The sequence below is a fragment of the Actinoplanes nipponensis genome, assembly GCF_016862275.1.
GTDB classification, from domain to species: domain Bacteria; phylum Actinomycetota; class Actinomycetes; order Mycobacteriales; family Micromonosporaceae; genus Actinoplanes; species Actinoplanes nipponensis.
The window spans coordinates 1-56,272 of the sequence record NZ_BOMQ01000099.1 but is presented as its reverse complement, the minus strand read 5'-3'; the positions used below and the strand labels follow the sequence as shown (position 1 = coordinate 56,272).

General features: G+C 73.6%; 54 protein-coding genes (1 of these 54 cut by a window edge). 24 read left to right on the top strand and 30 right to left on the bottom strand.

The genetic code is table 11. From position 1 onward, the window contains the following. The 3 genes in view from Ani05nite_RS39340 to Ani05nite_RS39330 are tightly spaced (at most 53 nt apart) and all read right to left on the bottom strand, a layout consistent with a single transcriptional unit that may run on beyond the window. Window positions 1–53 carry the 5' end (the start) of an ROK family glucokinase gene (locus Ani05nite_RS39340; protein WP_203777040.1) on the bottom strand. The gene continues 898 nt to the left of window position 1, outside the view, so 53 of the gene's 951 nt are visible here — the first part of the coding sequence; the start codon lies at window positions 51–53; the stop codon falls past the left edge of the window. A gap of 22 nt (window positions 54–75) precedes the next feature. Further along, window positions 76–1,488 carry a hypothetical protein gene (locus Ani05nite_RS39335; RefSeq protein ID WP_203777038.1) on the bottom strand — a complete coding sequence of 471 codons (1,413 nt, stop codon included), beginning with the start codon at window positions 1,486–1,488 and terminating at the stop codon, window positions 76–78. Between the two features lie 53 nt (window positions 1,489–1,541). After that, a complete protein-coding gene (locus Ani05nite_RS39330; RefSeq protein WP_203777036.1) occupies window positions 1,542–1,994 on the bottom strand; it encodes an SRPBCC family protein in 453 nt (150 codons plus the stop codon). Window positions 1,995–2,165: 171 nt separating this feature from the next. Here Ani05nite_RS39330 and Ani05nite_RS39325 point away from each other — a divergent pair, with 171 nt between their 5' ends. Both Ani05nite_RS39325 and Ani05nite_RS39320 read left to right on the top strand, forming a co-directional pair. Further along, a complete protein-coding gene (locus Ani05nite_RS39325; protein WP_203777034.1) occupies window positions 2,166–3,857 on the top strand; it encodes a GAF domain-containing sensor histidine kinase in 1,692 nt (563 codons plus the stop codon). 7 nt (window positions 3,858–3,864) lie between these two features. After that, window positions 3,865–4,533 (top strand): response regulator transcription factor, encoded by a 669-nt coding sequence (locus Ani05nite_RS39320; RefSeq protein ID WP_023359837.1) that lies wholly within the window; start codon window positions 3,865–3,867, stop codon window positions 4,531–4,533. A gap of 223 nt (window positions 4,534–4,756) precedes the next feature. Here Ani05nite_RS39320 and Ani05nite_RS39315 read toward each other — a convergent pair whose 3' ends face one another. The 7 genes from Ani05nite_RS39315 to Ani05nite_RS39285 form a co-directional block, all read right to left on the bottom strand. Continuing rightward, window positions 4,757–5,170, bottom strand: coding sequence for a DUF4395 domain-containing protein (locus tag Ani05nite_RS39315; protein WP_203777032.1), 414 nt, complete (start codon window positions 5,168–5,170; stop codon window positions 4,757–4,759). Window positions 5,171–5,277: 107 nt separating this feature from the next. After that, window positions 5,278–5,625, bottom strand: coding sequence for a TlpA family protein disulfide reductase (locus Ani05nite_RS41685; protein ID WP_239131082.1), 348 nt, complete (start codon window positions 5,623–5,625; stop codon window positions 5,278–5,280). Window positions 5,626–5,915: 290 nt separating this feature from the next. Continuing rightward, window positions 5,916–7,865, bottom strand: a complete 1,950-nt coding sequence (locus Ani05nite_RS39305) for an ABC transporter ATP-binding protein (RefSeq protein WP_203777028.1) — start codon at window positions 7,863–7,865, stop codon at window positions 5,916–5,918. An 87-nt stretch (window positions 7,866–7,952) separates the two neighbouring features. Continuing rightward, on the bottom strand, window positions 7,953–9,089 hold the full coding sequence (locus Ani05nite_RS39300) for a glycosyltransferase family 4 protein (protein ID WP_203777026.1): 1,137 nt from the start codon (window positions 9,087–9,089) through the stop codon (window positions 7,953–7,955). Beyond that, entirely contained in the window at window positions 9,089–10,345 is a 1,257-nt protein-coding gene (locus Ani05nite_RS39295; RefSeq protein ID WP_203777024.1) for a M48 family metallopeptidase, read from the bottom strand. Before Ani05nite_RS39295 ends, Ani05nite_RS39300 begins: the two co-directional genes overlap by 1 nt. A gap of 21 nt (window positions 10,346–10,366) precedes the next feature. Beyond that, a complete protein-coding gene (locus Ani05nite_RS39290; protein ID WP_203777021.1) occupies window positions 10,367–10,588 on the bottom strand; it encodes a hypothetical protein in 222 nt (73 codons plus the stop codon). A gap of 109 nt (window positions 10,589–10,697) precedes the next feature. Then, entirely contained in the window at window positions 10,698–12,182 is a 1,485-nt protein-coding gene (locus Ani05nite_RS39285; protein WP_239131081.1) for an NYN domain-containing protein, read from the bottom strand. Between the two features lie 103 nt (window positions 12,183–12,285). Here Ani05nite_RS39285 and Ani05nite_RS39280 point away from each other — a divergent pair, with 103 nt between their 5' ends. The 6 genes from Ani05nite_RS39280 to Ani05nite_RS39255 all read left to right on the top strand — a co-directional run bounded on the left by Ani05nite_RS39280 (window position 12,286) and on the right by Ani05nite_RS39255 (window position 19,337). Further along, window positions 12,286–14,085 (top strand): DEDD exonuclease domain-containing protein, encoded by a 1,800-nt coding sequence (locus Ani05nite_RS39280; protein WP_203777019.1) that lies wholly within the window; start codon window positions 12,286–12,288, stop codon window positions 14,083–14,085. Window positions 14,086–14,173: 88 nt separating this feature from the next. After that, complete coding sequence (locus Ani05nite_RS39275; RefSeq protein ID WP_203777017.1) at window positions 14,174–15,967, top strand: RelA/SpoT family protein; 1,794 nt, start codon at window positions 14,174–14,176, stop codon at window positions 15,965–15,967. 31 nt (window positions 15,968–15,998) lie between these two features. Further along, window positions 15,999–16,514, top strand: coding sequence for an NUDIX domain-containing protein (locus tag Ani05nite_RS39270; RefSeq protein ID WP_203777015.1), 516 nt, complete (start codon window positions 15,999–16,001; stop codon window positions 16,512–16,514). Next, window positions 16,511–17,347, top strand: a complete 837-nt coding sequence (locus Ani05nite_RS39265) for a nucleotidyltransferase family protein (protein WP_203777013.1) — start codon at window positions 16,511–16,513, stop codon at window positions 17,345–17,347. The genes Ani05nite_RS39270 and Ani05nite_RS39265 overlap by 4 nt, the downstream gene beginning before the upstream one ends. 67 nt (window positions 17,348–17,414) lie before the next feature. After that, the gene (locus Ani05nite_RS39260) at window positions 17,415–17,702 is read left to right on the top strand and encodes an Lrp/AsnC family transcriptional regulator (protein ID WP_203777011.1); all 288 of its coding nucleotides are present in this window, start codon (window positions 17,415–17,417) and stop codon (window positions 17,700–17,702) included. Between the two features lie 1,155 nt (window positions 17,703–18,857). Beyond that, window positions 18,858–19,337, top strand: a complete 480-nt coding sequence (locus Ani05nite_RS39255; RefSeq protein WP_203777009.1) for a hypothetical protein — start codon at window positions 18,858–18,860, stop codon at window positions 19,335–19,337. 117 nt (window positions 19,338–19,454) lie between these two features. Here Ani05nite_RS39255 and qcrB read toward each other — a convergent pair whose 3' ends face one another. Genes qcrB through ctaE form a run of 4 tightly spaced genes read right to left on the bottom strand, consistent with a single transcriptional unit; the run spans window position 19,455 to window position 23,668 of the window. Next, entirely contained in the window at window positions 19,455–21,074 is a 1,620-nt protein-coding gene (gene qcrB / locus Ani05nite_RS39250) for a cytochrome bc1 complex cytochrome b subunit (RefSeq protein ID WP_203777007.1), read from the bottom strand. Further along, window positions 21,071–22,171: a cytochrome bc1 complex Rieske iron-sulfur subunit gene (gene qcrA / locus Ani05nite_RS39245; protein WP_377880901.1), complete on the bottom strand. Its 1,101-nt coding sequence runs from the start codon at window positions 22,169–22,171 to the stop codon at window positions 21,071–21,073. The genes qcrB and qcrA overlap by 4 nt, the downstream gene beginning before the upstream one ends. A 5-nt stretch (window positions 22,172–22,176) precedes the next feature. Continuing rightward, on the bottom strand, window positions 22,177–23,025 hold the full coding sequence (gene qcrC, locus Ani05nite_RS39240; RefSeq protein WP_203777003.1) for a cytochrome bc1 complex diheme cytochrome c subunit: 849 nt from the start codon (window positions 23,023–23,025) through the stop codon (window positions 22,177–22,179). A gap of 46 nt (window positions 23,026–23,071) precedes the next feature. Further along, entirely contained in the window at window positions 23,072–23,668 is a 597-nt protein-coding gene (gene ctaE, locus Ani05nite_RS39235; RefSeq protein ID WP_203777001.1) for an aa3-type cytochrome oxidase subunit III, read from the bottom strand. Between the two features lie 109 nt (window positions 23,669–23,777). On the opposite strand from ctaE, the gene Ani05nite_RS39230 reads away from it, so the two are divergent. From Ani05nite_RS39230 to Ani05nite_RS39215, 4 genes are all read left to right on the top strand, one after another. Further along, a complete protein-coding gene (locus Ani05nite_RS39230) occupies window positions 23,778–24,785 on the top strand; it encodes a cytochrome c oxidase assembly protein (RefSeq protein ID WP_203776999.1) in 1,008 nt (335 codons plus the stop codon). Between the two features lie 52 nt (window positions 24,786–24,837). After that, window positions 24,838–25,284 carry a hypothetical protein gene (locus Ani05nite_RS39225; protein WP_203776997.1) on the top strand — a complete coding sequence of 149 codons (447 nt, stop codon included), beginning with the start codon at window positions 24,838–24,840 and terminating at the stop codon, window positions 25,282–25,284. A gap of 65 nt (window positions 25,285–25,349) precedes the next feature. Continuing rightward, entirely contained in the window at window positions 25,350–26,414 is a 1,065-nt protein-coding gene (trpD, locus tag Ani05nite_RS39220) for an anthranilate phosphoribosyltransferase (protein ID WP_203776995.1), read from the top strand. 141 nt (window positions 26,415–26,555) lie between these two features. Further along, complete coding sequence (locus Ani05nite_RS39215) at window positions 26,556–26,762, top strand: hypothetical protein (protein ID WP_203776993.1); 207 nt, start codon at window positions 26,556–26,558, stop codon at window positions 26,760–26,762. 167 nt (window positions 26,763–26,929) lie between these two features. Here Ani05nite_RS39215 and Ani05nite_RS39210 read toward each other — a convergent pair whose 3' ends face one another. Further along, window positions 26,930–27,355, bottom strand: coding sequence for a cytochrome c oxidase subunit 4 (locus Ani05nite_RS39210; protein WP_203776991.1), 426 nt, complete (start codon window positions 27,353–27,355; stop codon window positions 26,930–26,932). A gap of 9 nt (window positions 27,356–27,364) precedes the next feature. Then, window positions 27,365–28,228, bottom strand: a complete 864-nt coding sequence (ctaC, locus tag Ani05nite_RS39205; RefSeq protein ID WP_203776989.1) for an aa3-type cytochrome oxidase subunit II — start codon at window positions 28,226–28,228, stop codon at window positions 27,365–27,367. Window positions 28,229–28,466: 238 nt separating this feature from the next. On the opposite strand from ctaC, the gene Ani05nite_RS39200 reads away from it, so the two are divergent. Together Ani05nite_RS39200 and Ani05nite_RS39195 are read left to right on the top strand one after the other, a co-directional pair. After that, window positions 28,467–29,615 (top strand): cysteine desulfurase family protein, encoded by a 1,149-nt coding sequence (locus tag Ani05nite_RS39200; protein ID WP_203776987.1) that lies wholly within the window; start codon window positions 28,467–28,469, stop codon window positions 29,613–29,615. Then, on the top strand, window positions 29,612–29,824 hold the full coding sequence (locus Ani05nite_RS39195) for a sulfurtransferase TusA family protein (protein WP_203776985.1): 213 nt from the start codon (window positions 29,612–29,614) through the stop codon (window positions 29,822–29,824). The genes Ani05nite_RS39200 and Ani05nite_RS39195 overlap by 4 nt, the downstream gene beginning before the upstream one ends. Here Ani05nite_RS39195 and Ani05nite_RS39190 read toward each other — a convergent pair. The 4 genes from Ani05nite_RS39190 to Ani05nite_RS39175 all read right to left on the bottom strand — a co-directional run bounded on the left by Ani05nite_RS39190 (window position 29,800) and on the right by Ani05nite_RS39175 (window position 33,120). Beyond that, window positions 29,800–30,315, bottom strand: a complete 516-nt coding sequence (locus Ani05nite_RS39190; RefSeq protein ID WP_203776983.1) for a P-loop nucleotide/nucleoside kinase family protein — start codon at window positions 30,313–30,315, stop codon at window positions 29,800–29,802. The genes Ani05nite_RS39195 and Ani05nite_RS39190 overlap by 25 nt on opposite strands. 9 nt (window positions 30,316–30,324) lie before the next feature. Further along, on the bottom strand, window positions 30,325–31,308 hold the full coding sequence (locus tag Ani05nite_RS39185) for a carbohydrate kinase family protein (protein ID WP_203776981.1): 984 nt from the start codon (window positions 31,306–31,308) through the stop codon (window positions 30,325–30,327). Between the two features lie 134 nt (window positions 31,309–31,442). Beyond that, the gene (gene erpA, locus Ani05nite_RS39180; protein WP_203776979.1) at window positions 31,443–31,817 is read right to left on the bottom strand and encodes an iron-sulfur cluster insertion protein ErpA; all 375 of its coding nucleotides are present in this window, start codon (window positions 31,815–31,817) and stop codon (window positions 31,443–31,445) included. Between the two features lie 100 nt (window positions 31,818–31,917). Continuing rightward, window positions 31,918–33,120, bottom strand: a complete 1,203-nt coding sequence (locus Ani05nite_RS39175) for a glycerate kinase family protein (RefSeq protein WP_203776977.1) — start codon at window positions 33,118–33,120, stop codon at window positions 31,918–31,920. Here Ani05nite_RS39175 and Ani05nite_RS39170 point away from each other — a divergent pair. The 4 genes from Ani05nite_RS39170 to Ani05nite_RS39155 all read left to right on the top strand — a co-directional run bounded on the left by Ani05nite_RS39170 (window position 33,119) and on the right by Ani05nite_RS39155 (window position 36,784). Further along, entirely contained in the window at window positions 33,119–33,268 is a 150-nt protein-coding gene (locus Ani05nite_RS39170) for a hypothetical protein (RefSeq protein WP_203777072.1), read from the top strand. The genes Ani05nite_RS39175 and Ani05nite_RS39170 overlap by 2 nt on opposite strands. 61 nt (window positions 33,269–33,329) lie before the next feature. Continuing rightward, window positions 33,330–34,499 (top strand): quinolinate synthase NadA, encoded by a 1,170-nt coding sequence (gene nadA / locus Ani05nite_RS39165; RefSeq protein WP_203777065.1) that lies wholly within the window; start codon window positions 33,330–33,332, stop codon window positions 34,497–34,499. Window positions 34,500–34,714: 215 nt separating this feature from the next. Beyond that, the gene (gene murA / locus Ani05nite_RS39160) at window positions 34,715–36,070 is read left to right on the top strand and encodes a UDP-N-acetylglucosamine 1-carboxyvinyltransferase (RefSeq protein WP_203776975.1); all 1,356 of its coding nucleotides are present in this window, start codon (window positions 34,715–34,717) and stop codon (window positions 36,068–36,070) included. Between the two features lie 78 nt (window positions 36,071–36,148). Then, on the top strand, window positions 36,149–36,784 hold the full coding sequence (locus Ani05nite_RS39155) for a DUF3043 domain-containing protein (RefSeq protein WP_203776973.1): 636 nt from the start codon (window positions 36,149–36,151) through the stop codon (window positions 36,782–36,784). Window positions 36,785–37,652: 868 nt separating this feature from the next. Here the strand turns inward: Ani05nite_RS39155 and Ani05nite_RS39150 are convergent. Beyond that, window positions 37,653–37,961 (bottom strand): AzlD domain-containing protein, encoded by a 309-nt coding sequence (locus Ani05nite_RS39150; protein WP_203776971.1) that lies wholly within the window; start codon window positions 37,959–37,961, stop codon window positions 37,653–37,655. After that, complete coding sequence (locus Ani05nite_RS39145) at window positions 37,955–38,662, bottom strand: AzlC family ABC transporter permease (RefSeq protein ID WP_203776969.1); 708 nt, start codon at window positions 38,660–38,662, stop codon at window positions 37,955–37,957. Before Ani05nite_RS39145 ends, Ani05nite_RS39150 begins: the two co-directional genes overlap by 7 nt. A gap of 67 nt (window positions 38,663–38,729) precedes the next feature. On the opposite strand from Ani05nite_RS39145, the gene Ani05nite_RS39140 reads away from it, so the two are divergent. Beyond that, the gene (locus tag Ani05nite_RS39140; RefSeq protein ID WP_203776967.1) at window positions 38,730–39,287 is read left to right on the top strand and encodes a helix-turn-helix domain-containing protein; all 558 of its coding nucleotides are present in this window, start codon (window positions 38,730–38,732) and stop codon (window positions 39,285–39,287) included. Here the strand turns inward: Ani05nite_RS39140 and Ani05nite_RS39135 are convergent. The 4 genes from Ani05nite_RS39135 to Ani05nite_RS39120 form a co-directional block, all read right to left on the bottom strand. Beyond that, on the bottom strand, window positions 39,284–40,237 hold the full coding sequence (locus Ani05nite_RS39135; RefSeq protein WP_203776965.1) for an ABC transporter ATP-binding protein: 954 nt from the start codon (window positions 40,235–40,237) through the stop codon (window positions 39,284–39,286). The genes Ani05nite_RS39140 and Ani05nite_RS39135 overlap by 4 nt on opposite strands. A 10-nt stretch (window positions 40,238–40,247) precedes the next feature. Next, window positions 40,248–41,048: an ABC transporter permease gene (locus tag Ani05nite_RS39130; protein WP_203776963.1), complete on the bottom strand. Its 801-nt coding sequence runs from the start codon at window positions 41,046–41,048 to the stop codon at window positions 40,248–40,250. Further along, a complete protein-coding gene (locus Ani05nite_RS39125) occupies window positions 41,041–41,901 on the bottom strand; it encodes an ABC transporter permease (protein ID WP_203776961.1) in 861 nt (286 codons plus the stop codon). Before Ani05nite_RS39125 ends, Ani05nite_RS39130 begins: the two co-directional genes overlap by 8 nt. Before the next feature lie 290 nt (window positions 41,902–42,191). Continuing rightward, complete coding sequence (locus Ani05nite_RS39120; RefSeq protein WP_203776959.1) at window positions 42,192–42,335, bottom strand: hypothetical protein; 144 nt, start codon at window positions 42,333–42,335, stop codon at window positions 42,192–42,194. Between the two features lie 2,512 nt (window positions 42,336–44,847). Between Ani05nite_RS39120 and Ani05nite_RS39115 the strand changes: the two genes are divergently transcribed. Both Ani05nite_RS39115 and Ani05nite_RS39110 read left to right on the top strand, forming a co-directional pair. Then, window positions 44,848–47,901, top strand: a complete 3,054-nt coding sequence (locus Ani05nite_RS39115; RefSeq protein WP_203776957.1) for a WG repeat-containing protein — start codon at window positions 44,848–44,850, stop codon at window positions 47,899–47,901. A gap of 21 nt (window positions 47,902–47,922) precedes the next feature. After that, complete coding sequence (locus Ani05nite_RS39110) at window positions 47,923–48,921, top strand: aldo/keto reductase family protein (RefSeq protein WP_203776955.1); 999 nt, start codon at window positions 47,923–47,925, stop codon at window positions 48,919–48,921. Window positions 48,922–48,956: 35 nt separating this feature from the next. Here the strand turns inward: Ani05nite_RS39110 and Ani05nite_RS39105 are convergent, their stop codons facing one another. Together Ani05nite_RS39105 and Ani05nite_RS39100 are read right to left on the bottom strand one after the other, a co-directional pair. Next, on the bottom strand, window positions 48,957–49,784 hold the full coding sequence (locus Ani05nite_RS39105) for a site-2 protease family protein (protein WP_203776954.1): 828 nt from the start codon (window positions 49,782–49,784) through the stop codon (window positions 48,957–48,959). Beyond that, a complete protein-coding gene (locus tag Ani05nite_RS39100; RefSeq protein WP_203776952.1) occupies window positions 49,781–49,978 on the bottom strand; it encodes a hypothetical protein in 198 nt (65 codons plus the stop codon). The genes Ani05nite_RS39105 and Ani05nite_RS39100 overlap by 4 nt, the downstream gene beginning before the upstream one ends. 128 nt (window positions 49,979–50,106) lie before the next feature. Between Ani05nite_RS39100 and Ani05nite_RS39095 the strand changes: the two genes are divergently transcribed. Next, a complete protein-coding gene (locus Ani05nite_RS39095) occupies window positions 50,107–52,035 on the top strand; it encodes a bifunctional adenosylcobinamide kinase/adenosylcobinamide-phosphate guanylyltransferase (protein ID WP_203776950.1) in 1,929 nt (642 codons plus the stop codon). A gap of 85 nt (window positions 52,036–52,120) precedes the next feature. Further along, window positions 52,121–52,849, top strand: a complete 729-nt coding sequence (locus Ani05nite_RS39090; RefSeq protein ID WP_377880903.1) for an adenosylcobinamide-GDP ribazoletransferase — start codon at window positions 52,121–52,123, stop codon at window positions 52,847–52,849. Here Ani05nite_RS39090 and Ani05nite_RS39085 read toward each other — a convergent pair. Beyond that, entirely contained in the window at window positions 52,835–53,188 is a 354-nt protein-coding gene (locus Ani05nite_RS39085; protein WP_203776948.1) for an MmcQ/YjbR family DNA-binding protein, read from the bottom strand. The two genes, Ani05nite_RS39090 and Ani05nite_RS39085, sit on opposite strands and share 15 nt — an antisense overlap. Continuing rightward, window positions 53,185–54,288 (bottom strand): glycine cleavage system aminomethyltransferase GcvT, encoded by a 1,104-nt coding sequence (gene gcvT / locus Ani05nite_RS39080; protein WP_239131079.1) that lies wholly within the window; start codon window positions 54,286–54,288, stop codon window positions 53,185–53,187. The genes Ani05nite_RS39085 and gcvT overlap by 4 nt, the downstream gene beginning before the upstream one ends. A 141-nt stretch (window positions 54,289–54,429) precedes the next feature. Between gcvT and Ani05nite_RS39075 the strand changes: the two genes are divergently transcribed. Beyond that, window positions 54,430–55,980, top strand: coding sequence for a leucyl aminopeptidase (locus Ani05nite_RS39075; protein WP_203776944.1), 1,551 nt, complete (start codon window positions 54,430–54,432; stop codon window positions 55,978–55,980). Window positions 55,981–56,272 lie beyond the last annotated feature (292 nt).

Below are 56,272 nucleotides of genomic sequence, written 5' to 3'. Positions count from 1 at the left end.
ACCCCGCCGGCCACCTTCGTCCCACCGACGTCGACTCCGATGGTCAGCGTCACGCTGCCCGTCCCCTCTGTTGTGTCACACCGGGTCGCCGGCCCGGGCTCCGTCGCCCGGCCCGGCACCACGGTCCTCGGCCGCCGAAGCGGCCGGCGCAGTGCCCGGAACATCATGATCCACGCTGGGCGTATCCGCCACGCCGGTATCACCGGCCGTGTCGTTATTTGCGGCGGTTGCCGCCGCCCAGACGTCGGTGGTCCCCGTCACCCGGTTGCCACCGGCCTCACCTTCTCCGGTACGCGCACCGGCTCGCCCAACCGCAGCAGCGGCGTTCCCGCCCTGGTCGGGGTGGGTGCTCTCCGCGCGGTCGGTGGGCGGTCGGGCGGATTCACGGGTGGCGACCGGGGTGGTGGGTCCCGCGGATGCGGCCTCTTGCGTAAGGGCGGCCCCGGCGGATGCGGAACGGTCCGTCTCGCCCGCGGGGGTGGGCCCGGCGGCTGCGGCCGGGTCCGCCGTTCGTGGGGCGGTGGGTCGCTTGGGCGCGCGGGTCGCCGCCGCCCAGGGGTCTCCCGCCGGGCTCCGCGAAGCCCCCGGCCTCGCGCCGGCCCCATCCCCCGCCTGCTCCGCCGTGGCCCCCGGGAGCGCGTCGGTCCGGGCCCCGGCCTGCTCGGCGGCCGTCGGGTTCTGCGGCGCGGCGGCCCGCATCGGCATGGACTTCATCGGTTTCGGCCGGGCCGCACGCGTGGCCGCCGTCCACGGGTCGTCGCCCTCACGGACCTCCCGCTCGGGCGCGGCGCTCTCGGCCGGCCTGGTCGTGCGGGTGGCCGCGGACCACGCCTGGTCCGGCGTCGTCGTCGGTCGCGCCGGCGGCTTGGGCCGGTTCGGCGTGCCGGTCGTACCGCTCACCGCGGCGAAGGCCCGCAGCAGGCTCGCCACCCCGCTGGCGAAGTCGCCGGCCCCGGTGGCCAGGCGCGCCGCCTGCTGCGGGGTCGGGTTCCGGACCGCGGCGATCGCCCGGCAGACCGGACACACGCAGCACTCCGCGCTGCCGGTCGACCATCCGCCCGGCCCGCCGTTCACGTCCCGCCCCGGCTGACCGCCGCCCGCCCGGGCGCCGCCGAGGCCCACGGACGCGTCCCGCAGCCGCTCGTAGGCGGTGTGCCAGTCGAAGCCGAGCTGATCGCCGCCTGGCCGGGCGCCGCCGTCCGGTCCGTCACCCCGTGAGCCGGCGCCCGGCTCGGCCGGGTCGCCGCCCAGGAACTGACCCACGAAGCCGGAAATCATGTCGGCCAGCCCCGAGGCACCCGCCTCGCCGCCGGCCCGGCCCCGGGGATCCGCATCCACGCCGGTCGGCTCCGGCTCACCCGCGTCGCCGCCGGCCGACGGGCCGTGGTCCTTCGGGGTGATGTTCACGCCCGCCTGGGACGCCATGGCGAGCACCGTGGCGAGCAGCCGCTCGGCCTCCTGGCGTGCCGTTCCGATGGGCTCTGCCATGTCCTGCTCCCCTGCTCGCGCGGCCGCCGGGCTGCCCCGGCCGTCCGGCCCGGCTACGCCTTGGCGAGGCTCTCCACGCGGCGCTTGAGCTCCTTCAGCGCCGTATCCATGATCATCTTTTCCGCCTTGCGGCGGAACATGCCGAGCATGCCGATGGAGAGCTCCACCTCCAGCATGTACGTCACGGTGGTCGTTCCGTCGCCGTTGTCGGCCAGGTCATAGGAGCCGTTGAGGGCGCGCTGCATCTTCGACGGCTCGACCAGGTGCCACTCGATCCGCGACAGGTCCTCCGCGTACGCGTACTCCAGCGTGTAGTCGTCGGCCAGCGGCCCGGCGTCGATGACGAACCGCACCTGGGCGGCGTAACCGTCCTCGTACTCCTCGAGCACCTCGACCTGTTTCATCGCGTCCGCCCACTCGGGGTAGCGCGGGAAATCGCAGATCACCGCCGCCACCTGCGCGAGGGGCGCATGGACCTGGATCGACTGCGTCGAGGTGTCCGCCATGGCTGGCAGGCTACCCGGTACGGCCCCCCATCCGGACCACCGGGCACCGCCCGTCGCGGGAAGGTCCCGCTGCCCGCGCCGGTCCCCTTCGGGCGATCTCCGGCCGTTCGCGCACGGACCGGCCGAGTCGCCGATGGGATGTTGTCCGACCGTACGGCTACGATCCGTCACGTGCCAGCCTCAGCCAGCGTCCCCGCGCGCGTCCATCCGCTCGCGGTGGCGGCCCGCCTCATCGTGCTCGCCCTGGTCGCGGCCCTCACCCTGATCGCCACCCGGGATCCCGGGCAGCTCCGCTGGATCGCGTTGCTGCTGGTCGCCGCGCTGCCGGCGCTGCTGGCCCCGGACCATCCGATCGCCGCGCCGATCGGGCGGTTCGCCGAGGCGGCGGTCACCGGGCTGGCCGCCGGGTCGGTCGCCGCGGCCGCCAACGCCACCGGCACCATCGCGACCGGTTTCGGCGCCGAGGCGATCCTGCCGTACCTCGTCGTGCCGCTGCTCAGCGCCGGCCTGCGCCGGCGGGCGACCGAGGGCGCCGCGCTGCTCGGCGTCGCGGCCGTCGCCATGGTGGCCGGTGGAGTGCTCGTCGGCGACGGCGACGCGGTCATCCTGCAGCCCGGCTATCTCGCCGCGTGCGGGCAGTGGCTGGTGCTCGGCGCGATCATCACGTTCGCCGCCGACACCATGCGCCAGCTGATGACCCCGGTGGAGAACAAACCGCAGCCGTACGCGGAGGCCACCCGGTTGCTGACCCAGCTGCGCAGCGTCGCCCGGTCGCTGCCCGGCGCCACCCTGGACCCCGGTGGCATCTCCGAGCACCTGCTGGAGGAGCTGCGCCAGGTGGCCCCCGGTCACCGGGCCGCCGTGCTGTCGGCCAGCGGCGGCGGGCGCCTGGTCGTGCTCGCGCAGACCGGCGCCGAGCGGGTCGACTGGGAGGTGACCCTGGACGCCGACTCGGCGATCGCCGACGCCTGGGCCTCGCAGCAGCCGCAGACCGCGTCGCGCTCGCAGGCCCGGTCGCACCAGGGCGGCGAGGCGTCGTCGCTGGTGGTGCCCCTGGTCGCCGGGGTGCGCACGATCGGCCTGGTGATCCTCGAGGCCGACGTGCCGAACGCGTACCCGTCGGCGGTCGTCGCCCGGGTCACCGAGGTGACCGGGCCGGCCGCGCTGCGGTTGGAGGCGGCGCTGCTCTTCGACGACGTGCGGTCGCTGGCGACCAATGAGGAGCGTCAGCGGCTGGCCCGCGAGATCCACGACGGCGTGGCCCAGGAGCTGGTCATGGTCGGCTACGGCATCGACAACGCGCAGGCGACGCTGCCCGAGGGCGCCGACGAGACGGCCGAGGAGCTGCGCACGCTGCGCGGCGAGGTGACCCGGGTGATCACCGAACTGCGACTGAGCCTGTTCGAGCTGCGTTCCGAGGTGGACCGCAACGGCGGCCTGGCCGCGGCCATCGCCGAGTACGCCCGCACCCTGGGCACCTCCGCCGGCCTGCGGGTGCACTTCACGTTCGACGAGTCCACCGCCCGGCTGCCCGCCGCGACGGAGGCCGAGCTGCTGCGCATCGCCCAGGAGGCGATCACCAACGCCCGCAAACACGCCGGCGCCTCCAACCTGTGGGTGACGTGCACGGTCGACCCGCCGTACGCGGAGATCGAGGTCACCGACGACGGCAAGGGCTTCGCCGATGATCGTCCGGACGGGCGCTACGGCCTTGCGATCATGGCCGAGAGGGCGGAACGTATCCGGGGCCGGCTGGAGATCAGGCCACGACACCCCAGCGGGACAACCGTTGCGGTAGTGCTCGGAACTTCGGCTCGGCGCGATAGCGTGCGGGATAGCGTTTCCGCACCAGAAGGGGAGTAACCCGAGCATGTCGACCAGTCCGATGCCGACGACCCGCACCAAGGTGCTGCTCGTCGACGATCACGACCTGATTCGTAAGGGGCTGCGGCACGCGTTCGAGCGGGACCGGCAGTTCGAGGTCGTCGGCGAGGCCGCCACGGCGGCCGAAGCAGTCCGGCAGGCCGGTGCGTTGCAGCCGGACGTCGTCATCATGGACCTGCGGCTGCCCGACGGCAGCGGCCTCGAGGCCACCCGCGCGCTGCGCAAGAACAACGCCAACATGGGCATCGTGGTGCTCACCATGTACGCCGGCGACGACCAGCTGTTCGGCGCTCTCGAGGCCGGGGCCAGCGCATTCGTGCCCAAGACGGCCCCGGCGGACGAGGTGGTGGCGGCCGCGCGGCACGCCGCCTCGGCCCCGAGCGCGTTCACCGCGGCCGACCTCGCCGAGGCGATGAAGCGGCGGCTGGCGCCGTCCGGCCCGCAGCTCTCGCCCCGCGAGGGCCAGGTGCTGCGCCTGCTGGCCGACGGCATGAGCGTGGCGGGCATCGCCAAGCAGCTGTTCGTCAGCGAGTCCACGGCCAAGACCCACATCTCGAAGCTCTACGAGAAGCTCGGCGCGGCGAACCGGGCCCAGGCGCTGATGACGGCCCTGCGGCTGGGTCTGCTCGAGGCCCCGGACGCTCCCAAGTTCTGATTCTTCCCGGCATCCGCCCGTCGCTCTCGCTGAGGGTGGCGGGCGGATCTGTCTTTCCGGGCATCCAAGGCGCATCTTGGGCGTTTCCGGGCGCTACTTATTTTCAGGCTCATCGAGCAACAGGTGTCACGCCCGAAGAGCGGTTTTCTACTCACCTGCGACGCTGACTGGCCGCCTCAGGCGCGCTTGGCGGTGAGCCGACAGGGCGACGGTGCCGGCCGCCTCAGGCGCGCTTGGCGGTGAGCCGACGGGCGGCGAGATAGGCCTCGCAGCCGAGGCAGAGCCCGAAGGCCGCGTTGAGGAACGCGGCCAGCAGCCCCAGCCCGGCGAACACCGTCCCGACGACCGGCACGCCGGACAGATAGCCCGCCGACGCGACCGCCAGGACGGCGAAGCCGACGAACTGGGCGAAACGCACCGGCGCGGCATCCTCCCGTTCGGCCGGTGGACCCAGGCGGGGCGCGACCACCCAGCGGTAGAGCAGGGCGTACGGCCCACGGCGCGGATCGACGGCGGTGACCGCGAAGACGACGGTCTGGACAAGGGCCAGCCAGCCCCAGCCGGTGACGAGGACGACGACGAGCACCACGGTGGTCAGCACCGCGGCGAAACGCGGCCCACGCGGATCAAGCTGCATGCCGTGAGCGTCGCACGCTTCGCGGCCGGCGTGACGGTGAGTCCCATCACCGCCGCCCGGGTGCGGATTCGCAGTTCAACCACCCTGGGACGGTCCGCGAGGCCGGGTCAGGCGGCCGGGAGCAGATCGCCGAGGACGGCGATGAGCTGCGCCTTGCCCGGTACGCCGGTGGCGCGCTTGACCACCCGGCCGGTGGAGTCCAGCACCAGCAACGTGGGGGTGCGCCAGATGCCCAGCGCGCGGACGGCGTCCAGGTGGCTCTCGGCGTCCACCTCGACGTGCCGTACTCCGGGGAGCAGCCCGGCGACCTCGGCACTGACCCGCCGGACGGCCCGGCACGGCGCGCAGAAAGCCGAGGAGAACTGCAGCAGCGTGGCCGGCGCGGGCTCGACGCCGAGCCGCGCGAGCAGGTCCGGCTCGATGCGCTGCCCCGCCGCGCTCGGATCCCCACTCAAGCCCGGCCCCCTCGAAGTGGGCCCACTCGAAGCCGGCCCACTCGAAGCCGGCCCACTCGAAGCCGGCCCACTCGAAGCGGACCCGCCCGAGGCCGGACCGTCGAACCCCGCGCCGCCCACAGGCCGGCCGGCGCCACCCGCCGGCACACCGGCCGACAGGAGCCGTCCATCAACCCGCCGCCGCCACAGCCCGGCCACCGTCCCCAGCACGAGCACCACCGTGACGACGATCAGGCCGGTGCTGTCCATCCGCCAACTCTGGCACGCCCCGTGCCCCGCGGCGATGTGACCTACGACGCCGCCTGGTACGCGCTGGCCTGCAGATTGAACATCTGCGCGTAGATACCCCCAGCCGCCATCAGCGTCGCGTGGTCGCCCTCCTCGACCACCGCGCCGTGGTCCAGCACGAAGATCCGGTCCGCCTCCCGCACGCTCGCCATCCGGTGGGTGATCAGCACGACCGTCCGGCCCGCGGCCAGTTCCCGCAGCCGCTGGTACACGTCGTGCTCGGCCCGGGCGTCGAGGTTGGCGGTCGGCTCGTCGCAGATCAGCAGCGGGGCGTCGCGGTAGAACGCCCGGCTCACCGCCAGCCGCTGCCACTGCCCGCCGGACAGGTCGGCGCCGTCGGTGAAGTGCCGGGACAGCAGCGTGTCGTACTGCCGGGCGAGTTCCATGACGAACTCGTGGGCGTCGCCGGCCCGGGCCGCGCCCAGCACGCGGTCGGTCTCGACGCTGTGGTCGTACCGTCCGATCGTGATGTTGGTCCGCGCGGAGAGCGGCCACCGGGTGGGTTCCTGCATCACGACCGCGACCTGCTCGCGGACCGTTTCCGGGTCGTAGCCCGACAGGTCCACGTCGTCCCAGGTGATGCTGCCGCGCTGCGGCCGGTAGAGGCCGGCGAGCAGCCCGGCCAGGGTGGACTTGCCGGAGCCGTTCTCGCCGACCAGCGCGATGATCTCGCCGCGCCGCAGGGTCATGTTGACGTCGCGGACGGCCGGGCGTTCGGCGTCCGGGTAGCTGAACGTGACGCCGTCCAGGCGGATCTCGCGCAGCAGCGCGGGCGCGGCCCGGCCCGGCGCCGGCTCGGTACGGGCCTCGGAGAGGTCGCAGAACCCCTGGAAGTCGGCGAAGTAGAGGCCCTGCTCGAAGACCCGGTTGGCGCTGTGGGCGAGCTCGGTGAGCTTGCCGATCCCCATGCTGATCGCGTACGCGGCGGCGCCGCCGACGGCCAGCTCCATCCGGCCGGTCCAGAGCAGCCAGAGCAGCGTGGCGTAGGTCAGTCCGGTGGCCACGCTGCTCAGCGCGGTGCCGATCAGGTTGGTGCGGATCTGCCGGCTGGTGATCCGGATCTCCTCGTTGGTGGAGATGGCGAGCAGCCGCCGCACCTCGGCCAGCAGATAGGCCCGGACGGTGAACGCCCGCAGCTCGGGCGCGGGTTCCCGGGCGGCGAGCAGCTCGGCGAGCATCCGCTGGCGCCGCCACACGGCGATGAGCCGCAGCATCCTCCGGTACCGCAGCCGGCCGGAACGCACGGCGGCCCAGCCGATCGGCACCACGGCGAGCACGAGCAGCGGCAGCAGGACCGGGTGCAGCACCGCCAGCACCCCGGCCGCGGCGGCCAGGCCGATCAGGTTCGTGCCCAGCTCGATGGCCCGGTCGACGAGCTGCTGAGCGGCGTCGATCCCGCGGTCGCGGGCGCGTTCCATGGCGTCGCGCCAGCCCGGGTCGTCGAAGGTGGACAGGTCGACGCGGGTGGTCAGGTCCAGCAGCCGCATCTGCGCGGCTTCGGAGACCTTCGGCGAGAGCCGGCCGTTGGCCGCGGCGGCGGCCGAGCTGAGCAGGCCCCGCGCGACGGCGGAGCCGACGAGCAGGAGCAACGAGGGTACGGCGGCCCGCACGCGTTCCGGGGTGGGGCCGGCGCGCAGCAGCCCGTCGAAGACGCCGACCACGCTGATCATGCCGACCGCGCTGACCACGCCCGCGGCGAGCTGCAGCACCGCGACGGCCACGGTTGTACGCCGGCTGGCCCGCCAGGCCAGTCCCCAGGCGGCGCGCAGCAGCCGGGGCAACCGCCGGAACATCCGCAGGAACGTGGTGTTGGCGGCCTCCTCGGTGCTGGTCAGCCAGTACGGCAGCGCCAGCTCGGCTTCGTCTTCCCGGACCCCTTCCCCACCGCCCGCCGGTGGCGCCGCCGACTCGGTGTCCTGCTGCGACCGCTCCTGCCGGATGGCGTCCTGCATCGACGGCTCCCGTCCCGTGGGCTCTCAGCCGTTCCTACGCCCACCGCACGCAAAGCGTCTATCCACCCACCGGGAGTGACTATTCACTCATCCCGCCCGGCCGCCCCGCAGCAGCTCGTCCAACCGGGCGGCCTTGGTCTCCCACCGCCACTCCTTCTCCACCCACGCCCGCCCGGCCGCACCCATCGCCCGGGCCCGGACCGGATCGGCCAGCAGCTCCGTCAGCCGGCCCGCGATCGCCGGCACGTCGGCGCCGCCGACGACGTAACCGGTCTCCCCGTCCCGGACCGCGTCCGGCGCGCCGCCCGAGTCGCCGGCCAGCACCGGCAGGCCCGTCGCCGACGCCTCCAGATAGACGATGCCGAGGCCCTCCACGTCCAGGCCCGCGCTCCGGGTGCGGCACGGCATCGCGAACACGTCGCCGGCCGCGTAGTGGGCCGGCAGCTCCTCCCAGCGGACCGAGCCGGTGAAGACCACGTCGGACTCCACGCCCTCGGCACGGGCGAGGGCCTGCAGCTTGTCGCGGTACGGCCCCCCGCTCACGATCAGCAGGACCGCGCCCGGCACCCGGCGGCGGATCGCCGGCAGCGCGCGGATCAGCATGTCCTGCCCCTTGCGCGGCACCAGGCGGGACACGCACACGATCACCGGGCGGCCGGCGAGCCCGTACCGGGCCCGGACCGGCGAGCCGTCCACCTCCGGGTGGTACGCCTCGACGTCCACCCCCGGCGTCAGCCGCTCCAGCGTGGTCAGCCCGCGCAGGGCCCGCTCGAGCCGGACCCGCTGGAACTCCGTCAGGTAGGTGACCACGTCGTTGCCCCGCGCGATGCGGCGCAGCAGCCGGCGGGCGCCGGGCAGGGCCGCCCAGCCGATCTCGTGACCGTGGGTCAGCGACACCGCCCGTTCGACGCCCGCCCGCCGGCGCAGCCCGTCCGCGAGCAGGCCGAGCGGCGCACCCGCGCCGAACCAGACGCTGTCGCAGCCGTGCGCCCGGGCGATCTCGGCGGCCCGCCGGGCGACCGCCGGGGTCGGCAGCAGCACCCCGGTGTCCTCGCGGACCACCTCGAACGGCTGCTCGGCGTCGAACGCCGCCGCGCCCTTCCAGGTGGACGCGTAGGCCACCACCGAACCGGCGGGCTGGCGGACGGCCAGGTTGTGCACGAACTGCTGGATGCCGCCCGGCCGGGGCGGGAAGTCGTTGGTGACCAGCAGGGTGCGGGCCATCAGCGCTCCCCGCGGGCGTACGCGCGGGCGGCGGCCATCCGTTCCACGGTGGACGGGTGCGAGGCGTACATGAGGTACTCCCAGGTCGGCGGGTCGGGGTCGGAGAGGTTGACGGTGCCGAGCCGGCGCTGCATCGCCTCGAAGGTCGCCGCGTCGCCGGTCAGGTCGAGGGCGTGCGCGTCGGCCCGGGCCTCGATGCGCCGCGACACCAGCGCCTGGGCCGGGCCGCCGACCAGGCCGGCCAGGGTGACCAGGGCCAGCAGCAGCGCGATCGTGCGCGGCTCGCCCATCGACTCCGTGCCGGCCAGCCGCAGCAGCCAGCCCAGCGAGCCGAGCAGGTAGAGCGCGATCACGGCGGCCGCCGCGCCCAGCGCGCCGATGATCGTGCCGACCAGCACGTCGCCGCGCTTGGCGTGGCCGAGCTCGTGGGCGGTGACCGAGACCACCTCGGCGGGCGTCGCCTCGGTCAGCATCGTGTCGTAGACCACGATCCGCCGGGTCGGCCCGAACCCGGAGACGTAGGCGTTCACGGCCCGGGTGCGGCGCGAGGCGTCGGCGACCAGGACGTCGCGCACCGGTACGCCGTCCCGGGCGGCCAGGCTCATCAGCTCGGTGCGCAGCGGCCCCTGGGCCATCGGGGTGAACTTGTTGAAGATGGGCTCGACCAGCACCGGCAGCACGAACGACAGCAGCACCACCAGCGCGGCCGCGCCCGCCGCTCCAAACGCCCACCACCAGCGCGGCGCGAGCCGGGTGACGGTGTAGAAGCCGAGCAGGGCCAGCCCGCCGATAACCGCGCCGACCGCGTAGGACTTGGCCAGGTCGACCGCCCAGCCGCCCCAGGTCTGGGTGGAGATGCCGTAGCGCACCACGACGGTGTGCCGCCAGGCCGCGAACGGCAGGGTGAGCAGCTCGACGACCAGCACGACCAGGAGTCCGCCGAGGACCGCCTGGGCGATCCAGTGGTCGCCGAACGGGCGCCCGGCCAGCGACACCAGGCGCGCGCCCAGCGGGGTCAGACCCAGCACCAGCGCCCCGATCAGCCCGACCGCGAGCGCGGCGTACGAGCCCGGCCGCAGCTCGGCGTGGAAGGCCTTGGCCCGCCGCACCTGGTCACCGGGGAGCGCGCGCAGGGCGTCGAGCTGGTCGGCCCGCGGCGCCGGCGGCCGGTGCCACGGGATCACCACGGCCGCGTACGCGATCAGCGCCACCACGAGCACGCCGAGCGCACACGCCGCCCACAGGCGGGGAGTCATCGGGCCATCCTAGAGAGCTGATCACGCCACGTGGCGGCGGCGCGGGTAGAGCGGGACGGCGACCGGCGGCTCCGGGGTCTCCAGCAGCTCCACCTCGAAGCCGGCCAGCTCGAACGTCTCGATCGCCCGCAGCTCGCCGGGGGTCAGGTCGGCGATGCCGTCGGGGGTGTCGTACAACGTGCTGACCAGGCACCCGTTGCATTCATCGGTCCGCTCGGCGCAGCGCCCGCAGTCGATGATCATCTTTTCCTCCGCATCGTGGGGGGTGCGGCCCGCGCCCGGGGAAGGGGGAAGCTGTCGCGGACCGACCACCATCGGTGACAGTCACGCTATGGAGGGGGTATGACAAAAATCAGGAGCGGGCCAGCCGGCGCAGCAGTGAGTCGGCTCCCATCGGGTACGCGCCGTGCCGGCGTACCCCGTCCGCGACCTCCCGGTCCGACGAGATCACCACGAGCGGCCGGCCCGCCGGCTCGGCCCGGACGAGCTGGCGGATGAGCTCGTCGGCGGTGTCGCCCTTGTGCGAGAAGAGCACCCGGACCCCGCGCGGGGCCGGCGGCAGCCCGTGCACCCGCTCGGCGCCGTCGAAGACCACGGTGACCTCGTCGCCGGTCTGCGCGGCGATGCCGCCCAGCCCGGTGATCAGGCGCTTGCGCTGCTGCTCCAGCGACATCTCGGCGAAGCCGCGCTTGGTGACGTTGTAGCCGTCCACGATCAGGTGCGCCCGGGGCAGGGCCAGCAGCTGGTCCAGGCGGCCCGGGTCGTCGGTGTCCTGGGCCCGCGGGCGCGAGCGTTCGAGCGCGCCGGGCCGGTCGGCCGCCGTGTCGGCGACGAAATCGGCCGGCAGCTTGTCGGTCGGGCCGAGGGCCAGCTCGCGGCGCAGCCCGGACGCGGCCTGCCCGATCGTCTCGAGCAGCAGCCAGAGGCGGGTCTCGTCGGCGGCCCGGGCGTCCTTGGCGCTCTGCCGGCCCGAGGCGGCCGACGCCTCGGCCTCGGCGAGACGGGTCCGCAGCCGGCGTACCTCGGCCTCGTGATCGGCCGTCACCTTGGCCGCGCGGCCCTTCTCGGTGGCCAGCAGGTCGGCGGTCCGCTTCTGGGCCGCCTGCGTCTCGCGCAGGGCGCGGGACGCGGCGCGGGCCTCCTCGCGCACCTGGCCGAGCTCCTCGCGGACCCGGGCCAGCTCGTCGCGCAGCTTGTCGGCCTCGACCCGGGCGACCGCGCGGTCGTGCTCGGCCCGGGCGGCCCGCTGCTCGGCGTCGCGGATCTGACCGGCGATCGCGGCGACGTCGGCCTCGGCGCGCACGGACTCGCCCGCCGCCCCGATCAGCTCGCGCCAGCCCGCCGGGCGGGCCAGGTAGGCCAGCGCGGCGACCTCCACCGGGTCCGCCGCCGCGGGCGCCATCCCGCTCGCCACGGCGGCGCCGAGGTCGCCCGCGTCGGTGACGATGCGGCCGCTGATCCGCTGGCGGAACAGCGGGTCGGCGGCGAGCTGGGCGGCGATCGCCGGCCCGCCGAGCCGGGCCCGGCGATTGGGCGCGAAACGGGCGACCCGGCGCAGGGCCACCGGCGTCTCCTCGTTCGGCAGCCCGGCGATGGCGGCCGCGGCCAGCACGGTGATGCGCTGGCGGACGGCCTCCGGCAGCGTGGGCTCCGGCCCCTGATCGTCGTCGTCCTGATCGTCCGCCGCGTCCCCGGCGACCGGATCAAGCTCCGGGTCACCGCCGTCAACCAGGTCCGGCTCGGTGACGCCGTCCTCGCCGGCCCGTTCCCGGGCACCCTGCGCGCCACGATCCGCCTCCTCGTAGGGGCGGTCGCCGGCGGGCGGGGGCGCGTACATTTCTCCATTCTCCCACCGTGGGCAGCGGAAAAGCTTGCGGTAGCAAGTGATCTTTTCCCGTGCGGGCGGGAGTTTGTCGTACCCCCTCTCTAAATTGCCCGTCGTGGCACAACCGGCATACGTGCAGGGCACTCTGGACACCCTCCTGAGCGCCGACGGCTCCGTCGACCCGGCGGCGCTGTCCCTGCGGGACACGACTTTCGTGGTCCTCGACCTGGAGACGACCGGCGGGGCGCCGGACGGCGGCGGCATCACCGAGATCGGCGCGGTCAAGGTGCGCGCCGGTGAGGAGCTGGGGGTGCTCGGCACCCTGGTCAACCCGGGTGAACGGATCCCGCCGTTCATCACGGTGCTGACCGGCATCACCGAGGCGATGCTGGCCCCGGCGCCGCCGATCGAGGCGGTCCTGCCGAGCCTGCTCGAGTTCCTGCGCGGCGCCGTCCTGGTCGCCCACAACGCGCCCTACGACGTCGGCTTCCTCAAGGCCGCCTGCGCCCGGCACGGGCACCCCTGGCCGCAGCTGCGGGTGCTCGACACCGCCGCGCTGGCCCGCCGGGCGCTGACCAAGGACGAGGTGCCCAACCGCAAGCTCGGCACGCTCGCCCAGTTCTTCCGGGCCGCGGTCCAGCCCACCCACCGGGCGCTGGACGACGCCCGGGCCACGGTCGACGTGCTGCACGGGCTGATCGAGCGGCTGGGCAGCTTCAAGGTGCACACCCTGGGCGACGCGATCGAGTTCGCCAAGGCGGTCACCCCGACCCAGCGGCGCAAGCGCCACCTGGCCGACGGGCTACCGCACGGGCCCGGCGTCTACGTCTTCCGCGCGGCCGACGAGCGCCCGCTCTACGTCGGCACGTCGGTCGACATCGCGACCCGGGTGCGCAGCTACTTCACCGCCAGCGAGAAACGGGCCCGGATGTCCGAGATGATCGCCGCGGCGGTCCGGGTGGAGGCGGTGGAGTGCGCCCACTCGCTGGAGGCGGAGGTGCGCGAGTTGCGGCTCATCGCGGCCCACGCGCCGCCGTACAACCGCCGGTCGAAGTATCCCGAGCGGGTGGTCTGGCTGAAGCTGACCGCGGAGGCGTATCCGCGCCTGTCGGTGGTCCGGGCGCTGGCCGACGACGACGCGGCCTATCTCGGGCCGTTCTCCTCGCGCCGCACGGCCGAGCTGGCCGCCGCCGGCGTCTACGACGCCGTGCCGCTGCGCCAGTGCACCCACAAGCTCTCGGTCCGGACCCGCACGCCGGCCTGCGCCCTGGCCGAGCTGGGCCGGTGCCCGGCGCCCTGCGAGCACGAGATCACCCCGGAGGAGTACGCCCTCAGGGCCGCCCTGCCGTTCCGCACGGCCACCTACGGCGACCCCGAGCCCCTGGTGGAGGCCCTGCTGCACCGCATCGAGGCGCTGGCCGAGCGGCAGCGCTACGAGGAGGCGGCGGTGATCCGGTCCCGCCTGGTGGCCCTGCTGCGCGCCACCGTCCGGATGCAACGCCTCGGCGCCCTCACCGGCATCGGCGAGCTGGTGGCCGCCCGGCGCAACGACGCGTACGGCTGGGAGATCGTCGTGGTCCGGCACGGCCGGCTGGCCGCCGCGGCCACCTCGCCGCCCCGGCTGCACCCCCGGCCGACCCTCGATCTGGCCCGCGCGACCGCCGAGACGGTCCTGACAGGACCCGGTCCGGTGCCAGCCGCGTCCGCCGAGGAGACCGAGCGGATCCTGGCCTGGCTGGAACGGCCCGACACCCGGCTGGTGGAAACTTCCGGCGACTGGGTGTCACCGGCGCGTGGCGCTGCGCGCTTCACTACGCTGCTCACCAGGGCGGAAGCCGCGGCGTCGAGAAGAGACTCGTCCGTTCGCTCATCGGTAACTGACCGTTCGGATGACGCTCGCTCGCTTAGGCTGTAAGGAACGCGGCGCACGAAGCCGTGAAAATCGGTGGGATCCGTGCGTACCGTTCCGGGACCGTGCGGTCGATCGGTGAGGGGGTGTCCGAGTGGACGTCGACGCCGGCCACGGCGCCGCCCTTGGACGTGCCCTGTCCCCGCCCGCCGGGGAGATCCCACTTTCGCGCCGGCTGCGCTCGTTCCTCAGCTTCCAGGGCAACGACGACGATCCCGTCACGACCCTCACCCGCACCCACCGCACCATCCACCCCTCCGCTGACGCGGGCGTGCTGCGCCGCAGCTACGCCGTCGCGGAGAACATGCACCGCGGCCAGTTCCGCAAGAGCGGCGATCCGTACATCACGCACCCGCTGGCCGTCGCGCAGATCTGCGCCGAGTTGGGCATGGACACGACCACCCTGGTCGCCGCGCTGCTGCACGACACGGTCGAGGACACCAGTTACACGCTGGAGACGCTGCAGGGCGACTTCGGCCCCGAGGTGGCCCACCTGGTCGACGGCGTGACCAAGTTCGACAAGGCGTTCTACGGCAAGGTCGCCGAGGCCGAGACGATCCGCAAGATGATCGTGGCCGCCGGCAAGGACGTCCGGGTGCTGGTGATCAAGCTGGCCGACCGGCTGCACAACATGCGTACCCTGGACGCCCGCTCGCCGGCCTCCCGGGCCCGGATCGCGACCGCCACCCTCGACGTGCTGGTCCCGCTCTGCGACCGCCTCGGCATCCAGGCCCTCAAGCGCGACCTCGACGACGTGGTGCTCTACCACCTCGAGCCGGAGTCGTACGCCCGCATCGAAGAGCACGTGAAGAACCGTCCCGGCTGGTCGGAGTACCTGGACGACGTGCGGGCCAAGGCACAGACCGCGCTGCGCCGGTCACGGGTGGACGCCAAGGTCAGGCCCCGTCCCCGGCACTACTACTCGATCTGGAAGGACACCGTCGCCGGCGGCCACTCCGTCCCGCTCGACCTGCCCCGCATCGCGGTGATCGTCGACGGGCCCGAGACCGACTGTTACGCCGCGCTCGGCGCGATCCACGGCCAGTGGCGCCCGGTCGCCGGCCGGTTCAAGGACTTCATCGCCTCGCCGAAGAACAACCTCTACCGTTCCCTGCACACCACGGTCACCGGCCCCGAGGGCCGCCTCGTCGAGGTGCTGATCCGCACGGTGTCCATGCACCGCTGCGCCGAGTACGGCGTGGCCACCGGCTACCGCTACCCCAAGTCGCCCGAGGGCGCCGAGGCCCCGGGGGCCGACCAGCTCACCTGGCTCAAACGGGTGCTGGACTGGCAGCAGGACACCACCGACGCCGGGCAGTTCCTCGCCTCGCTGCGCTGCGACCTCGCCGAGGGCCAGATCCAGGTGTTCGCCCACGGCAACACGTTCGACCTGCCCGCCGGCTCCACCCCGGTCGACCTGGCGTACGAGCTCAGCGCCGACAAGGGCGACGAGACCCTGGCCGCGACCATCAACGGCCGGCTGGCCCCGCTGAGCTCCCCGCTGTGCGACGGCGACGTGGTGGAGATCTTCACCGAGACCGACGGCCACGTCGAGGTCGAGCCGCACGCCGCGCCCCGCGGCCCCCGCAAGGAATGGCTGGGCTTCGTGAAGTCGACCCAGGCCCAGATGCAGATCAACCGCTACTTCGCCGAGGAGAACTCCCCCGGCATCAGCATCGCCGACAAGGTCCGGCTGGGCCGCGCCACGATCGGGCTCACCCTGCGCAAGCACGACCGCGGCCTGGCCAGCGAGGTCCCGCTCCGCCGGCTGAGCGAGGAGCTCGGCTATCCCGACCTGGAGACCATGCTGGTCGCCGTCACCGAGCGCAATCTGGAGCCCGATCAGGTGGTCGAGCAGCTCATCGCCCTGGTCGACCACCCGGACTGAGGCTGTCGCACCCGGCCGATAGCCTGACGAGGTGAACATCCACCGGCGGCTCCGCGGCGTCGCTTATCAAGCGTTCTACCGGCTGCCGCACTCCGTGCGCCGCCGCATCGTCCGCCTGGTGGTCCCGAAATACCTCGTCGGCGCCGTGGCGATCATCCGCGACGCCGAGGCCCCCGACCCGGGCCGGCTGTTGCTGCTGCGCCAGCCGCCCGGCCGCAGCTGGGGCCTGCCCGCTGGCCTGCTGAAGAAGGCGGAGCCGCCGGCGGTGGGCGCGGCCCGCGAGCTGGCGGAGGAGTCGGGCGTGGTCATCGCGCCCGAGGAGCTGACCCCCGCGGTGCCGAACGCGATCGTGCACCCCAAGGGCTGGGTCGACACCGTCTTCCTGGGCTCGGTCCCGGCGTCGGCGAATCCGCTGGTGGTCGACGGCGGCGAGGTGCTGGAGGCCGGCTGGTTCCCGCTCGACGACCTGCCCCGGCTCACCCGGAACACGGAGGTCGTGCTGGGCATCTACGGCCTGGGCCCGCGCGCGACCCAGCCCACGCGATGACCGGCCCCGCCGAGGTCTGCGCGGTCGTCCTGGCCGCGGGCGAGGGCCGGCGGCTGCGGCCCCTGACGGAGCTGCTGCCCAAGGCGCTCTGCCCGGTCGGCAACGTGGCGCTGCTCGACCGGGCGCTCACCCGGATCGGCGGCCTCGGCCTGCACGGAGCGTCCGACGTGGCCGTCAACGCGGCGTACCTCGCCGACCAGGTGGTCTCCCACGTCGGCGACCGCGCCCACCTGTCCGTGGAGCCGGACGGCCCGCTGGGCACCGCTGGCGGCATCGGCCGGCTGCGCGGCTGGATCGACGGCCGGGGCGTGCTGATCGGCAACGCGGACGCCTACCTGGCGGACCCGCGGCGCGAGCCGGGCCGGGACATCGCGGCGCTGCTGGAGGGGTGGGGCGGCGAGACGGCACGGATGCTCACCCGTCCCCTGCCGCCCGGAGCCAAGGGCGGCTTCAGCGGTCAACGCTTCGCCGGCTTCTCCCTGCTGCCCTGGCGGTACGTGCGCGACCTCACCGACGAGCCCGCCGACCTGGTCCGTACGGCCTGGCGCCCGGCGGAAGCGGCCGGCGAGCTGGAGCTGGTCACCTACGACGGCGTCTACATCGACACCGGCACCCCGGCGGACTACCTGACGGCGAACCTGCACGCGGCAGCCGGCGAGACCGATCCGACCGCCACGGTCACCGGCCGGGTCACCGCATCGGTGATCGGCGCGCACGCCGAGGTCCACGGCACGGTCACCCGGTGCGTCATCTGGCCGGGGGCGACAGTCCGCGAGGGCGAGACCCTGCACGACGCGATCCGCGCCGGCAAAGACCTGACCGTCCCCACCTGACCACGGGCCGGGGCGTGGATAGCATGAACCGACCCTGCCGTATCCGCCTCATCGCCGAGGAGACCGCGTGAACACCGCGATCGTGCACATCGACTGCGCCACCGACTCGATCCCCGAGGTCGCCGAGGCGCTCGCCGCGCTGCCCGGCGTGAGCGAGGTCTACTCGGTCGCCGGCAACGTGGACCTGATCGCGATCGTCCGGGTCGCGCAGTTCGACGAGATCGCGGAGGTCATCGCCGGGCGGATCTCCAAGACTCCCGGGGTGCTGAACACGGAGTCGCATATCGCGTTCCGGGCCTATTCGAAGCATGACCTCGAGGATGCGTTCGCGATCGGGCTGCCTGACGCCGACTGAGGCGGGGCGCGATCGCTGGGGGCGGCTTGGGCGGGCGGCCGGGCTCGGCCGGCTTGGGCGGGCGACCGGCTCGGGCAAGCGGCCCGCGAGCGACCGGCTTGGGCGGGACCGGCTCGGGCAAGCGGGTCGGGCAAGCGGCCCGCGAGCGACCGGCTCGGCCAGCTCGGGCGGGCGACCGGCCGGGCAAGCGGCCCGTGCAAGCGGCCCGCGAGCGACCGGCTCGGGCGAGCGACCGGCCGGCCGGCCGGGCAAGCACCCCGGGCGAACGGCCCGCGAGCAACCGGCTCGGGCGAGCGACCGGCCGGGCAAGCGGCCCGCGAGCGACCGGCTCGGCCGGCTCGGGCGAGCAAGCGGCTCGGGCGAACGGCCCGCGAGCGACCGGCTCGGCCGGCCTCGGACGAGCAACCGGCTCCGGGCGAGTAGCCGGCCCGGCGAGAGGCCGATGCTGGCCGGGCGGGAAGGTCCGACCTCGTACGGGAGGGCAGAGCCGACGGCCGGGCGTGCGGATCCGCAGCAGGCGCGGAGCGGCGCTGGGCAAGAACGAAGCGCGTAACGGAGGGGCGCCGGCCAGGCGCGGAAGCCCCAAGCAGAAGGCGTGAGCTAGTCGCGGGAGCGCCATGCAGGCGCCTCGGCGCGGCACCGGGCCGGGCGTGGAAGCACCACGCAAGCGATCCGACGCCCCCCCGCCCGCCGGGAAGCACCCCACCCGCGAACCCGCCACACAAAGAGCACCCACGCACGCAAACCCAACGCGGCACCGGGCGAGGCGCGAAAGCGCTACGACCACGACCCCAACAAGACGCCAGCCAAGCGCGGCAGCTCGGAAACCGCGTCCGAGCACATGTCACCACGCGCCCGCCCGAGCCAGCGCAACCACCCACCCCGCCCCCGGCCAGCCACCGCCCGCTGCCAGCGGGAAGATCCCAGGCCAGGCAGCCACCCGGCCCGCCAAGCCGGCCCGCGAAGCCCGCCCGCACGACCGACCCGCGGGGACGGGCCCGCGGGATCGGCCCGCGAGACCGCCCCCACAAGACCGACCCCACAAAACCGACCCCACACAACCGACCCCACACAACCGACCCCGCGGAATTGTCGGAGCCTGCCGCTACCATCCCGCCGCACACCAAAACGACGCCGCGGCCCCCGGGAGCCCCCATGTCCAACCCACCCCAGACCGACACCCGGCACCCCGCCGACGTCGTGACCGGGATGATCGACCGCGTCCTCGAGCTGGCCGCGACCTGGCCCTCCTGGGACGGCGTCCCGGTCCCCGCCGGCGACCGCCTCTACACCCCGCACAAGGCCATCCGCCGGGTCACCGACCGCCTGATCGACCACCTGGCCGAGATCGAGGCCCGGGTGGCCGGCGTGCCGACGATTCCGGACGCCTGGCATGCCTCCGCCACCACCACCGCGGCCGACCTGGCTGCGTTCACCGCCGCCGATCTCGACGAGGCCCGCAGCCGGCTCACCCGGCTGGCGCAGGTCTTCGATGTGCGGCTCCGTTCGCTCACTGCCGCCCAGCTCGACCGGCGGGACGAGCCGGCCTGGTCGCCGCGGCAGATCGCCTTCCATCTGGCGGAGTCGCTCTACTACGCCGAATCCGTCGGGGACCTCGCCGTCCGGAACGCCTGACAGGCTCGGAGCGCCTGCGAAGACCGGGTCCGCCGAGACCGGGCGTGGGGGGATGACCCACCCCGCGAGGACAAACGCAGAAAAGGGGCCCCGAAGGGCCCCTTTCGTGCTGAGCGACTACCGACCGGAGGTGATCTCCTCGCGCTCCTCGCGCGCGGTCACCGGCGGCATGCCGGGCGACACCGGCGCCTCGGCCGGCTTCTCGACCGGGTAGAAGAAGCCCTTCACCGCGGGGGCCAGGGCGCCCAGGCGGTTCATCTTCTTCGGGACCACCCAGCCCGCGTAGTCCAGCGGCAGCGGGTGGCCGTGGTCGTCCACCGGGCCGAGCGGCTGGTGGACCTCGTAGAACCGGCCGTCCGCGGCGCGCTTGATGATGCCGGTCTCGACGCCGTGGGCCAGCACCTCGCGGTCGTGCTGCTGCAGGCCGAGGCAGATCCGGACCGCCAGCCAGTACGCCAGCGGCGGCAGGATCACCAGGCCGATGCGGCCGGCCCAGGTCATCGCGTTCAGGCTGATGTGGAACTTGTCGGCGATGACGTCGTTGCCGCCGGAGAGGGTGGCCACGATGAAGAACGTGAACGCCATGGCGCCCAGGCCGGTGCGCTCCGGGTTGTCGCGGGGGCGCTGCAGCAGGTGGTGCGACGTCTTGTCCTTGAGCCGCCGCGCCTCGATGAACGGGTAGAACATCGGGATCGTGGTCAGCGCGCCCAGGCCGACGACCGCGGGCCAGAACAGCGGCGGGATGACGTAGCCGTCGCCGATCGGGATGTTGATCTGCCAGGCCGGCATGAGGCGGACCAGGCCGTCCATGAACATGACGTACCAGTCGGGCTGGCTCGCCGAGGAGACCTCGGAGGCCCGGTACGGACCGAACAGCCAGATCGGGTTGATCTGGAACAGGCCGGCCATCAGGGCGATGACGCCGAAGACGGCCATGAAGAAGCCGCCCTGCTTGAGCGCGTACCGCGGGAACATGCGCTCGCCGACCACGTTGTCGTTGGTCCGGCCGGGGCCGGGCCACTGGGTGTGCTTCTGCGCGAAGACCAGGCCCAGGTGCACGCTGATCAGCGCGAGCAGGCCGCCCGGGATGAGCAGCACGTGCGCGATGTAGAAGCGGCCGATGATCAGCTCGCCGGGGAACTCGCCGCCGAAGATGGAGGCCGAGACCCAGGAGCCGACGACCGGGATCGACAGCATGATCGCCGAGGCGATGCGCAGGCCGGTGCCGGACAGGCCGTCGTCCGGCAGCGAGTAGCCGGTGAAGCCGGCCAGGAAGCCGAGCAGGAACAGCGCGACGCCGATGGCCCAGTTGGCCTCACGCGGCTTGCGGAACGCGCCGGTGAAGAAGACGCGGGCCATGTGCACGACGATCGACGCCATGAACAGCAGCGCCGCCCAGTGGTGCATCTGGCGCATGAACAGGCCGCCGCGCACCTCGAACGACAGGTCCAGCGACGAGGCGTAGGCCTGGGACATCTCCGCGCCGCGCAGCGCCGGGTAGGCGCCGTCGTACGCGACCTCCTTCATCGACGGGTCGAAGAAGAGGGTCAGGAACACGCCGGTGAGCAGCAGGACGATGAACGAGAAGAGCGCGATCTCGCCGAGCAGGAACGACCAGTGGTCCGGGAAAACCTTGTTCAACAGGCCACGCAGCGGGGTGGCGGCCTTGTAACGGTCGTCGAGCCCCTTGCCGACGTTGGCAGGGACCTGCGCTAGATCGAGCTTTCGGCGCCTCATGGCCGCTCCCAGAAGTCAGGCCCAATGGTTTCCTTGTAGTCCGAAGCTGCCACGAAGAACCCCTCATCGTCCACCTCGATGGGCAACTGGGGCAGGCGGCGGCTCGCCGGACCGAAGATCGGGCGCGCATTGTCCGTGATCAGGAACTGTGACTGGTGGCACGGGCAGAGCAACCGGTTGGTCTGCTGCTCGTACAGGCTGGCGGGGCAGCCGGCGTGGGTGCAGATCTTGGAGTACGCGATGTAGTTGCCCCACATCGAGTTCTTGTTGATCGGGTCGGCCTGGCTCTGTGCCCGGGCCGCCGCGGCGTCGTCGGCCCGCAGGTGGATCAGCAGGGTCGGCGAGTCGGCGTACTGGTTGGTGGCGCCGTGCGGGATGCCCGGGAACACCGTGATCTGGCCGCCGACGCTGACGTCCTCGGGCCGGATCCCGGTGCCGTCCTCGCGGGTGAGGCGGACCGGCTTGCCGCCGTTGGGCACCGGGTCGAAGCCGGTGTGGTACATCATCGGCTCGGCGCCCTTGTGCGGGTTCTGGATCAGGCCGCCGATGAGCGGCGCCGCCGCGACCAGGCCGAGCGGGGCCAGGCCGAGGCCGATCGCGCCCTTGAGCAGCGGCCGGCGCTGCACGCCGAGCTCCTCGCCGAGGTACGCGATGGTCTGCCCGGTGATCAGCCGGTCCTCGTCGCTGGACGGCGTGTTGTGCCGGTCCTGGATCGAGACCTCGTGCGGCAGCAGCTTCTTGGCCCAGGACAGGATCGCGAAGCCCAGCGCCAGCAGGGACACGCCGAGCGAGATGCCCAGGATCGGGGTGAAGTAGTCGCTGCGGGCGACGCCGAGCTTGAACTCCCACGGCCAGACGATGTAGAAGACCAGGAAGACCAGGGCCGCCGCGCCGGAGAGCAGGAACAGGAAGGCGATGTTGCGCACGACGCGCTTCTCGGCCTTGCTGTTGACGCCCTGGAACTGCGACTCGTACGTGACGATCTCGATGTCGTCGCGGCGGGCGCCCTCGCGGACGATGTCGAAGCGCGACAGCCGGGGGTCGTTCACGTCGACCGGCTCGGTGCCGGCTCCATGGGCGCCGTGCGGCTCCTTCACAACGGTCATGACTTCCCCGCAATCCACAGCGCCGCGAAGACCAGGATCGTGATGCCGACGACGAAGATCGCCAGGCCCTCGGTGACCGGACCGTACCGGCCGAGGTTGAACAGGCCGCCCGGGTCCTTGTCGTCCTGCAGCTGCATCTTCACGTACGTGATGATTTCGCGCTTCTGGTCCGGGGTGAGCTCGTTGTCGCCGAACACCGGCATGTTCTGCGGGCCGGTGAGCATGGCCGCGTAGATCTGCTCGGTGGTCGCGCCGTGCAGGCTCGGTGCGTACTTGCCCGAGGACAGGGCGCCGCCGGCCCCGCCGAAGCCGTGGCAGGACGTGCAGTTGATCCGGAACAGCTCGCCGCCGGCGGCCAGGGCCTTGGGGTCCTGCTCGAGGCTGGTGGTGAGGTCGCCGGACGGGATCTGCGGTCCGCCACCCAGCTCCTGGATGTACTGGCCCATCTGCTTGACCTGCGCCTTGTCGAACTGCGGCGGCTTCTGCTCGGCCTGGGCCTCCTGGCGGGTCATCGGCATGCGGCCGGTGCCCACCTGGAACTCGACCGACGCCGAACCGACGCCGATGAGGCTCGGCCCGCGACCCTCGACGCCCTCCGCATTACGGCCGTGGCACGTGATGCAGCTGTTGTCGAAGAGCGCCTTGCCCTCCTGCGCGGACGCGGAGAGCTGGCGCGTGTCCTCGGCGAAGGCGCCGGGCGCGAAGGCGGTGTAGACGCCTCCGGCCAGCGCGAGCGCGGCGAGCATGCGTGCCGCTGCGCCGAGGCGCCGCCGCGCCCGGCTCGGCGCGGACCGCCGCCGGTTGAACACCCGGAAACGCCGGCCGGCGGGGGTGTCAGAAGTCATGGGCTGTGTCCTCTGGGTTTTGACCTTGAAACTCACGGACGGGCGGCTACTGCAGCCAATAGATCATGGCGAACAGCGCGATCCACACGACGTCGACGAAGTGCCAGTAGTACGACACTACGATCGCCGAGGTCGCCTGGGCCGGCGTGAACCGGCCCATAGTGGTGCGGATCATGTAGACGATGAAGGCGATCAGGCCGCCCGTGACGTGCAGACCGTGGAACCCGGTCGTCAGGTAGAACATCGAGCCGTAGCCGTCGCCGTTGAGCTTGACGCCCTCGCCGACCAGCGTGCGGTACTCGTTGGCCTGGCCCAGCACGAAGATCAGACCCATCACGAAGGTCAGGGTGAACCAGCGTCGCAGCGCGAACACGTCACCCTTCTCCGCCGCGAAGACACCCAGCTGGCAGGTGACCGAGGAGAGCACGAGGATCACGGTGAAGACCGTGGCGTACGGGATGTTGAGCTCTTTGGTGTGCTCCGCCCACATCTCAGGCGCAGCGGCACGGATCGAGAAGTACATGGCGAACAAGGCCGCGAAGAACATGAGTTCACTGGAGAGCCACACGATGGTCCCCACGCTGACCATGTTGGGTCGGGTCAGCGAGTGGATCCGGCTCTTGTCGATGGCTGCCGCTGTCACGGGCTCATTATTGCCCCGCGATCACTCGAACATGTCGCGGGGGGCCTATTCCGGCATCCGTTCGCGACCCGTGCGCCGCTCACCGCGGGCGGCGGCCTAGCCTCGAAGGGTGCAGCCAGTCGAAACGCCCTCGCTCGTGGCGGCCTCGGGGGATACTGCTCCCCCGCCGTTCAGCGTCGCCGAGATCTTCACCCAGATCCGGCTGACCAGCCTGCTCGCCCTGTTGCTGGTGATCGCCGGCGCCGTCTACCTCTACGGCGTGCACCGCCTGCGCAAGCGCGGCGACCACTGGCCGCGGGGCCGCACGATCGCCTTCCTGGTCGGCGGGCTGGGCTCGATCGCCGCGGTCACGGTGACCGGCCTGGAGGCGTACGACACCAGCCTACTGAGTGTGCACATGGTGCAACACATGGTGCTGTCCATGGTCGGCCCGATCTTCCTGGCCCTGGGCGCGCCGGTGACCCTGGCGCTGCGCACGCTGCCCGCGGGCAACCGCAAGGTGCTGCTGTCGGTGCTGCACAGCCGGGTCGCCCGGGTGCTGACGTTCCCGCTGGTGGCGTTCGGGATCTTCGTGGCCAACCCGTTCGTCCTCTACTTCACCGGGCTCTACCGGGCCACCCTCGAGCACGCCTGGCTGCACGAGTTCATCCATGTGCACTTCATCGTCACCGGCTGCCTGTTCTTCTGGCCGCTGCTGGGCCTGGACCCGCTGCCCAACCGCTGGCCGTACCCGGCCCGGGCGCTGCTCATGGTGCTGTCCGTGCCGTTCCACACGGTGCTGGGCCTGACCATCATGCAGAGCCGGACCCTGCTCGGCGGCGACTGGTACCCGAGCCTGCGCCTGGCCTGGTCGGACCCGTGGAAGGACCAGGTGGTGGCCGGCGGCGTGCTGTGGGCCGGCGGCGAGATCGTCAGCGTCACGATGCTGGGCATCCTGGTGCTGCAGTGGATCAAGCAGTCCGAGCGCGAGGCCAAGCGGATCGACCGGGCCCTGGACCGGGCCGAGGCCGAGGAGGAACGGCGCGCCGGCGCCGCGCCGGCCGGCGCGGACCAGGCGGCGGCGACCAAGATCACAGAGCCCACCCCGGCGGTACGACCACAGCCGGACGCCCGCTAGCCGGTTCGGTACGATCAGCGGGCACCTTCGAGCGTGGGAACCGGGGTCACACATGAGCGACGACAGCAAGCCGCAGCCGGACAAGTACACCGTCCTGCTGTACAGCGACGACCCGGCGGTCCGCGACCGGATCCGGCTGGCGATCGGCGTCCGCCCCGCCGCCGACCTCTCCGTCGAGTTCGTCGACGCCTCCACCTGGGAGGAGTGCCGGATCCTGCTGGACACGTACGAGATCGACCTGATGGTCCTCGACGGCGAGGCGGCCCCGGCCGGCGGCCTGGGCATCGCCCGGCAGACCAAGGACGAGTACGCGGCCCCGCCGCCCACCTGCGTGGTGATCGCCCGCGCCGCGGACCGCTGGCTGGCCGCCTTCGCGCAGGTCGACGCCACCCTGGTGCACCCGCTCGACCCGGTGACCACCGGTCAGACCATCGCCGCCATGCTCCGCGGGCGCCGCAACGGCGTGGTCCCGCTGGGCACCATGGGCAAGCTGGGCTGACCCCCTTCCCACCACGCCACCGCCCCTCCCCCTGGACCGGATCTCCCCCCGAAGGAGTGCCCCGCATGGGAGCACCGACCTGGCCGAACCTGCTGAGCGCGCTGCTGCGCGCCGAGGAGCTGACGGCGCAGGACACCGCCTGGGCCATGGGCGAGATCATGGCCGGCAACGCCACGCCGGTGCAGGTCGCCGGGTTCGCGGTGGCGCTGCGGGCCAAGGGCGAGACGCCCGGCGAGCTGGCCGGGCTGGTCGAGGCCATGCTGGCCAGCGCCACGGTCGTCGACCTGCCGGAGGACGTCCGGGCGGACGCCGTCGACGTGGTCGGCACCGGCGGCGACCGGGCCCACACGGTCAACATCTCCACCATGGCCGCGATCATCACGGCGGCGGCCGGGGTCAAGGTCGTCAAGCACGGCAACCGGGCGGCCTCGTCCGCGTGCGGCACCGCCGACCTGCTGGAGTTCTTCGGCATCCCGCTGGACCTGGGACCGGCGGGGGTGGCCCGCACGGTCTCCGAGGCCGGGATCGGCTTCTGCTTCGCCGCCCGCTACCACCCCGGCATGCGGCACGCGGCCGTGACCCGGCGCGAGCTGGGCCACCCGACGTTCTTCAACGTGCTGGGCCCGCTGACCAACCCGGCCCGGCCCCGCGCGGCGGCGGTCGGCTGCTTCGACCAGCGGATGGCGCCGGTGATGGCCGAGGTGTTCGCCCGCCGCGGCGACTCGGCGCTGGTGATGCGCGGCGAGGACGGCCTGGACGAGTTCACCACGGCCGCGCCGACGCGGATCTGGACGGTCAAGGACGGCTCGGTGACCGAGTCCGTGGTGGACGCGGTCGACTTCGGGCTGCCCCGCAGCAGCCCCGGCGACCTGCGCGGCGGGGACGCGGCGTTCAACGCCGGCGCGGCCACCCGCGTGTTCGCCGGCGAGCCCGGCCCGATCCGCGACGCGGTCCTGCTCAACGCGGCGGCGGCGTTCGCGGCGCACGCCGGCTTCCCCGGCACGTTCGCCGACACGATGCGCGCCGGGATAGCGCGCGCGGCGGAGACAGTGGATTCCGGGGCGGCCACCGCGCTGCTCGGCCGCTGGGTGGAGGCGGCCAAGGCCGCCAAGGCCGACGAGACGGCCTGAGCCGGCCCGGCGCCCGGCCCGGTGTGAGACGGACAATATTTTCCTGACACGCCGCAGCGGGTTCCCGCGGTCGGTCGCGGCCCGTGACAACGTTTGAATGACATTCGGGTAATTCCACCTTCCGGCGAAGAGGAGCCACCCGTGCGAGATCGTGAACTGCGCTGCTTCATCTGCGACGCCGATCTGCCGTTCGAGACGCCGCCCTGTGCCGACGGCCACGACGAGGAGTGCCCCGAGCTGCTCTGCACGCGCTGCGGCGCGGCGGAGATCGTCGCCCCGGTCACCTTCCGCGTGCTGTTGTCCGCCGGCGGGGCCCGAGTGGCCCCCCAGCAGCGCCGGGCGGCCTGAGCCATACTCCGCTGACCCTCCGCCCGCGCGGAGGGCTCACCGGCGAGCAGAGGGCGCGCACCGGCCGTCGGCGCGGGCGGACACCAGGCAGACATCGGACGGACACCAGGCAGGCAGAAGGCCCGCACCCCCGAGGGGATGCGGGCCTTCCGGACGTCAACGGGCGATCAGTGCTCGGCGGGGTGCCGGGTGCCCGAGTAGTACTCGAACAGCAGGCCGCAGGCGGCGAAGATCACCATGATCAAGCCCAGCGCCACCAGCCACCACTGCCAGAACACCAGGCCCAGGCCGGCGGTCGAGGCGGACAGGGCCAGGCCGAACGGCCAGTAGCTGCCCGGGCTGAAGAAGCCGACCTCGCCGGCGCCCTCGGCGATCTCGCCGTCCTCCCGGTCCTCGGGCCGCAGGTCGATGCGCCGGGCCACGAACCAGAAGAAGCCGCCGCACATCGAGCAGAGCAGGCCCGACAGGATCAGCGCGATGAAGCCGATCCACTCCAGGTTGCCGACCTCGCCGTACGTGTAGAAGCCGTAGACGGCGGCCGCGCCGAACAGGAAGACGGCGACGCCGGCGAAGATCTTGTATTCGGTCTTCAACTCTGGTCCCTACTTCCCTGCCGCGACGGTGCCGGACTGGTTCCAGGACTGACCGGTCCGCCGGCTGTCGAACGGCCGCGTGGTGACCGCGAAGCGCTCGTCGCCGGTGAAGCCGATGGCACCCATCGCGTCCGGCGTGGAGGCGCCGCCCCGCTTGGCGGCGAGGTACTGGTCGAACCGCTCCGGGGAGACCACGACCAGCTCGAACTGCATGAAGGCGTGGTACGTGCCGCAGAGCTCGGCGCAGCGGCCGACGTAGCGGCCCTCGCGGTCGAGGGTGACCTCGAAGGAGTTGCGCACGTTGCCCGGGAACACGTCGCGCTTGAACAGCATCTCCGGCACCCAGAACGAGTGGATGACGTCGCGGCTGGTCTCCTCGAAGCGGATCTTCTTGCCCGTGGGCAGGACCAGCAGCGGGATGACGTCCGTGGAGCCGAGGGTCGATGCGACCGTCTTGGCCTCCGCGCCGGGCGCGTCGCGGTAGTTGAACTGCCAGTTCCACTTGAACCCGACGACCTCGACGGTCATGTCCGGCTTGGCCGACAGCTTGTCCACGTCGCTCTGCACGATCGCCGTGTAGTAGAACAGCACCGCGACGATCAGCACCGGGGTCACCGTGTACAGGACCTCGAGCGGCATGTTGAACCGGGTCTGCACGGGCAGGGCGTCGCCCCGCTTGCGGTACCGGATGATGCACCAGAAGATCAGGCCCCACACGAAGACGCCCACGACCAGGGCCGCGATGGTCGCCGCGATCCACATGTCGTACATCTTGTGTGCCTGCAGACTGATGCCGTGCTCGGGCCAGCCGAACCCGCCGAAGGCGCTTCCGACGCTGTCCACCGAACAGCCCGAGAGCAGGGCCAGCAGCATGGCACCACCGACACCGAGCCCGGCGAGCCGTACGACACGCGGCCGTGCGACCGAACTCCTTGAGACCACCTGCTCCTGCCTCCCTAGAGCACCGCCCGGCACCGAATCCGGACACCGGCGGCAAGGTGTCACCGACGGTCGCACACTACTCGACCTGGCCCTGCCACCCGCTGACCGGGGGTCGGATCTTCGAGGTACCCACGAAACCACTGATCATGTGGACGATACCGTTCGGCGGGTGGAATCCACGCCCGATCCGGCCGGTGCATCGGCCTACCTCGACGCGGCCAGCGCCGCGCCCCCGCATCCGGTCGCGCGGCAGGCCCTGCTGGCGGCCCTGGCCGACGGCTGGGCCGACCCGGACCGGCTCTACGCCGCCGGCCGGCGGGCCCAGCAGCTGCGGGAGGCGGCGCAGGGCAGCGTGGCCGAGTCCCTCGGGGTACGCCCCGACGAGGTGTCCTTCCATTCCTCGGGCACGGCCGCGGTGCACGCCGCCGTCCTGGGCGGACTCGCCGGGCGGGCCCGGGCCGGCCGCACGCTGGTCCACTCCGCGATCGAGCACTCCGCCGTGCTGCACGCCGCGGCCCTGGCCGGCGCGGCGGCGCCCGTGGGCGTGGATCTCGCCGGCCGGCTGGACCTGGACGCCTGGCGCACGGCGGTCGGCGCGGACGGGGTGGCGCTCGCGAGCCTGATCAGCGCCAGCCACGAGGTCGGCACGGTGCAGCCGGTGGCGGCCGCCGCCGAGGCGTGCGCGGAGCACGGCGTGCCCCTGTACGTGGACGCCGCCCAGTCGATCGGGCGGGTCGCGGTGCCGCCGGGCTGGTCGCTGCTGACCGCCAGCGCGCACAAGTGGGGCGGGCCGCCGGGGGTGGGCGTGCTCGTGGTGCGCAAGGGGGTGCGGTGGCTCTCGCCGTACCCGGGTGATGATCGTCACCGGCCGCGGCCGGTGGGCGCGCTCGATCTGCCGGCCGTCGTCGCGGCCGCGGCCTCGCTGCGGGCCGTGCTGGCCGAGGCGCAGGCCGAGGCCGTCCGGCTCGGCGCCCTGGTCGACCGGATCCGCGCGCGCGTCGTGGCCACCGTGCCCGACGTCGAGGTGGTCGGCGACCCGGTGCAGCGGCTGCCGCACCTGGTGACCTTCTCCTGCCTGTACGTCGACGGCGAGGCCCTGCTGCACGCGCTGGACCGGCACGGCTTCGCGGTGTCGTCGGGCTCGTCGTGCACCGCGTCGACGCTGCGGCCCAGTCACGTGCTGGAGGCGATGGGCGTGCTCAGCCACGGCAACGTGCGGGTGTCGCTGCACCGGGAGACGACGGAGGATGAGGTGGACCGCTTCCTGGCGGTCCTGCCCGGCGTCGTCGCGGGGCTGCGCAGGGAGGCGGGAATGTGATCGAGGTGGACTCGCGCGGCCGGCGCTGCCCGCTGCCGATCATCGACCTGGCGCGGCGGATGCCGGAGGTGGCGGTCGGCGCCGTGGTCCGGGTGCTGGCCGACGACCCCGCGGCGGCCAACGACATCCCGGCCTGGTGCCGGATGAAGGGCCACGAGTACCTGGGCAGTCCCGCGCCGGACGCCTACGAGGTGCGCAGGCTGAGATAGTCGACGACCGCGCCGACCGGGTCCTGGGCCAGGTGCGTGTCGACGACCAGGCGCGGGCCGAGGTACGGCTCGTACTCGGCCTGGCGTTCCAACACCCGCACCCAGTCCGGGATCCCGTCGTGGGCGCGGGCGGCGTACCGGGTCTCCACCCGGCGGCGGTGCTCCGCGTCGTCGCCGCAGACCACCTCGACGACCCGCAACGAGACGTCGAGGCGTTCGGCGAGCTCGACCCAGAGCTGCCGGGCCGCCCGGACCGGGTTCACCGCGTCGATGATCACGTGGTGGCCCATCCGCAGCTGGGTCTCGGCCAGCGCGGCCACCACCCCGTACGCGGCGTACCCGGGCCGGGCCTCGCTCACCTCGTACGCGGCCATCGTGAAGTCGACCGTGTCCACCGCCAGCACCGCGGCCGGCAGCGCCGCCCCCACCCGCTCGGCGAGCGTGCTCTTGCCCGCGCCCGGCAGGCCGGCGAAGACGGCGAGGATCGGCATGGGACGTGCTCAGGCCGCGGCGGGCAGGTGCGGCAGGACGTCGGCGGCGGCCGCGTCGCCGTAGGAGTCGGCGAGGCGCTTGAGGAAGAAGTCGGGCTTGACGTCGTACTCCTGCGGACCGACCGTCTCGAGCACCAGCGCGGCGACCAGCGAACCCACCTGGGCGGCCCGCTCCAGGCCGACGCCCCAGCCCAGGGCGGCGAAGAAGCCGGCCCGGAAGCCGTCGCCGACGCCGGTCGGGTCGTCCGGGATGACGTCGCGGGCCACCGGCACGTGGATGCGCTCCAGGCCGCGGCCGGTGATCTCCACGCCGTCCTTGCCGAGCGTGGTGACCCGCACCCGGACCTGCTCGAGGACCTGTTCGCCGGTGAGGCCGGCCTTGGTCTCCAGCAGCGAGCGCTCGTAGTCGTTGGTCAGCAGGTACTCCGCGCCGGTGATCAGCGTGAGCACGTCGCTGCCGTCCATCCGGGCGAGCTGCTGCGAGGGGTCGGCGGCGAACGCGTACCCGCGGGCCCGGCACTCCTGCGAGTGGCGGATCATCGCGGCCGGGTCGTTCGCGCTGACCAGCACCAGGTCGAGCCCGCCGGCGCGCTCGGCGACCGGGGCCAGCTCGATGTTGCGCGCCTCGCTCATCGCGCCGGCGTAGAACGACGCGATCTGGTTCAGGTCGTCGTCGGTGGTGCAGACGAAGCGGGCCGTGTGGGCGACCTCGCTGACGTGCACCGAGTCGCAGTCGACCCCGTGCCGCTCGAGCCAGGACCGGTAGTCGGCGAAGTCGGCGCCGACCGCGCCGACCAGGATCGGGCGCAGGCCCAGCTTGCCCATCCCGTAGGCGATGTTCGAGGCGACGCCGCCACGCCGCACGACCAGGTCGTCGACGAGGAACGAGAGCGAGACCTTGTGCAGCTGGTCGGCGATGAGCTGCTCGGCGAACTTGCCCGGGAAGTGCATCAGGTGGTCGGTGGCGATCGAGCCGGTAACGGCGATCTTCATGTCGGCCCTCGAGGTCGGGTGCGATTACCGGGTGAGCCTACCGGCCCGTGGCCCGCGGGACATCCGGGCGTCACCCGCCGGACATGACCGAGGGCCGCCCCGGAAACCCGGGACGGCCCTGGACGGAACGCCGATCAGTGGAACGAGTCGCCGCAGGCGCAGGAATTCTGCGCGTTCGGGTTGTCGATCGTGAAGCCCTGGGCGTCGATGCGGTCCGCGAAGTCGATCGTGGCGCCCGCCAGGTACGGCGAGCTCATCCGGTCGACGACGACCTCGACACCGTCGAAGTCGGCGACGATGTCGCCGTCCAGCGACCGCTCGTCGAAGAACAGCTGGTACCGCAGCCCGGAGCAGCCGCCGGGCTGCACGGCGATGCGCAGGCGCAGGTCGTCGCGACCCTCCTGCGCGATGAGGCGCTTGACATTGGCGGCCGCGACGTCGGTCAAGATGACGCCGGTCGGCGCGGCCGTGGTGGCCTCGGTCGACTCGGTGTGCGCTTCAGTGGTCACGGTGCGGTTCTCCTGCCGGTCCGGTGATGTGCCGTACCGGCCAACGCTAACTCTGTTCGGGCATATTCCCAATCGGCGGGGCCGAGATGTCGACCACCGGTCACCTGCTCCACTGCCCGGCCAGGCGCGCGGCGACCTCGCGCAGGCCCCGGGCGGGCTCGGCGAGCGCCCGCTCCTCGGAGCCGAAGTGCTCGATCAGCGCGTACGTCTCGGTGACGCCCGCGGCGGCGGCCTCGCGGTAGCCGGTCTCGTTGCGCCCGGCGATGACCACGCACGGCAGGCCCCGGTCCCGGGCGCCGTGGGCGATGCCGGCGACGACCTTGCCGCGCAGCGACTGGTGGTCGAACGAGCCCTCCCCGGTGATCACCAGGTCCGCCGCGTCGAGCTGCTCCTCGAGCCCGATCAGGCCGGTGACCAGGCCGATCCCGGAGACCACCCGGCCGCCGAGGGCGAGCAGGGCGGCGCCGATCCCGCCGGCCGCGCCGCCGCCGGGCAGCGTGCGCAGGTCCGGGACGCCGAACGCCTGCTCCAGCACGCCGGCGAAGTGGTCCAGGGCCGCGTCCAGCCGCAGCACGTCCTCGCGGGTGGCGCCCTTCTGCGGGCCGTAGACGTTGCTCGCGCCGTGCAGGCCGACCAGCGGGTTGTCGACGTCGGTGGCGGCCACCAGGCGGACCCGGCGCAGGCGGGGCTCGGCGGCGAGCCCGGTCGCGGTGATCAGGGGGGCTCCGCCGTACGGCAGCGCGTACCCGCTCACGTCGACCGGGGCCGCACCCAGCGCGGCCAGCATCCCCGCGCCGGCGTCGTTGACCGCCGAGCCGCCGAGCCCCACCACGACCTCGCCGGCGCCGGACTCCACCGCGGCGGCGAGCAGCAGGCCCAGCCCGTACGAGGTGGCGGCGTTGACGTCGCGCTCGGCCTTGCTCAGCAGGTGCAGGCCGCAGGCCTGGGCGCTCTCCACGTACGCCGTGATCTTCGCATTCTGTCTTCCGCCGCGGGTCGGCTCAGCGTCGTCGACCAGCAGCACCTCGCCGCGGGTCGGGCGGCCCAGCGGGTCGACGGTGTCGACCGGCAGCCGCCGGCCGCCCAGCGCGCTCCCGAGCACGTCGACGAAGCCCGGACCACCGTCGGACAGGGGGCGCAGCACGGTCTCGTCGCGCGGAGCCGTCTCGTGCCAACCCTCGGCCACCGCCGCGGCGACCTGCGAGGCGGTCAGCGTGCCGGCGAACTTGTCCGGGCAGATCAATACGCGCACGGGGTGAAAGTACAGGTACCGCACAGGTTGCGGTGTCACGCTGGGTCGCATGGCCACTCTCATGCAGCGACTGCAGATGTTCCTGCGCAGCCCCCGGGGTCAGAAGATCGTCCAGCAGGGTCAGCGACAGCTGGCCAAGCCGGAGAACCAGGAGAAGCTCCGCCGGCTCGCGACCAAGTTCCAGGGCCGCCGGCGCTGAGTGCCCTAGGACACTCCTCCGCCGGCCGACGGCGCGGCAACCGTGTGGAAACATGGATCTCGTGACGTCGACCTGGACCGAACCCGGAAACACCGCCACGGCGCTGCTGCTGCTCGGCCGGGGCACCGACCCCGCCAGCGAGCGCGGCGTCGACTGCCCCGGCGATCTGCCGGCGCCCAGCGACCCCGGCCTGGTCGAGCGGGCCACCGCCGCCAAGGCCGCGCTCGGCGACCGGGTGTTCGTGCTGGGCCACCACTACCAGCGTGACGAGGTCATCCAGTTCGCCGACGTCACCGGCGACTCCTTCAAGCTGGCCCGCGAGGCGGCGGCCCGCCCCGACGCGGAGTTCATCGTCTTCTGCGGCGTGCACTTCATGGCCGAGAGCGCGGACATCCTCACCGGCCCGGGCCAGCAGGTCATCCTGCCCGACCTGGCGGCCGGTTGCTCGATGGCCGACATGGCCGTGCTGGGCCAGGTCGAGGCCGCCTGGGAGCAGTTCACCGACCTGGGCATCGCGGACGACGTCGTGCCCGTGACCTACATGAACAGCTCGGCCGACATCAAGGGCTTCGTCGGGCGCAACAACGGCGTGGTGTGCACCTCCTCCAACGCCAAGCGGGCCCTGACCTGGGCGTTCGAGCGGGGGCAGAAGGTCTTCTTCCTGCCCGACCAGCACCTGGGCCGCAACACCGCGGTGCTGGAGCTGGGCCTCGAGCTGGACGACTGCGTGCTCTACGACCCGCACAAGCCGAACGGCGGCCTCACCCCCGAGCAGTTGCGCGACGCCAAGATGATCCTGTGGCGCGGGCACTGCTCGGTGCACGGCCGGTTCACCGTCGACAGCGTGCGTGAGGTGCGCGAACGGGTGCCCGGCGTGCGCGTGCTGGTGCACCCGGAGTGCAAGCACGAGGTGGTCCGCGCGGCCGACGAGGTGGGCTCGACGGAGTACATCATCCGGGCCCTGGACGCGGCGCCCGCCGGCTCGGCCTGGGCGGTCGGCACCGAGCTCAACCTGGTACGCCGGATGGCGCTGGCCCACCCGGACAAGCAGATCATGTTCCTGGACCGGACGGTCTGCTACTGCTCGACGATGAACCGCATCGATCTGCCGCACCTGGTGTGGGCGCTCGAGGAGCTCGTGGCCGGCCGCGTGCCCAACCGGATCACCGTCGACCCGGAGACCGCCAAGTACGCCCGGCTCGCCCTGGACCAGATGCTGGCACTGCCGTAAAAATCACCCTGAGTGATCGCCGATGCGCCGAGCGCACGGCCGCACCTTTTTGTTGGCTTAATCATCAGCAATTCGTGCCGCCTTGGGCGTTGTGATGATTTCTGCTCTGGTCACTCAGGGCTATGCTGCCCGGGCGGCAGCCGCCGGTCCCCCATCGCCGGCTGCACCCCTATAAGCATCCGGGCGCGCTGACGCGCCCGCCTCTGGAGGTTGCGTTGACCGACGACGTCCTGGCCGTACACGGCGGTACGCCGCTGCACGGACAGATCCGGGTCCGTGGCGCCAAGAACCTGGTTTCCAAGGCCATGGTGGCCGCCCTGCTGGGCGAGTCCCCCAGCCGGCTGTTCGACGTGCCGGCCATCCGCGACGTGGAGGTCGTCCGCGGGCTGCTCGGCCTGCACGGCGTCAAGGTCAGCGACGGCGCCGACGACGGCGAGCTGGTGATGGACCCCACCAACGTGGAGAGCGCCAGCAGCGACGAGATCAACGTGCACGCCGGGTCCAGCCGGATCCCGATCCTGTTCTGCGGCCCGCTGCTGCACCGGCTCGGGCACGCGTTCATCCCGGACCTCGGCGGCTGCCACATCGGCCCCCGCCCGATCGACTTCCACATCCAGGCGCTGCGCCAGTTCGGCGCGGTCGTCGACAAGACGCCCGAGGGCATGCACCTGACCGCGCCCAACGGGCTGCACGGCACGAAGCTGGAGCTGCCGTACCCGAGCGTGGGCGCCACCGAGCAGGTGCTGCTCACGGCGGTACGCGCCGAGGGCGTGACCGAGCTGCGCAACGCGGCCATCGAGCCGGAGATCATGGACCTGATCTGCGTGCTGCAGAAGATGGGCGCCATCATCACCGTGCACACCGACCGGGTCATCGAGATCCTCGGCGTGCCCCGGCTGCACGGCTACAACCACAAGCCGATCCCCGACCGGATCGAGGCCGCGAGCTGGGCCGCCGCCGCGCTGGCCACCCGCGGCGAGATCGAGGTGCTGGGCGCCCAGCAGGCCGACATGATGACGTTCCTCAACGTCTTCCGCTCCATCGGCGGCGAGTTCGAGATCACCGACGCCCGGGTCGGCCGCACCGGCGTGACCGGCGTCGAGGGCGGCATCCGCTTCTGGCACCCCGGCGGCGAGCTCAACGCCGTGGCCCTGGAGACCGACGTGCACCCCGGCTTCATGACCGACTGGCAGCAGCCGCTGGTCGTCGCGCTGACCCAGGCCCGCGGCCTGTCGATCATGCACGAGACGGTCTACGAGCAGCGGCTCGGCTACACCGAGGCGCTCAACGCGATGGGCGCGACCATCCAGGTCTACCGCGACTGCCTCGGCGGCACCCCGTGCCGCTTCGGCCGGCGCAACTTCAAGCACTCCGCGGTCATCGCCGGCCCCAGCAAGCTGCACGCGGCCGACCTGGTCATCCCCGACCTGCGGGCCGGCTTCAGCCACCTGATCGCGGCGCTGGCCGCCGAGGGCACCTCCCGGGTGTACGGCGTCGACCTGATCAACCGCGGCTACGAGGACTTCGAGGGCAAGCTGGCCGCCCTGGGCGCGCTGGTGGAACGCATCTGATCCGGCCCACTCCGAGACCGCGCCGGCTTTTCCCGGCGCGGTTTCGGGTTTCCGGGGGCTCTTGGCTACGCTGCGGGGGTGTCCTCGCTGTTTCGCCGTAAGTCCACCGACCTCGTCTCCGACGCCACCGCCACGGTGACCGACGAGGCCGGGCAGTCGGCCGCGCCCAAGCCCAAGGCCTACACGCCCTCCAAGAAGGAACTCGGCGTCGCGACGCCGAAGCGCACCACCGCCCAGCGCCGGCACGACACGGCGCAGGCCCCGGCCAACCGGCGCGAGGCGTACAAGCAGATGCGCGAGCGCCAGAAACTGGAGCGCGCGGAGGCCTCGGCCGGCATGCGCGCCGGCGACGAGCGCTACCTGCTGGCCCGTGACCGCGGCCCGGAACGCGCCCTGGTCCGCAACATCGTCGACTCGAAACGCACCGCCGGCACCTGGTTCTTCGCCGGCGCGATCATCGTCTTCATCGGCGCGAACAGCACGATGCCCCCGGTGGTCCGGCTCGGCGCGAACCTGCTCTGGGCGATCCTGGCACTGGCGGTGGTGATCGACAGCATCCTGATCTCCCGTCGGGTGAAGAAGCTGGTGACCGAGCGGTTCCCGGGGACGACGCAGCGGATGGGGTCGCTCTATCTGTACGGGATGATGCGGGGGCTGACCTTCCGGCGGATGCGCGTGCCGAAGCCTCAGGTGGAGTTGGGCGACAAGGTCTAGCTCTTTCCGACGTTGTCGTGCCTGGGTGGGTGGTGCTGAGCGTCGGTTCCGCTGTGGCTTCGATGTGCTCGCTCGGCTCTGTCTTTTTGTCCGCCCCGCTCAGCTTCGTTCAGGGCTTTCGGGCGCGGTCTTGTTGTCGCCACATCTTCTAGGGCGACTTGTTCTAGGGCGACTTGTCGGTGGATCTTGAGGCGCCGGGGTCAGGAAATCGGCCGCGTCTCTCCAAGATCCGCGTTGGCGCGGGGGCGTGGCGTGTCGGGGCGGCGTGGGCGGCGAGTGGCGTGAGTGGCTGGCGTGGGCGGCTGGTGGTGTAGGCGGTGTGCGGCATTGGGCGACTGGCCTGGGCGACTGGTGGCGTGAGCGGCCGATGGCGTGAGCGGCCGATGGCGTGAGCAGGTGGACCGGCCAAGCGGGCAGGGTGACCTGGCCCGGCACGGGAATGGGCGGCAGGCGGCCACGCGCGGCACGCGGGACAAACACGCTCGCGGCTCACCGGCGACAGGCGACCGGACACGGGTGGCGGACACGCCGCACTTGGCAACCTTGGGACGCGAGCGGCAGACGCACAGACGGCACGCCCGGCGCGCCAGCGGCAGACGGCCGCTCGGTGGATCTTGAAGCGCCGGAGCCACAAAATCGGCCCCGTCTCTCCAAGATCCGCGTAGCGCGTGGCGCGTGGCGCGTGGCGCGTGGCGCGTGGCGCGTGGCGCGTGGCGCGTGGCGCGTGGCGCGTCGGGGCGACGTGGGCGGAGTGCGCGGCAGGTGGCGCGGGCGGCAGGCGGCGCAGGCGGCGCGGGCAGCAGGCGGCGCAGGCGGCGCGGGCAGCAGGCGGCGCAGGCGGCGCGGGCGCCAGGTGCAGGGGCAGGCCCTACTCGATGCCGGCCAGCCGCAGCAAGGCCGCCGTACCCGCCGCAGCCAACACCACCACCACGAACGGCGCCCGGCGCCAAGCCAGCAGCGCACCGACCACCACCCCGACCGGCCGCGCCACCCCCGCCAATGACGTCCCGTCCATCAGGGCCGCAGTCGCCGCCAGGGCCGCCAGCAGCGAGGCCGCCGCCATCGGCAGCAAGCGCTGGAGGTGGTCCGAGAGCTCGAGCCGGTCGCGGAGCAGCACGCCACCCAGCCGCATCGTGTACGTGCCCACCCCGAGTGTGAGGATCGCGGCGATCAGCACGGCGCCTCCTGGGTTTCGCGTCCAGCCGTACCCCGGCGGCCGGGCCGGAACAGCACCGCCAGGCCCAGCAGGGCGCACAGCACCGGCAGGCCCGCCGGCAGCACCGGGGTCAGCGCCACCGCCACCGCCGCGCCCAGCAGGGCGACCAGGCGGGTGTCGCCGTCGCGCAGGGACGGCAGGATCAGGGCGATCAGGCCCGCCGGGAAGGCCGCGTCCAGGCCCAGGGTCGCCGGGTCGCCGGTGGCGCCGCCGAGCCACACGCCCAGGGCCGTGCCCGCGTTCCATGAGGTGAACAGGGTCAGGCCGATCAGCCAGTACGTGCGGCGGCGGCGGGCGGGGTCCCGTTCGGCGAGGGTGAAGGCGACCACCTCGTCGGTCATCAGGTGGCTGCCGATCAGGCGGTCGCGCCACCTCGAGCCGACCGTCGCCGCGACGGCCAGGCCGAACGGCAGGTGGCGGGCGTTGAGCAGCAGGCCGGCGAGCACGGCGGCGATCGGGTTGCCCGCCGCGATCAGGCCCACCGCCAGGAACTGGGCGCCGCCCGCGAACACCGCCGTGGACATCAGGAACGGCACCCACACCGGCAGCCCGTACGCGATTGCGATGGCGCCGAACGACGCACCGACCGCGATCATCGCCGCCGCGATGGCGGCCGCGTCGCGCAGGAGCTCCCGGTCCGGTGTTCGTGTTGCCGTACGCATGGTTCAAAATAATGAACGACGCGCCCGGCGTTCGTCAAACCGAACGACTCGATCGACGGAGTGAACAGTGTCGCAGCCCGCTCCCCCGCTCGCCACCATCGCCGCCGCCCTGCGCCGCGAGCGGGAGCGGGTCGGCATCTCGCTGGCCGAGCTCGCGCGGCGGGCCGGGCTCGCCAAGTCGACGTTGTCGCAGCTCGAGTCCGGCACCGGCAACCCCAGCGTGGAGACCCTGTGGTCGCTGGGCGTGGCGCTGGGCGTGCCGTTCAGCCGGCTGGTGGAGCCGCCCGCCCCACTGATCCGGGTCGTCCGCGCCGGCCAGGGACCCCGGCTGCAATCCGACCACGCCGACTTCTTCGCCACCCTGCTGACCGCCGGCAGCGCCCACACCCGGCGCGACCTCTACGTCATGGAGCTGGAGCCGGGCGCCTCCCGCGAGGCCGACGCGCACCTGCCGGGCAGCATCGAGCACCTGGTCGTCGCGGCCGGACGGTTGCGGGTCGGTCCGCGGCACGAGGAGGTCGAGCTGGGCCCCGGCGACTACGTGACCTTTCCGGGCGACATCGCGCACCACTACCAGGCCCTCGAGCCGGGCACCTGGGCCGTGCTGCTGATGGAGCACCGCTAGGACGCGTACAGGCGGGCCACCACGTCCTCGATGTCGGGCTCGACCACGGACAGGTCACGCAGCGAGGACAGCGCCGCCAGCCGGGCCACCACCGGGCCGGCCGTGTCGGTGAGCAGGTCGAACGACGCACGGCAGCGGTCGGCCTCGACCGAGACCAGCGTGGCCCCCTCGACCGTGAAGCCGGCCGGCAGCGGCGCGTCCAGGTCCACCACCAGGCGGCGGCGCGAGCCGTACCGGGTGTGCAGGGCCTCGATCGTGCCGTCGTGCACCACCCGGCCGTGGTCGATCACCACCAGGCGCCGGCACAGCCGCTCGATGTCGGCCAGGTCGTGCGTGGTCAGCACCAGCGTGACGTCGCCGCCCGCGCCCAGCTCGGCCAGGAACGACCGGACCGCCTGCTTGCTCACCACGTCCAGGCCGATCGTCGGCTCGTCCAGGAACAGCACCTCCGGCCCGTGCAGCAGCGCGGCCGTCAGCTCCCCGCGCATCCGCTGGCCCAGCGAGAGCTGCCGGACCGGGGTGTCCAGGAAGCCGCCGAGGTCGAGCAGCTCGGTGCAGCGCCGCAGCCGGGCCGCGTGCTCGGCCGCCGGCACCCGGTAGAGGTACCGCAGCAGCCGGAACGACTCGCCCAGCGGCAGGTCCCACCACAGCTGCGAGCGCTGGCCGAAGACCACGCCGATGCGCAGCGCCAGGCGGGTGCGCTGGGGCACCGGCGCCAGCCCGCACACCGACACGGCGCCGGCGGACGGGGTGAGCACGCCGGTCAGCATCTTCAGCGTGGTGGACTTGCCGGCGCCGTTCGGGCCGATGTAGCCGACCATCTCCCCGCGCTCGATCCGCAGGTCGATGCCGTCCACGGCGGCCACCTCGCGCTTGGTGCGGCGCAGACGCCCGGCTCTGACCCGTACCGTGAAGTCCTTGCGCAGTCCGTCCATCCGGATGACGCTCACGATCTCCCTCTCATGACCCGGTGCTGCGGTAGTGCCGGACACCGGCCCGCCAGACCAGCGCGGCCAGGGCCGCCGCGACCAGCGCGACCAGCGGCGAGACGAAGCCCGCCCAGGCGGGCAGGCCCAGCGGGTCGGCCCGGCCGAGCAGCGCCAGCGCCGGCTGGTAGGACACGAAACCGAACCCCAGGCCGTACGCGAAGAGCGTGCGGAACCAGCCGGCGTAGACCGGCACCGGGTACGCGGTGAAGTCGCGCCCCCCGTAGGTGAACGCGCTGCCCAGGTCGCCGGAGTCCACCCACCAGAACGCCAGGCTGGCGCTGAGCACGAAGATCGCGCCGAAGAAGACCGCCCCGGCGAGCGGCACGACCAGCGCCAGCAGCACCCGCGCCGGGGTCCACTCGATGGCGTTGAGTCGCAGCGCCACCAACAGCACCCCCACCGCCAGCACCAGCCGCAGCGCCTTGCGGAACGGCAGGTCCATGAGCACGAGCTGGGCCAGCGCGCCCAGCGGCCGGACCAGCACCGCGTCCATCAGCCCGGTCCGCACGTACGTCTTGAGCCGGTCGATGTTGCCGACCGTGAAGTCGGCCAGGTTGAACGCGCACGACGACAGGCTGACGATCAGCACCGCCTCCGGCAGGGTGAACCCGGCGACCGTCCGGGTGGCGCGGAAGATCACGAACACGGCGACCACGTCGAGCGCCGTGGCCCCGATGTTGGTGACCATCTCGACCAGGAACGACGCCCGGTACGACAGCAGCGACCGCCACTGCGCGCCCAGCAGCGCCGCGTACGCCCGCAGCTCACCCACCCTGGGCCACCAGCCGGCGCTCCGCCCGGCGCTGCACCAGGGCGCACAGCGCCAGCAGCGCCACCGCCCAGCAGGCCTGCAGGCCGACCAGGGCGACCTGCACGGGCGGGGGGTCCCGCTCGATCAGCACGTCCAGCGGCGTCTGCAGGAAGCCGGGGAACGGCGTGGCCACCCACAGCGTCACCGCCAGCCAGTCCGGCAGGAACCGCAGCGGGAAGTACAGCCCGGCCAGCACGCCGGCCGCCAGCGTCCAGAGGATCAGCGGCCCGCGCGCGTCGTGCAGCCAGTACGCCGTCGCGTTGACCAGGAACCGCACCCCCATGCTGCCGACCACCGCGAGCAGCACCGACACCGCGAACAGCGGCCCGGTGAACCAGCGGCCGGGCAGGTACGGATCGAAGAAGATCAGGCCCACGACGACCGGCGGCACGAACCGGAAGAGCATCGCGTGCCCGGCCCGGCCCAGGTCGGGGGCGAGATAGCCGATCACCGGGTGCACCGGCCGCAGCAGGTCGGCGGTGACCTCGCCGCTGCGGATCCGGTCGGCCAGCTCGGTCCAGCCCCACAGCGCCACTACGGTGAGCAACCCCTGCCCGACCCACACGAAAGTGGTCAGCTGCGCGGCGTCGTAACCGGCGGGCCGGCCGCCGTCCGCGCCGGCCGCGACGGCGAGCAGCACGTAACAGCGGAGGAACCCGAAGACGATGTTCGTGAACGATCCGGCTATCGTCGCCTGCCGGTAGGTGATGTACCTCTGGAAACCCGACCGGGCGAGGGCACCGAAAGTAGCCAGGGACTCCCGGAACGGACGGTGCGGAGAGATCTGAGGCACCCTGGCGTCGAGCCGGTCCACGCCGTTAATCTCCTTCCACAACCCCCGCAGCGGAGCCGGGCGACTGTACCCGGTGACCCGCCCTGCCACCGAGCTATTTCCGACAAGGTGGAAAATCGTCGTGACTGAGCGTAACCAGCCACCCGGCGCCCCGAGGGCTGCCCGGTGAACGGCTGGAGCTCGCACGCCGGCGCGGACCGCTGGGACGACGAACCCGCCTGGGTGTACGAGATCACCTGGGAGTGGGAGCCCCAGCCGGGCCAGCGCTACCCGGGCGACCCGGGCCGCCGCCGGGCCGTGCACCACCCGGTCTACGACGCGTCCCGCGCCGCCGAGGCGGCCTCGGCCTGGGACGCCGACTTCCGCCAGATCGCCCAGGCCTCCGGCCCGCCGGCCCCGTCGTCCGGCGGCCCGTCCACGGCCCGCCCGGTCTCCCCCGCGGCCGGCCGCGCCACGGTCGGCCGTCCGCCGCAGCCACCGCCGTCGTGGACCGGCCCCGAGGAGCAGGGGTACGCCGGCCCGCGCACACCGTACGTGTCGGGCCGGCCATCCCAGCCGCCGCAGCAGCAGGGTCCGTCGTGGAACCGGCCGGTGCCCCTGCCGGACCGGCTGCCGGAGGCGGAACGGCGCCAGCAGCGCCCACCGGCCGAGCGCCCACAGTCCGCGCCGCCGCTGTACGGCCAGACGCCGCCCGCCGACCGGGGCCGTGCGGACGGGCCCTACCCGGGGCCGCGGCCGGACCCGCGCTACCAGGCGGGTCCGGCGGCCGGCGACAACCGGTTCGCGGACGGGCGCGCCTACGACCCCCGGTCCGGCGGGGCTCGGCCCGAGCAGCGCCAGCCCGGCGGGCCGCAGGACGGGCGCTTTGCGGGGCAGGGGTACGCGGGCCAGCGTCCGGAGGCTGCGGCACGGCCGGAACCGCGGCAGGCGTACCGGCCTGGGCCGGAGGCGCCGCAGGCTCAGCGTCCCCGTCAGGAGGCTCCGCCGTCTCAGCCTCACCGTCAGGACGCTCCGCCGGCGCAGCCTCACCGCCAGGAGGCTCCGACGGCCCAGCCTCACCGCCAGGAGCCGCCGCCGGCCCAGCCTCGCCGTCAGGAGGCGCCGCCGCATCAGCCTCATCGCCAGGAGGCTCCGCCGGCGCAGCTTCACCGTCAGGAGCCGCCGCCCGCCCAGCTTCTCCGTCAGGAGCAGCCGCCGGCGCGGCGGGGCGATTTCGCGCGTCCGGAGCAGCCTTCGCGGGCCGAGGGTCGTCCCGGCGTGGACGGATACGTGCCGTACCGGATCGGGCCGGCCTCGCAGTCCGCGTCCCGCCCGGCTCAGGAACCGCCCTCGGACGCCCGGTCCGCCCCGGCGTACCCGGTTTCGCCGCCGCCGGGCTCCCGGCCGGCCGCCGCCCGGCCCGGTGACGACCAGCTCTACGGCCGGGCGAACCCGGCGGCGCAGCAGCCCGCGCGGCCGGTCAGCCACGAGACGCCGCCCTACCAGGGACCCGCCGCGACCACCCCGGTCGCGCCCTACCCGGCGCCGCGGCCGGTCCCGCCCGACCCGGCCTGGGCGCCGCCGGTCGATCCCCGACCCGCGACACCCCTGGGACCGCGCTCCCCCCAGGCCGAACCACGCGCGGCGGCGCCCCGCTCGGCCCCGCCCGCAGTCCGGCGCCCGGCCCACAGCGCGGAACCGCCGACAGATCCCCGGTTCGCGGCGCCGCTGCGCGCGGTGCCGCCCGCCGAGCCACCGGCGCGCCCGGCCGGCCACCCTCCGGCGTCGCCGCCCTACGCCGCGCCGGCCGCTTACTCGGCGCCGCCGGTTCGGTCCGGGCCTCCGATGCCGACGGGGCCGCTGCCGCATTCGGCCCCGCCGGCACAGCCGGCGCAGTCTCGTCCGCCGGTCGAGGCGGGCCCACCGGTGCATTCCGCGCCACCAGTGCCGCCTGGGCACTCCGCGCCGCCGGTGCCCTCCGGGCCGCCCGTGCAGCCAGCGCCGTCCGTGCACTCCGCGCCGCCCGTGCAGCCACCGCCGCCTTTGCAGTCGGGCCCGCCCGTGCACTCCGCACCGCCCGTGCACTCCGCACCGCCCGTGCATTCCGCGCCGTCCGCGCAGCCAGCGCCGCCCGTGCACTCCGCGCCGCCCGTGCAGCCAGCGCCGCCTTTGCAGTCGGGCCCGCCCGTGCACTCCGCACCGCCCGTGCACTCCGCACCGCCCGTGCACTCCGCACCGCCCGTGCAGCCAGCGCCGCCCGGGCAGTTCGCGCCTCCTGCGCACACCGCGCCGCCGGACCGGCCGGGGGTGCAAGGTCGTTCTGTGCCGGAGTCCTGGGCTCCCGCCGCATCAACTGCGCCGCCCGCACCGCCGGTGGTTGCCACCCCGCCCACCGGGCAGCAACAGGCGACGCCTGTCGTCCGGCCGGTGTCCGCGCAGCCCGCGACCTACCGTCCGGCCGCGAGGCCGCAGCCCTACGAGCCTCAGCAGCGGCCTTCCGCGCCCGTCCCCGCCGCCGACGAGCGGCAGGACCTGCGGTCGGCGCGCACCGTTCCCGCGCGACCGGCAGACGCTCCACAGCAGCCTGCGCCGCTCGCTGCCACCGGCGCGCCCACGACCACCGAGCCCTCTGCCGTCCCGCCTATGACCACCCAGCCGGCTGCCGGCCCGCCCATGTCCGCCCAGCCAGCCGCCGGCTCAGCTGGGACCGCCCAGACAGCCGCTGGCCAGCCCATGACTGCCCAGCCAGCCTCCGGCACGGCTGCGTCCGCCCAGCCGGCAGCAGGCACAGCTGCGACCACGGCGCCAGTCAGCGGAACTAGGCCGCCGAGCGTCGACCCCGAGGTCACCCGGCCCATTCCGCCCTTCCCGGCGCCGGTCCGCGCCCCGCAACCGGCGGTTGCCGACCCCATGGCTGCGGTGCCCGTGCCCCATGCCGCCACGGCCGGTGTCGAAGCCACCGCCGTCGTTCCCGCCCCCACGGAGCCGGTGGCTGAGGAGGAAGCCGGCCCGGAGGAACCGCACGGGCTGGGCTGGCTGCTGTCCCAGAGCGGCCTGGGCGCGGTCACCCCGACACCCACGCCTACCGGCCCGGACCCGACCGATCTCGTCATCGACATCCCGGACGCGGCAACGGTCACGCCGGTCAGCGGCGGCGCGGCACCCGCGCCGGTGTCGGCGGCACCTACCGGCGGCGGCTCGACCGGCGGCAGCGGGACATCTTCCGCTCCTGTCTCGGGGGTTCCGACCAGCGGCCGCAACCCTGCCGGGGCACCGGTGAGCGACACCCCGTTCAACGGAGCCCCGGTCAGTGGCATCCCGGCGAGCAGCATCCCGGCCAGTGGCGCCCCGGTCAGCGGCGTCCCAGCCGGCGAGGCCCTGGCAAGCGGCATCCCGGCCACTGCCGCCCCGGCAAGCGGCGTCCGAGCCGGCGAGACCCCGGTGCGTGGCATCCCAGCCAGTGCCACCCCGGCAAGCGGCATCCCAGCCAGTGGCGGCCCGACCGGCAGCGTCTCCGTCAGCGGCATCCCGGTCGATTCGTCGCGGGTCGGCGGGGCCGCCGCCAAGCAGGACTGGTTCTCGCCCACCACCGAGACGCGACTGGTCGTCACGACGCCCGCCGAGGCCGCCCCGGACAGCAGCACACCGGTCGAGGATCTACCTGCCGCCTCCGTCGCAGCGCCGGCTGTGTCCGACCCGATCGACCAGTCGATCTTGGAGGAGGGCGCCGCCGGGGTTCCGGTCCGAGACCAGGCAGACGCCGTCATCCCGGCGGTCGTCGACCGCCCGGCCGCCGTCGAAGCTGTCATTGCCGCACCAGCGATCGCTGAGGCTGCCCCCGCCGAACCGGAAACCGCCGAACCGGAGACAGCCGAGGCCGTCCCCGCCGAACCGGAGACAGCCGAACCGGAGACAGCCGAGGCCGTCGCCGCGGAGCCGCAGACCGCGGAGCCGCAGACCGCCGAACCCACCGCTGCGGAGCCCGAGGCGGTTCCCGCCACCGAGGAATCCAACACCGCCGAGCCCGCCAACGCAGAACTCACCGACGCGGCCCCCACCGACGCCCAGGCCGACGAATCCAGCACCGCCGAGCCCGTCACCGACGACGCCACAGCCGCGGAGACCGTGACCGCCGAGCCCCTCGAAGCCCGCCCGAGCTACGAACCGGCCGCCACCGAACCCCTCGCCACCGCCCCGGTCACGGAACCGACGGCCGACCAGCCCGTCGCCGCCACCCCACCCCCGACCGAAGCCGAAGCCGAGGCCGAGGCCGCCGGACCCCCCAAGCCCGAGACGGCCGTAACCGCAGCCGTGGCCGAACCCCCGGCGCAGGACGTTGTCGAGCCCGCCACCGCCGGCCCAGCCGACACGAACCGGACGGACATCGAACCGGCCGGCCCGCCGCCGGCCATCGAAGAACCGGCAGACCTCCCGTCGACCGAGGCTGCCCCGACGGAGCCCGACACCCTGACGCACCAGGCCGAGCCCGCAGAGACCATCCCGCTGGGCACCGACCCGGAGACGGAGCAGACGGAACCGGCCGTGGCCGAGGTGATCGAGGCAGACCCCGTCGAAGCCGAGCCGACCGAGAGGGAGACGGCCGACGCCGCCGAACTCGAAGCGGAGCCGGTCACCCCCCGTACCGGAAATGCCGCTCTCCGCACCCCCAGCACGCAGCTGCCCACCCTCAGCGTCCCCCCGCCTCCGCTCCCCGACCTCGAGCCCGAACGGCGCCGCGCCGACCCCGAGCAGGTTCTGGCCGCGTACCCCTGGAAGCTCGATCCCGTCACCCTGCGGGAGACCGCCGACGACCCGGAGCCGCTGCTGGCCGTGCGGGACCGGCTCACCGACCGGCTGGAGTACGCCGAGCGCGACACCGTCCGGGCCAGCCTGCTCAGCCTGCGGGCCGTGGTCTCCCGGGTCCTCGGTGATCTGGGCCGGGCCCTGGCCGACGCGCGGGAGGCCCTGCGGCATGCCGAGGCCACCGGCGAGCTGCAGCGGATCGCGCTGGTGCAGGCGCGGCTGGCCCTCGTGCAGCAGTGGCGGGGCGATTTCGCCGAGGCCGACCGGCTGGTCGAGGAGGCCAATTCCGTCGAGCTGCCCGACCGGCTGCGGGCCGAGCTGCACGTGCAGGCCGGCAAGTCCCGGTACGAGCAGGGCCGCTACCTGGAGGCCTGCAACCATTTCGAGGCCGCGCTGGAGCTGCGCCGGGTCGAGGATCCCGACCTGGTGGCCCGGACCGGGACCGCGCTGGACGCCGTCATGGCCCGGGTGCGCGAGGCGGGCTGGGGTCCGTACCCCCGGTCCCGGGAGGAGATCCTGCAGCAGAGCCGGCCGCCGCATCCGGCGCTGGACTACGACTCCGGCTGGCAGGGGTACGCCGACCACGACGGCGAGGTGGTCATCCCCGAGCGGTACGCCGAAGCCCAGCCGTTCCACGAGGGCGTGGCCTGGGTCCGCCGCCCGGGCACCGCCGCCTGGGAGCTGATCGACGAGACCGGCGCGCTGGTCATCGACGCGGCCAGCGGTTACGTGCAGGTGGGCCGGTTCGCCGACGGGCTGGCCTGGGTGTCGCGGGAGCCGGCCGGGGGCTGGTTCGCCGTCGACTGGCACAACCGGGTCATCGTGCCCGGCGGCTTCGAGGACGTGCGGCCGTTCCGGCAGGGGCTGGCCGTGGTGCGCCGGGGCGGCTGGGGCGCCGTCGACCGGCACGGCCGGGTCGCGGTGCCGTTCAAGTATCAGCGGTTCGCCACCGAGCTGACCGCCGGCGGCCCGGTGGAGGGTTTCACCGGGGACGGGCTGGCCGTCATCGACGCCGGGGACCGGCTCGGGGTGGTCGACCGCGGCGGGCAGCTGCTGGTGGCGCCCGTGCACGCCCGCCTGCTGATCCACCCCTCGGCCTTCCTGGTCGGCGACCGCGAGGGCCGCTGGGGTGCGCTGGACCGCAACGGCGACCCGCTCGTCGAGGTGACCCGGGCCCGCCCCGGCGATGTGGTGGAGGAGATAGCCCGGCTGCTGCCGGGAACCCGGCCGGTTCTGTAGGGGGCCGGTAGGGTCCCAGGCATGGAGTTTCGTCACCTCGGCCGTTCCGGCCTGCTGGTCAGTGAGATCGCCTACGGCAACTGGATCACCCACGGTTCCCAGGTCGAGGAGGATGCCGCCGCCGCGTGCGTGCGGGCCGCCCTCGACGTGGGCATCACCACCTTCGACACCGCGGACGTCTACGCCGGCACCCGCGCCGAGGAGGTGCTGGGCCGCGCGCTGAAGGGCGAGCGCCGCGAGGGTCTGGAGATCTTCACGAAGGTCTACTGGCCGACCGGCCCGGGCCCGAACGACCGCAGCCTGTCCCGCAAGCACATCATGGAGTCGATCAACGGCTCGCTGCGCCGGCTGCAGGTGGACTACGTCGACCTGTACCAGGCGCACCGCTACGACTACACGACCCCGCTCGAGGAGACGATGCAGGCGTTCGCCGACGTCGTGCACTCGGGCAAGGCCCTCTACATCGGCGTTTCGGAGTGGTCCGCGTCGGAGATCCGGGCGGGCTGGGAGCTGGCCCAGGACCTCAAGATCCAGTTCGTGTCGAACCAGCCGCAGTACTCCGCGCTGTGGCGGGTCATCGAGGCCGAGGTGGTGCCCACCTCGATCGAGCTCGGCGTGGGCCAGGTGGTCTGGTCGCCGCTGGCCCAGGGCGTGCTCACCGGCAAGTACGAGCCGGGCAAGCAGCCGCCGGCCGGCTCGCGGGCCACCGACGACAAGTCGGGCGCCGACTTCATCTCGCGCTGGATGAGCGACGAGGTGCTGACCGCGGTGCAGGGGCTCAAGCCGCTGGCCGAGCAGGCCGGCCTGTCGCTGGCGCAGCTCGCCCTGGCCTGGGTGCTGCAGAACGACAACGTCTCGGCCGCGATCATCGGCGCGTCCCGGCCGGAGCAGGTCCACGACAACGTCAAGGCGTCGGGCGTGAAGCTCGACAGCGACCTGATGAAGGCCATCGACGACGTGCTCACCGGCGTGACCGAGCGGGACCCCGCGAAGACGGTCAGCCCGGCCCAGCGCCCCTGACCCTCAGGGCCCGGCGCCCCCGCGGGGGCGCCGGGTCACAGGGACTGCCAGAAGCGCATGTACGCCAGCCCGATCTCGCCCATGCTGTCGGGCACCCCGAGGATCCCGCTGAGCCAGCTCACCAGCGTGAAGAACCAGACGTTGATCTTCGACTGCCAGAGCAGGACGAAGAGCAGGATGAAGCCGTACGGGGCGAAGAGGTTGTACGCCCGCTGGTACGGCGGGCTGAGCCAGGGCTGCACGATGTTGCCGCCGTCCAGGCCGGGCACCGGCAGCAGGTTCAGCAGGCTCGCCGTGACCTGCAGGAACGCCAGCGCCGCCAGGGCCACCCAGAAGGCGCCGTGGCTGCCGCCGACCACGAAGCCGCCGTCGCCGTCGCTGTACAACGTGACGTCGCGGCCCGCGCCGAACGCGAACGGCACCGCCAGCAGCAGCGCGAACACCACGTTGGTGGCCGGGCCGGCCGCGCTGATCAGCGACTCCTTGGCCTTGCTGCGGATGTGCGCGTGGTCCACCCACACCGCGCCGCCGGGCAGGCCGATGCCGCCGAGCACCACCGCCACCAGCGGCAGCACGATGGACAGCACCGGGTGCGTGTACTTCAGCGGGTTCAGCCGCAGGTAGCCGCGCTCGGCCACGCCCCGGTCGCCGGCGAAGTACGCGACGATCGCGTGGGCGTACTCGTGCAGGCAGAGCGAGAGCACCCAGCCGGCCACGATGAGCAGGAAGACGTCGACCCGCACGTTGCCGTACCCGGTCCAGGCCATCCAGGCGGCCACGACCGTGACGGCCAGGATGCCGACGAAGACCGGGCTCGGGACGAAGGCGCTCTTCGGGACGCCCCGGGAGACTTGGTAGCTCACTCGGCCGGCAGCAGACTCATCTTGTAGTCGACCCGGTCGTCCTCGACCAGGGTGACCTGGGTGACCCCGGCGGCCGCCAGCTCACGCCAGGCCTGGCCGATCCACGACTCGGCGTCGGCCTGGCTGCTGAACGTCTCGGTCGGTCCGGCCACCGGACGACCGTCGACGCCCTCGTACCGCCAACTCCACGGCATGCCGCCGCCTCCCTCAGGTGTCGATCTGTGGTCCTGTTCCCACCCTACGGTGTGCGCGGCGGTACGCCGGGTACGGCCGGGCCGGGTCGCCCCGCATGATCGCGGCGGGCGGCCCTAAAGTACGGGGCATGTCTGCTGACGGGTGGAGTTCGGTCCTGGTGCTCGGCGGGATCCGGTCCGGCAAGTCCGCGTTCGCGGAGGCGCTGGTCGCCGGGGCCGCGTCGGTGCGTTACGTCGCCACGGCCGTCGGCGGCGAGGAGGACCCGGAGTGGCGGGCCCGGATCGAGACCCATCAGCGTCGCCGCCCCCAGTCCTGGACCACCGAGGAGACCGGCGCCGACCCGGCCCGGCTGGCCGCGCTGCTCACCGAGGCGAAGCCCGACGACACCCTGCTGGTCGACGATCTGGGCGGCTGGGTCGCGGCGCTGCTCGACCCGGCCCGGCAGCCGAACGACGACCTGGCCACCGTGACCGCGCTGGCCGACGCCGTGCGCTCCTGCGCCGCGCGGGTGGTGCTGGTCAGCCCCGAGGTGGGGTTGTCGCTGGTGCCCACCACGCCGGTCGGGCGGGCGTTCGCGGACGCGCTGGGCACGGCGAACCAGGCGCTGGCCGGCGCGTGCGACCGGGTGGCGTTCGTGGTGGCCGGCCGCCCGACCTGGCTGAAGACCGGGCCGGACGATCCCGCCGTCGTCTCCGACCTGGCGGCGGAGAACAGCGAGAGCCGCCCGGCCGAGGAGCCGGCGCCCACCGTCGACGCGGTGGCCATGCACGACGCGATGACGGCGGCGACACCGGCCACCGGCACACCCGTGGTCGCCGCGCGGCCGGTGGCCGCCGGCGAGCCGGCAACCGCCGAGCCGGTGTCGGCCGGGGACGCCGTCGCGGCGCACCGGGCCCGCGCCGCCGCCGCGGGCACCGGCGCGCTGCACGCCCCGACCGTGATGCTGCCGCTGGTCGCCGGCGGCGCGGTCATCGAGGCCGGGATGGATCTGCCGCTGCCGGACAGCGACGCCGGGCCGGACGCCCGGGACCGGCTCGCCGGGGTCGACCTGCCCGGGGCCGGCATCGGGGCGCTGCTGGAGGCCGTCGAGTTCGCGGCGGCCACCCAGTCCACCGTCACCCCGCGGACCTGGGGTCCGGTGCGCGTCCTGCTCATCGCCGGCCGGCACGCCGGCGGGTCGGCGGCCGGCGCCGATGCCGGCGACGCGGACCGCCGGGCCGCCGAGGCGGAGGCCGGTACGGGCGCGCTGGCCCGGCTCGCGGCGACCGCGGACGCCGACATCGTGGTGGTCCGCACGCCCGCCGCGGGCGCCATGGAGGACGGCCCGGTGCTGGATGCCGAGGGCGTCGACGCGGCGCTGCGGCAGGGCTGGGCGCTCGTCGACGCGGCGGCCGAGGACGGGCGGGACGCCGTCGTCCTGGCCTCCTGCGGCGTGGGCACCGAGGCCGCGGCCACGGCCGTGCTCGCCGCCACCACGGGCGCCGAGCCGGTGGCGATCCTGCCGCGGGTGCTGGTGCCCGGCGGCTTCTACGACGACGCGGCGTGGATGGCCCGGTGCGCGGCCGTGCGCGACGCGATGCACCGCATCCGGCAGGAGCCGCGCGGCGCCAAGGACGTCCTGGCCCAGCTCGGCGGGGCCGACCTGGCCGTGGCCACGGGCGTGCTGCTGGGCGCGGCCGCCCGGCGGCTGCCGGTGCTGCTGGACGGGCCGCTGGGCATCGCGGCCGGGCTGGTGGCGCGGGACATCGCCAGCCAGGCCCGGCACTGGTGCCTGCTGCCCGACGCCGGCACCCTGGCCCTGGTCCGCCAGGGCGCCGACGTGCTCGGGCTGAACCCGGTCGTGCAGCTCGGCCTGGATCTCGGCGAGGGGGCGAACGCGCTGGCCGTGCTGCCGCTGCTGCGCTCGGCGATCGCGCTGGCCGGGGCGCTGCCGGTGCACCCGGCGCTGCTGGCCGGGCACGGCGACGCGGGCCTGACCGCGGAGGAGCCGGGGGACGACGAGGGGCAGGACTTCACCGAGCCGGAGCCGCACGGCCCCGGCCCGGCCAGTGCCTGACCGGCGGCCGCGCCCTGCGGACGAGCCACCCGGGGACGAGACCGGCGGGACCGCTGGTGTCGGCGCGGGCCGGGCGCCGGGCGGGCTGCCGCTGGGCGACGGGCTGCGGCTGGCGCTGACCACGCTCACCGTCCTGCCGGTCCGTACCGGCATCGTCGACCGCCGCAGCGCGGCCGTCGCCATGAGCGCCGCGCCGCTGATCGGCGCCCTGCTGGGCGGCGTGCTGGCCGCCGTCTTCGTCGTGCTCGGCCAGAATCTGGTCGCCGCCACGGTGACCGTCGCGGCGGGCGCGCTGCTCACCCGCGGCCTGCACCTGGACGGGCTCGCCGACACGGTCGACGCGCTCGGCTCCTACCGGGCCGGCCCCGCCGCGCTGGAGATCATGAAGAAGCCGGACATCGGCCCGTTCGGCGTCGCGGCCATCGCCCTGACCCTGCTGATCCAGGCGGCCACGCTGACCGAGGCCGGCCCGTGGGCGATCGTCGCGGCCTGGGCGGCCGGGCGGCTCGCCGTCACCGTGGCGTGCCGGCGCGGCGTGCCGGCCGCGCGGCCGGGTGGCCTGGGCGCGCTGGTCGCGGCCACTGTGCCGGTCCCGCTGGTGCTCGCGGCCGCGGCCCTGGTCGCGGCCGGGGCGGTGTGGGCGGTACCGGGCCGGCCGTGGCAGGGGCCGGCCGCCGTCGCCGGCGCGCTGCTGGTGCTGGTCCTGCTGCTGCGCCACGCGGTACGCCGGTTCGGCGGCATCACCGGCGACGTGCTGGGGGCGGCCGTGGAGCTGACCACCACCGTGACGCTGATCGGGCTAACCCTGGGCTGAGTCGTACGCCCGGACGACCTTCTTCGGCGCGGTCCGCCGCCACGCATCGGTGACCAGCTGGCGCACCTCGTCCGGATCCGCCTCGGCCAGCACCACGGTCACCCACCCGTAGCGGCCCACGTACGGCGCCGGCGAGTACACGTGCGGGGCGGTGGCCACCAACTCGGCCTGTTCCTCCCGGGACGCCTTCACCGTGACGGTGCCGCTGCCCCCGCCGCCGGAGGCGAACATCTTGTCGCCGTACCGCAGGGTGGGGTGGCCCCACTGCTCGACGAAGACCTCGGCGCCGCCGGGCAGCGCCAGCACCCAGTCGCGGACCTGCTCGTACGTGACGGTCATCGCACCGAGGGCTGCACGAACGGCGGCTTCACGACCCTCGCCCCGGTCCGGCGGCCCCGGATGTCGATCTCGACCAGGTCGCCCTCGGCCAGCCCGGCCGCGGTGTCGAGCAGGGCCAGCGCGATGCCGACCTTCTTCGTCGGGGAGAACGTGCCGCTGGTGATCTCGCCCACGAGAGTGTCGCCGGCGTACACCTGCATGTGACCCCGCGGGATGCCGCGGCCGGTCAGCTCCAGGCCGCGCAGCAGCCGGCGCGGTCCGGCGGCCTTCTCGGCGAGCAGCGCGTCGCGGCCCCAGAACGCCGGCTTGGACCAGCCGACGGCCCAGCCTGAGCGGGCCTGCACCGGGGTGATCTCCAGCGACAGCTCCTGGCCGTGCAGCGGATAGCCCATCTCGGTGCGCAGCGTGTCGCGGGCGCCGAGCCCGCACGGGCGCACGCCGGCCCCGACCAGCGCGTCCCAGACGGTGACCGCGTCGTCCCACGGCACCACCAGCTCGTAGCCCTGCTCGCCGGTGTACCCGGTGCGGCAGACGATCAGGTCCACCCCGTCGATCTGCGCCGGGTTGAACGACATGTAGTCGTGGCCGGTCGGCAGCCCGAGCTTGGTGACCGTCTCGGCGGACTGCGGGCCCTGCACGGCGAGGACCGCGAAGCTGCGGTGCTCGTCGGTGACCGTGATGCCCTCGGGGGCCGCCGCGGCGAGCCGGCGGACCACCTCGGCGGTGTTGGCGGCGTTCGGGATGAGGAAGACCTCGTCCGGGCCGATCAGGTACGCGATCAGGTCGTCGACCACCCCGCCGGTGGCGTCGTCGCAGCACAGCGTGTACTGCGCCTTGCCCGGGCCGATGCGGCCGAGGTCGTTGCTGAGGCAGGAGTTCACGAAGTCGGCCGCGCCCGGGCCGGTGACCCGCGCCTTGCCCAGGTGCGACACGTCGAAGACGCCCACGGCCTCACGGACGGCGGTGTGCTCGCGCAGCACGCCGCCGCCGGCGTACTCCAACGGCATCTCCCAGCCGCCGAAGGCGGCGAACTTGGCCCCGAGCGCGACGTGGCGCTCGTGCAAAGGCGAACGGAGCAGGGCTGCGGCCTCGGTCGACATGAGTGGCAACTTACCCGTGGTCTTGACTGTGGTTAGCATCGGCGGGACACCATCACCGATCGGCGCGACCCGCGCCGGGGTGACCACACCGTCGGAGCGGCCCACGAGGGGGCTCCGGCCCCTCATCGTCGCGGAGCCCGAGTGACCCACCCCGCCCCCACTCTCACCCTGGTCGACAGCGACCCCGCCGAGCTGGCCGTCGACGCGATCGTCATCGGGCTGCACAGTCAGCCGGACGAGGGTGGCGCGCTGCTGCCGGCCGCCGGCGCGGAGAGCATCGCCGCCGCGTTCGACGGGAAGCTGACCGCCACCCTGGCCCTGCTGGGCGCCACCGGCGCTCCCGGCGAGGTGACCAAGCTGGCCACGCTCGGCACGATCGCGGCGCCGCTGGTCGTCGCGGTCGGGCTGGGCGACGAGCCGTCCGGTTCGGCGCCCGCCACCGAGACGCTGCGGCGGGGCACGGGCGCCGCCGTGCGCGCGCTCGCCGGCAGCGAGACAGTTGCGCTGGCCCTGCCGGTGCCCGACGACACGGACGCCCCGGGCGTGCTGCGGGCGATCCTCGAGGGCGCGCTGCTCGGGTCGTACCGCTTCGCCGGCTACAAGACCAAGCCGCAGCCGGGCCGCCGCGACCCGGTCCGGGCCCTGCAGGTCACCGTCGCGGACGCCGCCGACGCGTCCGCCCGGGCCGAGGTCACCCGCGCCGAGATCGTCGCCAAGGTCGTGCGGCTCACCCGCGACTGGGTCAACACCGCCCCCAACGACCTGCGCCCGCCGCAGTTCGCCGACGCCGTGGTCGCCGCGGCCGAGGGCACCGGCCTGGAGGTCGAGGTGCTCGACTTCGACGCGCTCAAGGCCGGCGGCTACGGCGGCATCGTCGCCGTCGGCCAGGGCTCGGAGGCGCCGCCCCGCCTGGTCAAGCTCAGCTACACGCCCGAGGGCGTCACCGACCCGAAGCGGGTCGCCCTGGTCGGCAAGGGCATCACCTTCGACACCGGCGGCATCAGCATCAAGCCGACCGCCGGCATGTGGGAGATGAAGTCCGACATGGCCGGCGCCGCCGCGGTCGGTGCGGCCCTGCTGGCCGTGGCCGCGCTCAAGCCGTCGGTCGCGGTCACCGGCTACCTGGCCATGGCGGAGAACATGCCGTCCGGTACGGCGTACCGGCCGGGCGACGTCATCACCATGTTCAGCGGCAAGCGCGTCGAGGTGCTCAACACCGACGCCGAGGGCCGCATGGTGCTCGCCGACGCGATCGCCCGGGCCTGCGCCGACGGCACCGACTACGTCTTCGAGACCTCGACGCTGACCGGCGGCCAGGTGGTCGCGCTGGGCAAGCGCATCGCCGGCGTCATGGGCACGCCGGAAACCTGCGAGCGGGTCCGGGCGGCCGGCGACGCGGTCGGCGAGCCGGCCTGGCCGATGCCGCTGCCCGACGACGTGCGCAAGGGCATGGAGTCGGAGATCGCCGACATCAGCCAGACCAACGCGAACATGGACCGCGCCGGGCACATGCTGCAGGGCGGCGTGTTCCTGCGCGAGTTCGTGGCCGAGGGCGTCGAGTGGGCGCACATCGACATCGCCGGGCCGTCGTACCACACGGGCGAGCCGAACGGATACTGGACCAAGGGCGGCACCGGCGTGCCGGTGCGCACCCTGCTGGCGCTGGTCGACGACGTCGCCGCCAACGGCTGAGCCGGGCGACCCCGGGGCGATCTCGGTGGCTGGGCCCTTCCGCCGCTGAGATCGCCACCGGGCCGCACGGTCTGAACCCCACCGATCCGGTACGGCGACACACCGTTACCGACCCCGACACCCCCTCCTGTGGTCACAACCCGGTCGGGCGGGGGGTCACCGCCCCTGCCGGCGTGCCGGGCCGCTGGGCGGAACGCGCGGCCTGCGCCCGGCCCGCCGGGCGGAGCACGCAGCCTGCGCCCGGCGCGCTGGGCGGAGCACGCAGCCTGCGCCCGGCGCGCTGGGCGGAGCA

Excerpts from the sequence above, each read along its gene's own strand:
- Ani05nite_RS39175 (WP_203776977.1), bottom strand. The coding sequence starts at position 33,120 with ATGCGACCCAGCGTGACACCGCAACCTGTGCGGTACCTGTACTTTCAC.
- Ani05nite_RS39300 (WP_203777026.1), bottom strand. The coding sequence starts at position 9,089 with ATGGCCCGCACCCTGCTGGTCACCAACGACTTCCCGCCCCGGCCGGGC.
- Ani05nite_RS39085 (WP_203776948.1), bottom strand. The coding sequence starts at position 53,188 with ATGACCGTCACGTACGAGCAGGTCCGCGACTGGGTGCTGGCGCTGCCC.
- Ani05nite_RS39315 (WP_203777032.1), bottom strand. The coding sequence starts at position 5,170 with ATGCAGCTTGATCCGCGTGGGCCGCGTTTCGCCGCGGTGCTGACCACC.
- Ani05nite_RS39255 (WP_203777009.1), top strand. The coding sequence starts at position 18,858 with ATGTCCAACCCACCCCAGACCGACACCCGGCACCCCGCCGACGTCGTG.
- Ani05nite_RS39320 (WP_023359837.1), top strand. The coding sequence starts at position 3,865 with ATGTCGACCAGTCCGATGCCGACGACCCGCACCAAGGTGCTGCTCGTC.
- Ani05nite_RS39100 (WP_203776952.1), bottom strand. The coding sequence starts at position 49,978 with ATGCCGTGGAGTTGGCGGTACGAGGGCGTCGACGGTCGTCCGGTGGCC.
- ctaC (WP_203776989.1), bottom strand. The coding sequence starts at position 28,228 with ATGCTGCTGGCCCTGCTCTCGGGCTGTTCGGTGGACAGCGTCGGAAGC.
- Ani05nite_RS39330 (WP_203777036.1), bottom strand. The coding sequence starts at position 1,994 with ATGGCGGACACCTCGACGCAGTCGATCCAGGTCCATGCGCCCCTCGCG.
- Ani05nite_RS39305 (WP_203777028.1), bottom strand. The coding sequence starts at position 7,865 with ATGCAGGACGCCATCCGGCAGGAGCGGTCGCAGCAGGACACCGAGTCG.
- Ani05nite_RS39225 (WP_203776997.1), top strand. The coding sequence starts at position 24,838 with ATGAGCGACGACAGCAAGCCGCAGCCGGACAAGTACACCGTCCTGCTG.
- trpD (WP_203776995.1), top strand. The coding sequence starts at position 25,350 with ATGGGAGCACCGACCTGGCCGAACCTGCTGAGCGCGCTGCTGCGCGCC.
- Ani05nite_RS39145 (WP_203776969.1), bottom strand. The coding sequence starts at position 38,662 with ATGCGTACGGCAACACGAACACCGGACCGGGAGCTCCTGCGCGACGCG.
- Ani05nite_RS39285 (WP_239131081.1), bottom strand. The coding sequence starts at position 12,182 with ATGTACGCGCCCCCGCCCGCCGGCGACCGCCCCTACGAGGAGGCGGAT.
- Ani05nite_RS39095 (WP_203776950.1), top strand. The coding sequence starts at position 50,107 with ATGTCTGCTGACGGGTGGAGTTCGGTCCTGGTGCTCGGCGGGATCCGG.
- Ani05nite_RS39170 (WP_203777072.1), top strand. The coding sequence starts at position 33,119 with ATGGCCACTCTCATGCAGCGACTGCAGATGTTCCTGCGCAGCCCCCGG.
- Ani05nite_RS39110 (WP_203776955.1), top strand. The coding sequence starts at position 47,923 with ATGGAGTTTCGTCACCTCGGCCGTTCCGGCCTGCTGGTCAGTGAGATC.
- Ani05nite_RS39265 (WP_203777013.1), top strand. The coding sequence starts at position 16,511 with ATGACCGGCCCCGCCGAGGTCTGCGCGGTCGTCCTGGCCGCGGGCGAG.
- qcrB (WP_203777007.1), bottom strand. The coding sequence starts at position 21,074 with ATGAGGCGCCGAAAGCTCGATCTAGCGCAGGTCCCTGCCAACGTCGGC.
- qcrC (WP_203777003.1), bottom strand. The coding sequence starts at position 23,025 with ATGACTTCTGACACCCCCGCCGGCCGGCGTTTCCGGGTGTTCAACCGG.
- Ani05nite_RS39290 (WP_203777021.1), bottom strand. The coding sequence starts at position 10,588 with ATGATCATCGACTGCGGGCGCTGCGCCGAGCGGACCGATGAATGCAAC.
- Ani05nite_RS39190 (WP_203776983.1), bottom strand. The coding sequence starts at position 30,315 with ATGCCGATCCTCGCCGTCTTCGCCGGCCTGCCGGGCGCGGGCAAGAGC.
- Ani05nite_RS39335 (WP_203777038.1), bottom strand. The coding sequence starts at position 1,488 with ATGGCAGAGCCCATCGGAACGGCACGCCAGGAGGCCGAGCGGCTGCTC.
- Ani05nite_RS39295 (WP_203777024.1), bottom strand. The coding sequence starts at position 10,345 with ATGACTCCCCGCCTGTGGGCGGCGTGTGCGCTCGGCGTGCTCGTGGTG.
- gcvT (WP_239131079.1), bottom strand. The coding sequence starts at position 54,288 with ATGTCGACCGAGGCCGCAGCCCTGCTCCGTTCGCCTTTGCACGAGCGC.
- Ani05nite_RS39185 (WP_203776981.1), bottom strand. The coding sequence starts at position 31,308 with ATGAAGATCGCCGTTACCGGCTCGATCGCCACCGACCACCTGATGCAC.